The following is a 56980-nucleotide window of genomic DNA, read 5'->3' on the forward strand; positions in this document are numbered from 1 at the left end:
TGGTCCTTGTTCTGGTCCTTGTTCTGGTCCTTGTTCTGGTCCTTGTTCTGGTCCTTGTTCTGGTCCTTGTTCTGCTGCTCTTGTTGTTTTTTCTTTTCCTCTTCCAATTTCTTCTTTAATTCCTCCAACTGCTTGCGGTATTCGTCCAGAGATTTGTCATAACGGAGCATTTCCTCCTTGTTGGCGGCCGCTCCTTCATGGGAGCCGTAGGCGGAGAGGGCGTCGTCAAAGCGCTTGACGGCTTCCTTGACGTGTTCTTTCGCCACGGGTATTTTTGCCAGGCGGGCGTCAATTTCCTTGATCTGGTCATCAATGGAAGAGGGCTGCGCCTGCGGTTGTTCCCCTTCCGGCCGGGAGAAGATCATGGTTTTACGGGCCTGGGCGGCTTCCAGGTTGCCAAGGTTGAAGTGGGAATCCGCCTGGAGGGAGGCTTTGGGAGAAAGGAGCGCCTGGGAGAATGCTTCCGCGGCTTCCTTGGGGTTGTCCGCTTTTTGTTCCAGGCAGCCTTTGGCGAATTCCAGGGCCTGGCGCGTTTCTTCCGCCAGGTCCGGAACGGCGAGCATTTCATCAATGGCCTTGACGGCTTCCTCTGTCTTTCCCGTCCGGATCAGGTCCGTGACGTTGTCCAGGGCGCTCGTGTCCGCGCGCGCTTCCGTGCCCAGCAGTCCGGCGCAGAGCAGGGTTGCGGCGGCCAGGGCGGTCATGCCGCGGCGTCCGGAACGGCGGAAGGAGCGCCAGCGGGTACCTGCCAGAAGAGTGAGGAGCAGGCAGATGAGGGCCGGAACGGCAAAGATGACGTAGCGGTCGTTCGGCACGCGGCGCACTTCCTCCCGGCCTTCCGTGATGTCCAGGCGGTCCGCGATGTCCCTGACGAAGCGGTTCAGCGCCGCTCCGTCGGAGAGCTGCACATACTGGCCGTCCGTCTGCCGGGCCAGGTATTGCAGGCTTTCCGGATTGAGCTTGGAGACGACATGCTGGCCGCGGCGGTCCCGGTACAGGCCGGAGGGGGATTGCTCATCCGGAATGGTGGTGCCGATGGTGGTGCCGATGCCCGCCGTTACGATGATGAGCTGGTGCTGCCTGGCGGCTTCCGCCGTCTTGTAAGTGATGTTGACGGTGTCTTCCCCGTCGCTGAGGATGACCAGGGCGTTTTTGGCGTCCGCCTCCTTGTCCCGCTTGAAGGTCTGGAGGGCCAGCCGGACGACGTTTTCCAGATTGGTGCCTCCCTGGGAGACCCAGCCGAATTGAAGCTGTTCGATGGTTTCCTTCAGCGCGTTGTGGTCATGGGTAAGGGGCATGAGCAGGACGGCGTCCCCGGAGAAGATGATGATGCCGAAGTTGTCCCCCGGCAGGGCGTCCAGCAGGTCGTAGGCGGCGGTTTTAGCCCTTCCCAGGCGGGTGGGGGAGGCGTCCTTGCTGAGCATGGAGCGGGAGCAGTCAATGGCGATGAGGATATTGCGCGATTTGGGAATCTCCTTTACCTCCGTGTAGCCGTCCACCGGACGCGCGATGGAGAGGATGGTGAAGATGGAAGCCAGCACGGCAAAGATGACGGGGAGCACCCGGTGCCAGGTGGCCGGAGCGTGAACCAGCTCCTGCCGGTATTCCGGGGAGACGAGCACTTCCCATTTTCTGGAACGGCGGCGCCACAGCCACCAGGCCGCCGCCGCGAGCAGGGCCGGGAGGATGAGCGCGTACAGAACGTTGGGATAAAGGAAGGTCATGGCGGGAAAGGGATGGTGTTACGGGGCGGGGGCGGGTTTGAGCACTTGCAGGGAGAGGCCCAGAAGCGTCAGCGCGGCGCCCGTTACGAGGAAGTACATGAAGTATTCTTCAATGTGGCGGACGGTCTGCACCTTGGCCTCGCTTTTTTCCAGCTTGCCGATGGAGGCGAACGCCTTGTTGAAGGAGGCCATGTTCGTGGCCCGGAAGTGCTCCCCGCCCGTGAGCTGGGCTATTTTCCGCAGGGTGGGTTCGTCAAATTCGCTTTGCACCACCATTCCGTTCGCCAGGGTGCCTTCTTCCGTGCCCACGGCGATGGTATAAATCTTGATGCCCAGCTTGGCCGCGTTTTCCGCCGCCACCAGCGGGGATATCTGGCCGGAGTTGGAGGCGCCGTCCGTCACCAGGATGATGATTTTGGATTTGGTGTCCTTGCGGTCGTCCAGCCGGGTGGCCGCCGCCGCAATGGCGGAGCCGATGGCCGTGCCGTCCGCCTGGATCATGCGAGGATGGAAGTCCCGGATGATGCCGTTGACCAGGGCGTGGTCCAGCGTGAGCGGACAGAAGGATTTGGTTTTCCCGGCAAAGCCCACGATGCCGATGCGGTCGTCCGGACGGCTGTCGACGAATTGGGTGATGACATGCTTGGCGGCCACCAGGCGGTTGATGGGCATGCGGTTGAGGACCATGTCCGGCGTCTCCATGGAGTAGGAGAGGTCAAAGGCGATCATGATGTCAATGCCGTTGACGGTGCGGAAGGTTTTATCCTCCACTTTTTGGGGGCGCGCCAGCGCGATGGCGAGGGCCGCCGCCGCCAGCACGAAGCAAATGGCCCCTATTTTTCCGGCCAGGGATTGGGGATTGCGCGCCAGGGAGGAGATGAAGCGAACGGTCGGGTAGGTGATGGAGCCTTCCGCCCCCCGCCTGCGGCGGAGGATAATGAGGCACAAGATGAAGGGAAGGACATAGAGCCATTCAGGTTGTGCGAATTGGAAGTGTTCCGTCATGGTGTGCTAGCGTTGGTTGGGGCGTGGGGAAGGTTTTTTGACGACGAGGTCCGTTTCCTCCTTCGTGCGGTGTGCGTCCGCTTCTATGTCGTTGATGAGTTGGACCGTGTCGTCCGCCAGTTCGTTGACCAGGGAGTCGTTTTCCGGAGTGTCCGGCTCATATTTCAGGGAGGCCATGCGGTCCAGCAGGTCGCGCGTGGGACCCTGGAGTTCCGAGGGGAGCGCGGTGAGCGCGTCCGCCCGGCGGTTGAATTCCTGCTGGGTTTCATACAGCGCCGGGTCTTTGGTTTCCCCCACCAGGTATTTCCGGAGGAGCAGGGAGAATTCCACGGCGGCCTGCCTGAGGGAGGGGTGGGTTTCCCGGAGCATCGTGATGTCCCGGATAGCGGTTTCCGCCGGGCTGAGCGGCGCGGCGGGGGTGCGCCCTTTCCTGCGGATGAGCACGATGACGGCTATGGCGACGGCCAGCAGGATGGAGGCGAGCATGATCCAGATGCCCCACGTATCCCAGAAGCCCGCTTGAAGGTAGGCGTCCGGGGACTGCGTTTCCATCAGCGTGGGGAAGGCCGGCGGTTCCGGAATGGCCGTGGGGGGAGTCTGGAAGGTGGCGGGTGCTGGCATGGCTGGCGGAGAAGGGTTTAGCGTGAGAATTTGCGGGACCTCCTGGTGAAGAGGGCCTGGAGGGGCGGCATGAAGTTGTCCGTGGTCTGGAGGTCCAGGAAATCGATGCCCAGGCGGCGGAAGTCCTGCGTCCATTTTTCACGGTGCAGGTGCACGACGTTGGCGTGGGCTTCCCGGACGTCCTGGCGGGCGAGGTTCAGGAACATGCTTTTGCCGGTTTCCGGGTCTTTCAGGATGACGCGCCCGGCGTCCGGAAGGTGCAGCTCCATCGGGTCCGCGATGCGGATGGGGATGAAGTCGTGCTTGAAGTTGAGCTGTCCCAGGGCGGCCTTGTTGTGCTCGCTCCAGAAGTCGCTGAGCATGATGACCATGGCTGCCTTTTTCTGGGAAAGGACGAGCTGCCGGGCTACCTCCGCGATGCTTTGATCCGCCCCGTCGTTTTTACTGGCTACGATTTCACGGACGATGCGCAGGGTCTGCTTGATGCCCTTGGCCGGGGGAATGTAATGGGAGTGGCTGTTCCCGTAAATGAGAAGGCCGCACTTGTCCCCGCTCTGGGCCGCGCTGAAGGCGAGCACCGCGGCCACTTCCGCCGCATAGTCCAGCTTGGAAGCCCGGGCCGCGGAGGAGGCGTAGTGCATGGAGCCGCTGACGTCCACCGCCAGAATGACGGCCTGCTCCCGTTCCTCCCGGAAGCGACGCACGAAGGGGGAGTTCATCCTGGCCGTCACCTTCCAGTCAATGAAGCGGGGATCGTCTCCCGGCGTGTATTCCCGGAAGTCGTCAAAGTCCAGCCCCTGGCCGCGGAAGCCGGACTGGTATTGCCCGGCGAAGTTTTCCGTGGCCAGATGCCTGGCGCGCAGTTCAATGCGGCGCACGCGCTTGAGAATGTCTGAGGCTTTATCCATGAAGTGATCCTCCCTGTTTGAATTCAATCAGGTTCCGGTGAGGCGCCCCGCGGGGGCTGAAGGATAAGGGCGGACGGGGGAGCCGCCTCCTGCCGTCACGGCACGGGAACCTTCGTCAGGATGTGGTCGATGACGTCGTCCGTGGAGATGTTTTCCGCTTCCGCCTCATAGGAGAGCAGGATGCGGTGGCGCAGGATGTCATGGGCCAGGTCCTTGATGTCCTGCGGGGTGACGAAGGAGCGGTGGTGCATGAAGGCGTTGGCGCGGGCCGCCAGGGCCAGGTTGATGGTGGCGCGCGGGGATGCGCCCGCGCGGATGAGGCCGCGCAGTTTCACGTCCACCGTTTCCGGGAAGCGGGTGGCGCGCACCAGGTCCACGATGTAGCCGCGCACGGCGTCGTCAATGTAAATCTGGTTCACCAGGTCGCGGGAGGCCGCCACCTGTTCCGGCGTGGTGACCGGGGAGGTTTCCGGCGGCTTGGCGGAGCTGGCCATGAGGTCCAGCACCTGGAGTTCTTCTTCGCGCGTGGGGTAGGTGACCAGAACCTTGAAGAGGAAGCGGTCAAGCTGGGCTTCCGGAAGCTGGTAGGTGCCTTCCTGGTCAATGGGGTTCTGCGTGGCAAGCACCAGGAAGGGGTCCGGCAGGCGGTAGGTGGTTTCCCCCAGGGTTACCTGGCGTTCCTGCATGGCTTCCAGCAGGGCGGACTGGACCTTGGCCGGGGCGCGGTTGATTTCGTCCGCCAGGATGAGATTGGCGAAGATCGGGCCTTTCTTGGCAGTGAACTGCCTTTCCTCCGGATTATAGATCATGGTGCCCAGCAAGTCCGCCGGCAGAAGGTCCGGCGTGAACTGGATGCGGGCGAACTGCGCGTGCAGCGTGCCCGCCATGGCTTTTACGGAGAGCGTCTTGGCGAGGCCGGGCACGCCTTCCAGCAGGACGTGTCCCTTGCAGAGGAGGCTGAGGATCAACCTGTCCACCAGCGCCTGCTGGCCGATGACCACCTTGCCTACCTCCGTTCTGAGAGCAGAAATCCACGATGAGTTCGCGGCGATAATTTCGTTGAATTCTCGGGTGTCCATGATTCTTAATAGCGGGTGAGACAGTCTGCCGGGCGCTTGCGTTGAAAAATTCCGATTATTTCCCAAGGGCAAATCCGGTTTTCAAGAGAAGGTCTTCCCGGAAATGGGGGGCCGTCATCTGGAAGCCCACGGGGAGCTCCATGCCGCCTTCCTTCACGGTTCCGCAGGGGATGGACATGGCGGGCAGCCCGGCTAGGTTGGCGGGGATGGTGTAGATGTCCGCCAGGTAGGTCTGGAGGTGGTCCAGCGCGGAGTCCCCGATTTTGGGGGCGGGGGCGGGAGAGGTGGGGCCTACGATGATGTCCGCCCTGGAAAAGGCTTCCGCGAAGTCCCTGGCGACCAGGGAGCGGACCTTCTGCGCGCGGGAGTAGTAGGCGTCATAGTAGCCGGAGCTGAGGACGTAGGTTCCCAGGATGATGCGGCGCTTGACTTCAGGTCCGAAGCCTTCTTCACGGGTGCGTGAGAAAAGTTCCACCAGGCCGGCGGCGTCTTCCGCCCGCTTGCCGTAGCGCACGCCGTCAAACCGGGAGAGGTTGGAGGAGGCCTCCGCGCAGGCGATGATATAATAGGCGGCCACCACGGCGTCCGCGTGGGGAAGGCTGATTTCCATCAGTTCCGCGCCCAGGCTTTCCAGTTGCTTCACGGTGTTCTGCACGGCCTCGGAAATGCCCGGATGGTTGCCGGAGGTGAAATATTCCGCGGGGATGCCCACTTTCAGGCCCTTGACGTCACGGCCCAGCGCGGCCTCAAAGTCCGGCACGGGCTCGTCTGCGGACGTGGAATCCTTCGGGTCGTGCCCGGAGATGGCCTGGAGCAGGATGGCGGCGTCTTCCACCGTCCGGGTCATGGGGCCTATCTGGTCCAGGGAGGAGGCGAAGGCCACCAGCCCGTAGCGGGAAACGCGCCCGTAGGTGGGCTTGAGGCCCACGATGCCACAGTGCCCGGCGGGCTGCCGGATGGAGCCGCCCGTATCCGAACCGAGCGCGGCGATGGCTGTAGCGGACGCGACGGCGGCGGCGGAGCCGCTGGAAGAACCGCCGGGGATGTGGTCCGGAGCGTTCGGGTTGCGCGTGACGCCGTAGGCGGAGTTTTCACCGCTGGCGCCCATGGCGAATTCATCCATGTTCGTGCGGCCCAGGGGAATGCCGCCCGCCGCCTTCAGCAGGCGGATGGAGGTGGCGTCATAGGGAGAAGCATAGGGAGCCAGGAGGCGGGAGGCGCAGCGTGTCGGCTGGCCCAGGACGTTGATGTTGTCCTTCACGGCGATGGGGATGCCGGCCAGGGGGCTGGACGTATCGGCCGCGGCCGCGGCCTTGAGGGCGGCCTCGCGGTCAAAGGAGATATAGGCGTTGGTGGTCCGGTCCGCCTCAATGGCGTCCGCCGTCAGGTTGACCAGTTCGGCGGGGGAAAGTTCCTTGCGGCGCAGGCGGTCGCGCCACTGGGCCAGGGTGCCTTGAATGCTTGACATGGAAAGAAAGGGATAAGAACGGTTGAAACGTGAAAAGGGAGGGACCGGGAGGATGTCAGGCGGATTCCACCACCTTGGGCGTGCGGAACTGCCCCTGGGACTGCTGGGGGGCGTTGGAAAGGGCTTCCTCCTGGGAAAGGCCGGGTTCCGGAACGTCCTTGCGCATTACGTCCATCGTGGGCAGGGGATGGTTCATGGGGGCGATGCCTGTGACGTCGTAGGATTCCAGCTTGGTGATGTAGGCCAGGACTTTGTCCAGGTCCTTGGAAAAGAGGGCGGCTTCTTCCTCCGTCAGGTCGATGCGCGCCAGTTTGGCAATGTAGGCTACGTCGATTTGGGGCGTGCTCATGATGGGAACGTGCGTAATATATAAGAGAAAGGGAGGGTGAGGCCTATTGCTGTTCCAGCAGGCGGACGATCCAGCAGAAGGAGGCGGCGATGGCGCAGACCAGCAGGCCCAGCAGCATGAAGTTTTCACGCAGCTCCCGCCTCATGTTGGTGGCGCGGCCGTCGCGGGCCACCACGGCGCGCAGGGCGCGGTTCTGGGTGCCTTCCCGCACGCGGTCCGGCGGGGGCATGGTATTGCGGTCCAGGCGCATGCGCGTTTGCTGGGCCGGACGTTTGAGAGAGGCTTCCAATTCCTGGATGCGGTTCTCAATTTCCCGTGAGGCGCGGTCCAGTTCTGCCAGTTCGGAGGAACGGCGTTTGGTCTTTCTTTTAATCATGATGCGGAGGGGCTGAAAATCCAGATGAAGAAGAGGATGATAAGGGCAATCAGGAGCAGGGGAAGGTGGAAGGAAAGGCCCTGGAGGAACTGGGTCATGAATTCACGGGAGCTGATGCGCACCTTGCTGGAACGGCGCACGCCCGTAAGCACCTTGGTGTGCTGCATGCGGGCGCACTGCTGGACGGCGTCCGCGAATTCCTCCTCGCAGCGGTCGATGACCTGCTGGCCCTGGTTGATGAGGTTGTCCGTGTTTTCAATGGGCCATTCGTCCGGGCGCACGGTGCTGAGCATTTTCAGGCTCCGCGTCAGGGCCATGTGAATCTGCTCCAGCTCATTGCTTTCCTGGCGAAGGCTTTCCACCTCCCTGCCGATGAGGTCCGCGGCGTTGACCATGCGGTCGCCCAGTTCGTTCTGCTGGTCCATGAAGCGGGCCTTGCGCAGGTGGGTTTCCTCCAGGCGGCGGCGGGAGCTTTCCACCTCCTCCTTTTCCTTCCGCAGTTGTTCCAGTCGGAGCTGGGCCTGTTCCATGTCGGCATCCACCTGGTCGTCTTCCTGGGGATGGTAGCCGGGATCGGCATCCATGCGGCGGTATTGGGGATTGCTTGGTTTCATACGCGGTAAAAATGATGCGGCCGGTGTGCGGGATTGCAGCATTCCCGGCCGGTATGGCCGTGCCGGGGAATCCCTGCGCGTGTTATTATTTAACTTTCACAAAATAAATCAAGCCAAGAAGAAGGTAAAAAGTGATTTTTCAAGTATGTTTCCGGCGGGGAATGCCGGGGCTTTTTTTCTTCCGGAGCCGTGCGTCCGGACTGTCCTCCGGGCGGCATGGCGCCCCGCTTTCCCGCAAAGGTGGATGCCGTGCACTTTTTTTATGGTCAAGGGCATGGAATTGCTGGTATGTAAGAAACATGCAGTCTGACACGGTAGAATGTAAGCCGACCATGTGGTTTACCGGCAGGGCGGTTATCATGGCTCTCATGTTCCTGGGGTTCGGAGTGTATTTTTATTACGATGCTTCCACCGGGTATCCCCAGAAGAACCTGGAGTTTTTCATGCACAAGGCGTTTGTGGACGCGGGAGCCCTCTTTGACCGTGAGGTGAGCGGGAACGGGGCCTCCCCGCAGGACTGGGAGCGCACCGTTCTGGAGCGCACGGTTGAATTCCCGGAAGGGTACCAGGTCCCGTCCGGCGTGGACCGGGACGCGACGCCGTGGCCCGACGTTCTGGCGGATTACAGGCTGATGTCCGCCCCCGGCAAGGGCTGGAGCGCCGCGTGGCAATCCTATTCCGGAGAAAAACGCTACCCCATCAAGCCGGTGGACCACCCGTATGACGCCTCCAAGATTTTTGAACAATGGGTGGCCGGAAGCATCTGCATGGTGCTGGCCCTGGTGGCGCTGTTTTTCCTGGTGAGGACGCGCGGCAGGAAAATGGCCCTGAAGGAAGGGCAGGTAACGGCTGCCGGCAGGGTCTTCCGCGTGGATGACATCGCCCGGCTGGACTTGCGCAGATGGAAGATGAAGGGGCTGGCTATTGCGACGCTGAACCCGGAATGCGGAGGGGACCGGATCAGGCTGGACGGCCTGACCTACGGCGGCTTCCGGAAGGAGGATTCCCCCAATAACGCGGAAGATTTCATGAAGGCCCTTCTTTCCCTTTACCGGGGTGAGGTAGTTGACTATGAAGAAGCTCCGGAGTCCGGCGGCACGCCTGCCCGGAAGGATGACGAGGATGCCGTATGAGCGAATCCCTTCCACCGGAAAAGAACGCCCGTGACCGCGCGTTCGGCATCGCCTGCTGGACGCTGGGCGCGCTGGCGTTCGTCCTGCTGCTGATGGTGGGCGTCTCCTTCAGCCTGACCGCCCGCACCGTGGTGGTGGAAAAAGTGGTGGAAACGCCCGTACCCGTTCCGGTGCAGCAAAATCCGGAAGGGCCGGCGGCTGTTGAAGAAGGGGACGAACCGGATACGGCAGGCATTGCGGCCGTTCCGGCGGGTTCTTCTGAAAAACCCCGTTCCGTGGAGGAAATGCTCCGGGCCGCCGATTTGTCGGATCCGGCGGGCGACCCGGTCCCTGCGGCAGTGGCAGCCCCAGTCCCGGGAGGGGAAGGCGTCTCCGGCCAGTCACTCCTGCCGGCTGAGAACCCGGCGGAAGCCATGCCTCCCATGACGGAGGAGGTGGCGGAGCTGGTCAAGGCGGCGCGGTATGCCCAGATTGACGGAGACCTTAAAATAGCGGTGGTGAAGCTGGAGCAGGCCATGAGGCTGGAGCCGGACAACCCGGTGGTGCTTTATTACTACGGCCTCACCTATGAATGGCTGAGGAATGCGGATAAATCCCGGGAATTTTTTCTGAAAGTATACACCCAGCGGGAAAAGGCGGGGAAATACTTTGCGCGCGCGGCCCAGCACCTCCAGGCCGGTTTTTCCAGCCCTGCGGACCTGCGGGGCGATATGTCCTTCGGCACCATTCTGGAATACCGGGACCCGGAATGCCCCGCCGGGGAGCGCGTCAAGCTGATCGTACCCATCCTGATGAAGGATGGCCTGAACGTCAGGCCGGAGGACCTGCGCGTCATCGTCCAGTTCTTTGACAAGGTCAACGGCAAAAAGGTGGAAAAAACGCACGCTCCGGAACCCTCCTCGCGGTGCGTCACGGAACCTGCGGACTGGGCGGACGGAGAGGAAATCATGGAGGTGACCTACTATATGCCCCCCCTGACGGAGGAGGAGACGATCGCCTACGGAAGCCTCAAGTACTATGGCTACACCGCCAAATTGTACTACAAGGGTGAACCGATGGATTGCCATGCCTCCCCGCCTGTGCTATTTTTGCTGGAGCAGATGAACCAGAGTTCCCCTTCCGGCATGCCTGAAATTTATGACGGCGGCCTGCTTCCCCCGGTGGAGGCGTCTCCGGTTTCCGACTCCTATGACTCCCTGCTGCCTCCCTGATGCCTGAATCGTCCATGTTCGACCTCCCCCACAACTTCGGCGACTATACGCTGGTGGCGTTCATTGGCCGCACGCGGGGGGGGATGCTCTACCAGGCCATCCAGCAGGGCATGGACCGCTCCGTGTTCCTGGAGCTGCTGGAGCCGGACAACCCGGAAGGCGTGGGCGTGGAGGATTTTCTGATGAAGGCCCGCACGCGCGCCGCCGTCAGCGCGCCGGTGCTGGGAACCGTCTATGAGGCATCCCAGGCCCAGGGGTACTGGTTCGTCACCAGCGAGCAACTGGGGGGGGCCTCCCTCCAGTCCATGCTGGACCGCGGGCAGACCCTGTCCATGAAGGACCTGCTGAAAGTGATTGAAACGGTCGGCGGCATGTGCGGCAGGTATGAACGCCTGCAAACCGCCTTCAACGTCATGGAGCCGCGCCACATCTTCCTGGATGACAAATCCGCCGTGCGGCTGATGAATACGGCCATGCCCGGCGACTTTCATGAAGAAATATCCCGTGCGCAGATGAAGCGCCTGGGGGCCGACCTGCTGCCCCTGGTGACGCCGGACGTGCCCGGAACCACCCGCATGCGCACCCTGCTGGAATGGATGCGGGAGGGCCAGAACGGCAAGCCGATGCAGTGGGACCAGGTCATGGAGCTGATTGCCGCGGTCCGCGAACAGCTGGGGCTTTCCCCTCGCGCCACCACGCACCGCTATACCGTTCCCGTGGAACCCCGCAGAAACTCCGGAAAATGGATGCTCTGGGCCGGAACGGGCCTGCTGGGCGCAGGAATAGCCGCGGCTGCCGTTTTTCTTTTATTCCCCCGGGAGGAAGCCTCCGCGCCTGCTCCGCCCCCGGCGCCGAAACACTATCCGGATTTCTCCGCCAGCGACCATACGGAAGTCCGCGTGAACCTTCCCGGCGGCGGGGAACTGATCGTGGGGGCTCATGAAATTACCCTGGAATCCTACCACCTGTTTCTGGACCAGTGGGCGCGCCTTACCCCGGAACTGAGGGAGGAATACTCCCATCCGGACCAGCCGGACAAGCAGACCGCCACCCATATCCCCGAGGACTGGGAAGCCATGTGGAAGGCGGCCTCCACTCCAGGAGGCAAATGGAAGGGCAGGAAAATAACGCCCCGCTCCCCCGTCGTCAACGTCACCTTCTGGGATGCCTGGGCATACGCGAGCTGGAAGCCCGTGGCCCCCGGAGAGCCGCGTTACCGCCTGCCCGCGCGCGGGGAATGGATGGCCCTGGGGAACATGCTGGAAACGGGTGAAAAGGGAGACAAGACCCTGGTGATTGACAGATACAGCAATGATTACGACTTAAAGACGGGCATTTGCGGCATGGCTTCCGGCGTGATGGAATGGACCTCTTCCATGGAAAAGGACCCCGCGCGCGTGAAGGAGCCGCCGGGCCCGGTGGCCTGCGGCGGGGACTGGAGGCAGCCCGGCATCACCAACCGGGTGGAATACCTGCGCTCCCGCGGTGAAAGCCGGGACAACCTGGGCTTCAGAATCGTGCGGGACGTCCGCTGACCTGTTTAAAAACACATACTCGACAAACCAATATCATGAAACACATCCTTGCAATGCTGCTGCTGGCCCTGATGGGGGCGTCCGGGGCCCTGGCCCAGATCTACGTGAAAGTAGTTCCGGAAAAGAAAACCTTCCTCAGCGGGGAGGCCATGTACATGAGGCTGACCATCACCAACAACTCCGGCGTGCCCGTGGAACTGAAAAGCCAGGAATATTCCTCCTGGCTGGACATCCATGTGGAGCACTCCACCGCGGGCGCGGAACTCCCCCAGTCCAAATTCGCCATGTTCCCTCCGCTCAAGGTGCCGGCCGGCATGAGCGTCTCCCGTAAAATTGACCTGCGGCACTTCTATGACCTGTCACGTGAGGGGAACTACCATGTGCAGGCCGTCGTGAAAATGCCCAACCAGAAGGACATGTTCGCCTCCCAGAAATCCCTGTTCGCCGTCCGGACGGGCACGCCCATGTGGTCCCAGACCGTAGCCATTCCCTCCAGCGCCAAGCGGTGCACCTTCTCCATCTGCACCATTGCCGTGCGCGGAATCCAGAAACTGTACGTGCAGACGAAGGACCCGGATACGGGCGTGGCCTACAATGCCGTATGCATCGGGGACTGGCTGGGCACCACCCGCCCGCAGTGCATGGTGGACGGCAAGGCGAACGTGCACGTCTTCTTCCCCACCACGCCCATGCTGGGCGCGTATTCCCGCATCAACTACCGCGGAACCATGGAAAAGCTCCAATACTACAAAAAAGTGATGGGCACCCCCTCCATGGTCTTTCTCCCGGACGGCAGCGTGCGCGTGACGGGAGCCGTCCACTATGACCCCACCGTGCAGCCCAAGACGGTGCCGGACGCCGCGGACGTTCCGGGCATGTAATCCGCCCGGTGTTGCCGGTTGTTGCACGGGAGGAAAAACAAGAAAAATGGACGCCGGGCCGTTCCCTGCGCCGGAAAGGAGTGGAAGACGGTTCAGGAATCCCCCTGCGGCTTCCTTTCCGGCTGCGGCGCGTTTTTCAGGATGCGCTGCACGCTCTCCTGCACCACGCTGATGGGCAGGGCGTAATTTTCCGCCCGGTTCACTCTGGCGATGTTCATGCCGATGAGCTCCCCTTTCAGGTTGAGCAGCGGGCCGCCCATCAGCGTATGCCGGGAAGGGGTGTCATGCTGGAGGACCATCGGAAAATCATCCCTGCGTTTGCTGAAGCCCCCGCTGATCAGGTCGTTGGAATCCTCGGGAGCGTCTTCCCCCAGGGCCTGCCGCCGGGAGCCCAGCGTGATGGCGTAGGAAAGCTTTTTGCCCTTGCGCCTGACCTTCAGCGTCACTTTTTCCCCGATCTCCTTCTTGGACAGGATGGGGGAAACGGCTTCCAGCGTGGTGATGGGCGTGCCGTCCACCTCCAGAATCTCGTCTCCGGCCATGGCTCCCGCCTTGGCGGCGGGACCGTCCTTGACGACCTCCTGAATGGAGCAGGGGGTGCCGAACATCACGCCCATGTAGGCCGTGTCTCCGTTCGGGATGGGCCGCCGCGCCGCGCTGAGGGTGCCCAGCTGGGGGCGCCTGGAAGTGCGAGTGGTGGAGCCGTTGCTGACCACCATCATGCCAATGGCGGCCTCATTGCTGACGGGGCCGGGGGCGGGCAGGCTGGCGGCGTCCACCTTCACCACGGCAATGTCCGTGGCCGGGTCCGTGCCAATCTCCTTGAAATGGCCGTACTTGGAGGAACCTATCCGGACCACCAGGTTCTGGTGGTAATGGAGTTCCGAGGCCTTGGTGGCGATGTAGCCGTCCGTACTCAGTACAATGCCGTAAATCACGACGTCATGGCCGGAAAAGAAAACCGCGCTCAAATCCTGGAGCCGTTCCCGGATGGGCTCAATGGTTTTCAGAACGGTTTTTCCGTTGATGCGCTGTTCAAAATCCAGGCTCCCGTTAAACCCTTCCGCCAGGGCGGAGGGAAGAAGGGAACAGGCCAGGGGCAGCAGGCAGGCGCAGGAGGAGAGTTTCATGACCATGGAGGGAAAAAGCTAGCCGTCCCGTTCCGGTGACGGAGGCAGGGGGGCCTTTCCGCCTGCGGGAGATTCCATCAGTGCGTCGAAATCCTTCATGGGAACGTGGAGATTGTCTTCAAGCCCGGAACCCACCCGGCTGTGAATGCCGATCAATTCCCCGTTCAGGTTGAAAAGAGGGCCGCCGGAATCCCCGCGGATCAGCTTGCAATCCGTCTGAATGACGCCGTGCTTGAGGGAAACCACCCTCCCCAGGCGCACCATCGGGCCGCGTTTCTGGTCCAGGCCGCCTCCGTGCCCAAGCGCGAACACCCAGTCCCCCACGCGGGGCAGTTTCTCCGCCTTCTCCACGCGGGGAAGGTTCTTGTTCAATTTGGTCGTGATTTCAGCCGTTCCGGCGTCCGAATCGCTGTTCTGCGCCGTGGTTTTTCCCGGCAGGCGGGTGCCGTCCGGCAGGATGATCTTGAGCACGGTTCCTTGTTTGTCAACGACATGGGCCGCTGAAAAAATCAGGCCTTTTTCCGAAACCAGAATGCCGGTGCCGCTGCCGTTGTTCACTTCAATGCAGACCAGGGCGGGGAGCACCCGGGGAAGCACCTGCTGGAGCTGGTGTTCAATCCGCTGGAGGTCCTCCACGGACTGCGGCGTGGTGGAAAGGATTCCGGCGCTGTCGGCGGACTGCGCCCGCGCCTGAGGAGCCAGCAGGGCCGCTCCGCAGAGAATGGCGGAAAAACAGGGTTTCCGGAAAGCCGTGTTCATGATTGCCGGGGACTACTGTTCAGAGGCGGGAGCTTCCGCCTTCTGCTGGTCTGCCTGTCCGCCTCCCACCAGGGAATCGTGATAATACATGCCGATGAACAGGCCTGCCAGCGTAATAAGGGTAATGAGCAATTCTTTCATGCCGCCACAGCATAGAATTTGTCCCTCCGTCTGACGAGAGAATTTCATTTATAAGCCACACTTTGATACAGTTCGGCAGACAAGGAAGGACCGCGGGACGGGAAAAATCCAAAATAAAGATTGCTTTTTTCCGCCGCACGCGTATAAACCCTCCAGCGGCCAATTCTGGTTCGCTGACCCATCCAAGCGGATGTAGCTCAGGGGTAGAGCGCAACCTTGCCAAGGTTGATGTCGTGGGTTCGAATCCCATCATCCGCTCCATTTTCTGACTTCCTGATTTCAGGATTTTTTTTGTTTTCAGGGAGTTGTGAATGAGAGCACGTATTGGCTCAGCCCAAAAATCGGTGGGAGAGGTATTTTGACGAAGAGCAGGATTCTCTTGATCAACCTTTGAATCACCAGCCCCATTTGTCTCAGATGGTGGTGCCGAGTCGGTTGGAAAAAGTCACACAGAACCAGGAATGTCATTGGACTCAGCGGTATAATCCTCTTTACGGGGGTCTGACTCCCGTAATGGAAGTTATCCGCAATTGGTAGCAGTGCTTTGTCGATGTTACACATCGTATTACTATGCATCCTCTGTGGACTTCTTTTTCTCCTGATAACGATCTACACCTGCGTTCTCTGTACTTGGCTCGACTACATCTATAAATGCCAGACGATAATCTATACAAAGAAATCCATGCACGCTGGCGAGTTGCCATCGACATCGATGCTATCCAAAACGGCTACAAAACTAAAAATTCGGAAAAGCCTTTTTCCGGAAAGGTATACGAAAAATTCTAGGAATTTGTGATAAAAAGACTGCAAGTCTAGGATATCTGGCAGGAATGGAATAAATGCATTTCCTGCTTGTAATGTTTGGATATCGTATTAAAATAGCCCATAATTTACAAAAAAATAATATGAGTATTAATGATGCGCGTAATTATGCGGAAAAATTGGCACGATGTATTGATCAGAAGACAGCGCATCCTATTGTTGTGAAAAAAAAGAGTTTGAAACGCTTTTTTTCGGGCGTGCTATTCTTTTTTATTTATATCGTTGCAGCTATCGTTGTTTCTGAACTTTTCCTCCCATATATTTTAATTTATTTCAAGGGTTATTTTTATTATTTTATACCAAATGGTCAAGAGTATCCATTGAAATTTATGAATGAAAGAAATTTAATTATTCTTGCTTGTTTTTTATATATAATATTTTCTGTAATTATTTATTTCATTATTCGTTTTGGAAGGAATTTTACTAATAGAGAAAATCTGAATTCCCTTGGGGTTATTCTCGCTTTTGTTTCTATGCTTGGTGCTTTTTATCTGCAATTTGTTTATTGTCAATATTCCAGTGTGAATGATATGATAAATAGCTTTATGAAGTCGGAGGATTTGTCTATGCAAAGATTACAGCACAAAATGGAACGATATAATTTAATGATTGATATGTATAATAAAAAAGTCGATCAGCTTGGGGGAAAATTGTTTTTTAAATCCAAGATTGCCGATATAGATCATATAATTGACTATCACAATAAAGGGGACGAACAAATTACTGAATATGAAAATTATATTGATAAATTTATTGCCGAGTATCCTTTGATAGCAGACGTCCCTTTTTATCTACTACAATATAATAATATAGGAAGCTATGGGCCTACACTTCCTTTTCGGCAGGATAGGGATTCACTCATTTTTTTTGAAAGATTAAATATGTGTGAATTTGTTTCTTCATTTTTTAAAAGCATGGATGACGAAGAAATAACTATTATTTATTTGGTTATTATTAAAAAAATCAAAGAATGCAACAAAAATGAAATTCGTTCTTTTTTTTATAATTATGAATGTGGAGCCTTTAATCGTGGACAGATATTTTTAAAAAATAAAGGAGGTAAGTATATTTCATTACAAGAATATATTTTATCTCGTATGATGATTTGGCGTGATAGTCTTTTAAATCGAAAAGAATATAAATAATATAAATATTGCCTTCTGTTTTTTTCGTGCAAATACAAATGATCTTTGTACGTAAGGCAAGGATGCGAGCCATTTATCAAGAAGTATCTACTCAAAGTAAATTATTCGAATTTAGGAAAATTCCCTACGATGAGAAAGAAAAATTGGCACCTTGGATAGAGGAATAATCATATGATGTCGGCTCCAAGGTTATCGGCTGTTTTTCCGTTTTAAGAAATGCTTCGCCAGGAAGCTTCGGACGGGTTCATCGTAGAACTTCAGGCAGAGCCTCGCCAGCAGGATGCTTCCAATGATGACGGTAGGGCGTTGGGGTGGAAAGAGTCTCTGTTTTTCACCCACGCATAGTACAGGTTAGATGAACGGGTAATGCACCCTGTACAGGGGGTAGGAGATTCTATCCAGGAACCGACATATTTTATCCGATCCGTATAGGGATCGGTGATTTTACCGGAAGCTCCAAAGAGGAGGATGAGGGGGAAGAATACCGCAAAGCACACGGTTTCATAGAGACTGTGCATCCAGAAAGCGTCTTCTCCCCCCAGACGGGGAACGGTCAGCAGGATGGCGAGGGAGATGCCGCATAGCCGGAAGGAGCTTTGATGTTGACGAGCTTGAACAGGTGGAACAGAAGCACAACCCGGAGGAGGCTAACGCTTCATGCAGGATGCTATTTCTTTGGAACAGATGCAGGATTTTTTTTGCAGTGGCAGCAATGATTGCTGTGTTATTCGGAAAATGGAGGACACGTTAAATCAGGGGACGGCTGGATCAGATTCCGGTTGTCCCGACTGGGAAAAGGGGTTCCTGTGGAAACCACCACAGAAGTCGTCTAACCGTTGAAACTGTCAAAATCCGGGAAGACTCTCAGGCTTTTCACGAGCGAGGATGTTTCCGGGGTTTCCATCATGGATAGGAAGACAGCAGAGTTGTCAGGCTACTTCATTCAAATAACAATAATAAACAAAACCATGAATACTACTAAAGTTGCCCTGGCATCCCAGGATGAAACAACAGAACAGTTTGAAAATACAACAGTACACTTCACGGAAGAAGAACGTGCTGGACGGAATCCGGCCGCTGCTGTTCCGGAGGCGTCCTCCGTTTATGCCGGAGACAATACCCACGCAGGTGCCGGGTCGTTCAGCGGACCTGTTGTGCTGGATGGAACCTTGACCCCGGATGCACTGGAAACCGGGCGCATGCTCGCGAAGGTGACGGCTTGTTCCTGCATACCTCTGATAAGCGCCTTCAACGCGACGGTTAAGCAGAAGGGGCCTATGGGGTTCAATATCTCCAGACCTGCCGACGGAAGGCCGGTTAAAGTGGGAGGCGTCGGAAACCCGTGGGGATGGTGGAGCAAGGACAAGGTCGTTGTACAAATCAATTTCGTTCCGGATGAACGGGCCGTTTTTGAGGTGGGCTCATGCACGTTTGCGGATTTTACCGCTCCTCCGGAAGATCATTATGCCTATGCCCATACCATACGGCAAACAGGCAATGCCGCCGGCATTTATATCAGTCTTCAAATCGACAGTGCTCTGCGCAAATTCCGGGTGAAATATCATTCCAGGCTCTCGAATTCCGCCGTGGCTCCGGGGGTGCTGAGCGTTTATGAATGGGATATGCCGGAGGAATTTTACAATGTTAAAATGGCACGCCTCATTTATGCCTACCGTCACCAGTATCTGGACGTGTATTACGTGACGCCCTCGGGAGAACTGAAGCTTATCGCCGCTACGCCGGCCTCGCAGGGTTACGCCATCACTGAGGCGCAGCTGCTGTTTCATGGCAACAGTGAAATTTATTCCGCCATAGCGCACGTGGAAGATAACAAGCTGAGGGACTGGCTCGGCAAGCAGCCGCTTCCCTATTCCCGTTCCAAATGGGTTGAGCGCAATTCGAATGCTCCTTTATCCGGTATCGATCTGCCTTCTGCCGGGGGAAGCTCTTCGTTGACGCTGAATTCCGGCGCCGGTTCTGCATGGACGCTGGTTTCAAAGCCCGACTGGCTGGACGCAGGCGCAGAGCATTGGGAGAACGGCGCTGTCGTGACCGTATCAGCCGGGGCAGCGGAAGAAACGCGGCATGGCTCGCTCATCCTTGCGACGGATGGCAACCATGCGGCGGCCGGAGTTAAAGCCTATGAAAAAGTCGTCATCACGCAAACTGTCCAAGCGTGAGGCAGGCGTAAATAACGGTCATGGCCTGCTCTGGACTGATGGACAGTAACGCTTGAAGCGGCTGTCCGCATCAACCGACAGAGGCGAACATTGGTTCGCATTCAGACGGGCGGCTTTTAGCCGTCCGTCTTTTTTTGGAGTACGGAAGATGAAGGCTCAAGGCTGCGGTTATTTTTCCGTTTCAGGAAATGCTTTGCCAGGAAGCTTCGGACGGGTTCATCGTAGAACTTCAGGCAGAGCCAAGCCAGCAGGATGCTTCCGATGACGACGGCCAACGCTCCCGGGAGGGATTCCGGGAAGGAAAGGCCTCCGTTTTTCACCCACGCATAGTACAGGTAGATGAACGGGTAGTGCACCATGTACAGGGGGTAGGAGATTCTGCCCAGGAACCGGCATATTTTATCCGTATAGGGATCAGTGATTTTTCCGGAAGCGCCAAAGAGGAGGATAAGGGGGAAGAAGACCGCGAAGCACACGGTTTCATAGAGGCTGTTCATCCAGAAAGCGTCTTCTCCTCCCAGGCGGGGCACGGCTAGCAGGATGGCGAGGGAGATGCCGCATAGCCAGAAGGAACCCTTGATGTTGAAGGGCTTGAACAGGCGGAACAGAAGCAGCCCCGCGGAGAAGGAGTACAGCAGGCGCAGGGAGCCGCCTGTCCATTCCGTGCCGGTCATGGCGAAGCCGGAGCAGATGTCTCCATTGGGTCCCCAGAAGCTGAAGGAAGCCAGGCCGCATCCGGCCAGGATCACCAGCACGGCCAGGGAACGCGTGGAGAGTTTCCGGATGAACAGCGCATAAAGAAGGTTGCCGATGTATTCAAAGAATAGCGACCAGCTTGGCCCGTTGAGCGGATACATCTCCCCCAGTCCCCGGATTTCAAGGCCGGGAGGCGACGGAATCAGCAGGACATTGACGAAGGTGGCGACCAGCAGGGAGATGACCGCGACCTGGGATACATCCCATGCGGAACAGCCCTGGAAATAAAAGATGAGTGCGCCGATGACCGCCCCGATCGCCACCATGGGCTGCAGGCGTATGAGGCGTCGCTTGATGAATTCCCCGGTCGTCATCGTTTTCCAGCGGTTGTCGTAGGCATAGCCGATGACAAAGCCGGACAGCATGAAGAAGAAGTCGACGGCCAGGTAGCCATGGTTGATGATTTGGTCCACATGGCTGGTGGCGTATGCTTCAAAGATATGGAACCACACGACGACAATGGCGGCCACCCCGCGCAATCCGTCAAGAATGTGGTAGTGATGTTTTTCACTTCCGGGTGGGATGGGAGAGTTCTGTGAGTTCGACATAGGAGAAGCTGTTTTTTAATGTTGTTTTCGTTTTGTTTTGAGAGAGTGTCCGCCGTATCAGCCCATTCCCCGCTACGGATAGCCCCGTACAGGGGAGAAATCATCCGGAGGCGCAGTTTTCGCGTTACCTAATCAAATACCATTCCACCCTGCAAGTTCTTTCATCCATTGTCCTTTATCATAGGGCTTTATAGGGGGAATAGGGGGAATAGGGGGAATAGGGGGAATAGGGGGAATAGGGGGAATCACCGCCGGGCAGGGAGGGAAGACGGCTTTGGAGGCGGGAGTGGATGGGGAACAGGGAGCGCCTTTTCCTGTATGATGGGGCAGAAGGCTACCCCTTGCGGTAGTTCGCGAGCGTTTCCACGTATACCCCGGAGATGCTGCCTCCCTCCATGGGGGCAATATCCTTGAACGCGGGATTGAGGGGCTGGAGCAGGTATTCCGTTTTTCCGGTTTCCGCATTTTTCTTCCGGATCAGTTTTTTCAGGGTCACTCCGCGTCCGTCGTTGTATTCCACGATGGTTCCCGGCTTGGGGACGGGCGGGGCCGTATGGCGCCGCATGACTACCAGCGCGCCGTCCGGGATGAGGGGTTCCATGGATTTTCCTTCTACGCGGACCACGTATTCGTTTTTGCCCAGGGGCCTTTCCATGTAGATGGTGGACGGGACGGTATCGCTTTCCGCAAGGGAGCCCGCGGCGATGTTGCCGACAATCTGCGTGCTGTATTCGCGCCCGGCATGTCCGGCAAGGGACGGGAGTTGTTCCGCCAAGGGAATGAAGGAGCTTTGCCCCGTCCGGAGCTGGCGCGCGTCCGCCGCCTGGTCCGCCAGTTCCGTCAGCCACTGGCGCAGGGGAACTCCCTTTTCAGAGGCGGCCCTTTCGTATTTCCTCATGCGTTCCTCCGTGATTTCCAGCACAAGGCGGTTGGTCTGGATAGCCTCATTTTCCGGCTGAACCGGCCCGTATTGGGACATCAGGGAGTGGATTTTCAAAATGGCGTTGGAGGGGAAGGGGCCGGAGGGGGAAAGCCAGTTGTTGACCGTTCCTTTCTCCGTGCCGCATTCCCTGGCGAGCCAGTCACGGTCCTTTCCGATGGCTTTCAGCCAGTTTTTCACGTCCCCTTTTGTCGGTGTCATGGCTTGATGATACACGATTTTCGTGAATTGTCGATAGAAAGAAGTAAATTAAATCCGTGAAAAATATGTTGACTGATTAACGAATATCGTTAAAAAAGAAGTCATGAAGTACATGCCTTTGGACATTTCCATGATGAAGCCGGAGCCGTTCCCGTATTCCGTGATGATGAGGCCCGACCTGCATCCCAAAAGACAGCCCTCCGGGGAAGAAGGATGGCGCGGCCGCCTGGGGGCAGTCTGCGGCGCAGTGCAAACGCTGGTCCGTCAATGCAGGGCAAAGGCGGAACGGCAGAAAATGGTGATGACCGTTCTTTCCGTTGCGGGGGCTTGTGCTTTCGGCCTGTTGGCCGTCGGCGTATTCTGGCTGGCCGTGGAAATGGATAATTCCGATTTGCAGGCTTCCAAGCCATCCTGTTCCATAAGGCCGTAAGCCGGACCCTGGCCGGAGTTCCTGAGCGTTTTTTTGTGGCGCCGCTCCCGGAAATAAACAGGGACTGCGTTTGATGAAGCCGGGTCCGTTTTCCCTCGGTTGAAACGGCTTGCGAAGGAATGAAAGGTTCCAGTGGGGAACCGGAGTCCGGATGAGCTTCCATTGTTGCGGAGCTTCTCCGTGGCGGTGGGGGGAATGAATAGAAATCGTCTCTTTTTTGAGGAGGAAATGGCAGGGGGTAATTATTTTTTTGTGTCGGAAATATTTGGTAATAAGTTATTTGAAATGAAGATAAAATTATTTTTAAGATTTTTCTTTCATTAGAGCAGGTGTAACCTTTTAGATGATAGGTAGTGTGTTGCTTCCCGTTTCCGGACGGGTGTTCCGGGAGTCCGGGAAGCGGCCTTTAAACCAACCTGTCATCATGTCAAACCATACCCATTCCGCCTTTCTCATGCATGTGCCCACCCGGCTTCTTTTCGGGGCCGGGCAACTGGAGAACCTGCATGCGGAAGCATTGCCGGGCCGCAAGGCCATGATCGTCATTTCCAACGGGAAATCCACCCGGGCCAACGGTTATCTGGACCGCCTCACGGGGCAACTGGACAAGGCCGGAATCGCCTGCGCCGTCTTTGACCGGGTGGAGCCCAATCCCCTGAATTCAACCGTCAATGCCGGAGGCCGGTTCGCCCGGGAACACGGCTGCGATTTTATCATCGCCCTGGGCGGAGGGAGCTGCATGGACGCCGCCAAGTCCATCGCGCTGATCGCAGTGAATGACGGCGATTACTGGGATTACATTCCCTCCGGCACGGGGAAGGGGAAGCCGGTTTCCAACAGGCCCCTGCCGATTGTTGCCATTACCACCACCGCCGGCACCGGATCGGAGGCGGACGCGGGCACTGTCATCACGAACGAGAAAACGCATGAAAAGACGGGCTTTGTCCATCCGGACCTGTTTCCGGCGCTTTCTATCGTGGACCCGGAGCTGATGCTTACCGTTCCTCCGCTGTTTACGGCCTTCCAGGGGTTTGACGCCCTGTTCCACAGCGTGGAGGGCTACGTTTCCAACGGCACGAACCTGATGAGCGACATGTACGCCCTGGAGGCCATTAAGCATATCAGCCGCTACCTGCCCAGGGCGGTGGCCGACGGCTCCGACCTGAAGGCCCGTACCCATGTGGCCTTCGGCAATACCCTGTCCGGCTACGTGATGTGCGTGGGCCGCTGCACCAGCGAGCATTCCCTGGAGCATGCCTTGTCCGCCTACCATCAGGAGCTGCCCCACGGGGCCGGCCTCATCATGATCAGCAAGGCGTATTTTACGCACCTGATTGAACGGCATGTGGCGGATGAACGCTTTGTCCGCATGGCGCAGGCCATGGGAATGCCGGAGGCGGCGGACCCCATGGATTTCATCACCATGCTGGACAGGCTGCAACGGGATTGCGGCGTAAGCGGCCTGCGCATGAGCGATTACGGCATTGCGCCGGAGGAGTTCGGGAAAATGGCTCGCAATGCGCGGGAAACCATGGGGTTCCTGTTCCTGTGCGACCGCGCGGAGCTGTCCGTGGAGGATTGCGTTTCCATTTACCGGAAGTCTTATCTGTAAGCCCGGGAGCCTGTACCATGAGCAAGAAGATTTTAATCATTTCCTCCAGTCCGCGCAAGGGCGGCAATTCCGACCTCCTGTGCGATGAGTTCATGAAGGGGGCGCGGGGCGCAGGGCATGACGTGGAGAAGGTGCGCCTGGCGGAGAAGCGCATTGGCTATTGCCGCGGTTGCGGCGTGTGCCATGACACCCACGCCTGCCTCCAGAAGGACGATATGGAAGAGTTGCTGGACAAGCTGCTGGAAGCGGATGCCATCGTGCTGGCCACTCCCGTGTATTTTTATACGCTGTGCGGCCAGATGAAGACGTTTATCGACCGCACGGTTCCCCGTTATCTGGACATCCGTGACAAGGAGTTTTACTTCATTCTGGCCGCGGCGGAGGATAACCGGGCCAATATGGAGCGCACCGTGGAGTGCTTCCGCGGTTTTCTGGACTGCCTGGAAGGGGCGGTGGAGAAAGGCGTGGTTTACGGCACCGGGGCCTGGAAGATGGGCGGCATCAAGGGCAATCCGGCCATGAAGCAGGCCAGAATCATGGGGATAGGGGTTTGAGCCTTTTTCCCCACTAAAGAAGATCAGCCGTAAAACCGCCCATGGAATAATATCAACCGGATTTCATATAGAATGTTTTTTGCGCCCAGCGAGGATAGGTGAGACAGCTTCCCGCGGCGTCCGATTTCCCGGGTGGGGATGAGGGCGCCGCGGGAAGAAAAGCTCCGGCAATGTTTCCGGCTTTTCTTCTGCCCGTGGTGCGCCTTCCGTTGCCGGAGAAGGCCGGCAGCCGTTTTTTCCTTCTTCGCGGGGATTCCCGGTCCCGTTCAATCCTGCCGGGCAGCCATTCCTATTAAAATATAGACGATGAAAAAATTATTACCATATTTGTACGCGGCAGGGGCTTTCCTTGCCCCCTGTTGCGCCGCGGAGCCGGAGACTCCCCAGCCATCCCCGAACACCATGAATATTACGATTAAAGCAGGAGAAAAGGAAATTGCCGCCACTCTTCAGGACAATGCCGCCGCCAGGGATTTCGTGGCCCGGCTTCCCCTGACGCTGACGCTGGAGGATTACGGCGATACCGAGAAGATCAGCCCTCTGCCCGGCAAGTTGTCTACCGCCGGGGCTCCGGCCATGGGGCAGCCCTTCCGGGGGGCCATCGCCTATTACGCCCCGTGGGGCAATTTGTGCATTTTCAGGAAGGCCTTCGAGCCGTCCCGCGGCCTGGTGATTCTGGGGAGCGTGGACGGGGAAGGGATGAAGGCGCTGGATGTTTCCGGAAAGATCCGCGTGACCATTGACGTGAAACGCTGACCTTCCGGTTTGTCCGGCAGGTTTTTATCCCGGTTCTCCGGGATGGGGCAGCGTTCCTTTTTTAAGGAATCGGGAGAAGGCTGTTTTTCCCGGGCGGGGGCCTGTTGCCTCATTTTTTTGGAGAAAAGATATTAAAGATACATGAGATTTTTTTAATGATATGAAAATAAAACATTTATTGAATGCGTGCGCTGCGGTGCCCGGTGATGGGAAAGGAGGGGCGGATGCCTCCCGTTGACAGGATGGGCCCCGTCAGCACGCAGGAGCGTTCCGTGATTCTGGACGCCTTGAGGGGACTGGCGCTTTTCGGCATCTGCCTGGCGAATTTTCCGGAGTTTTCCCTGTACACGTTCCAGAGTCCGGAGGTTGTTTCCGCCATGCCCACCGCCGGAATCGACCGGGTGGTCCGCTTCCTCCAGTACGTGTTTATTGACGGCAAGTTTTACAGCCTGTTTTCCCTGTTGTTCGGCATCGGCTTTTCCATCATGATGTCCCATTCCATGGAGAAGGGGCGCGACGGCATCGCCGTTTTTTACCGCAGGATGGGCCTTCTGGCCCTGATCGGGCTGCTGCACCTGATGCTCCTGTGGAGCGGGGACATCCTGCTTCTGTATGCGCTGGCCGGCCTGCTGCTGCCGCTGTTCCGGAATGTGCCGGACAGAAAGCTGCTGGCGATTGCCGCCGCGCTTGTTTTCTGCCCCGTTCTCATGGATGCCCTGAAGGTTTTTTCAGGCTACCGGTTTGACCTCGCCGCTCCGGTGGGGGGCGCAGTACGGTATTTCAACGGCCTCAGCGGGATTACGGACGCGAATTTCGGCAGATGGCTGGTGGACGGGGAACATTATTCCGACGTTCTGAAGTTCACCCTGTCCGGGGCGTTCATCCGCGTCCAGGAGCTGCTGGAGAGCAACCGCGTCTTCAAGGTGCTGGGCTTGTTCCTGCTGGGGCTGTATGTGGGAAGGAACAGAATTTATGCGAATCTGGAGAGGCGGCGGACGCTGTTGAAGAGGGTATGCCGCTGCGGTTTTCTGGCGGGGCTGCCCCTTTCCTTCCTGTACGCCGCCCATGCGCTGCACCTGCTGGGCGGCGGACCCGTGGCCGGGGCCTTCCTGTATGCCGTCAGCGTTATTCCCCTCAGCCTGGCGTATGTGTCCGTTTTCTGCCTGTGGTTCCTTCGCCGGAAGGACGCTCTCTTGTTCCGGGCGCTGGCGGCTCCCGGGCGGATGGCGCTGACCAATTACATCGGGCAGTCCGTGCTGGGCATCGTCCTGTTTTACGGAATAGGCTTCCGCCTGGGGGCCCGGCTGGGGCTGGCGCAGGTGGAACTGGTAGCTGCCTCCGTCTTCCTGTTCCAGGCGCTGTTCAGCCGCGTCTGGCTGAAGTTCTGCCTGTTCGGCCCCCTGGAATGGGGCTGGCGCATGCTGACGTACGGGAAAAGGCTCCGGTTGTTCCGGAAGACTCCGTCTTTCCCCGGAAGGAAGGCGGCTCCTTTTAACAAGTAAAGAGTTCATGGAGGTTTTCCAATGGCTGTTTATCCAATCACGGAGCCGCCGGGCCGGCTGGGAGTCATCACCGCGTATCTGATGATTTACGTGGTGTGGGGGTCCACCTATTATTTTATCGGGACGGCGCTGCAGGGGTTCCCTCCGTTTCTGCTGGGCGGAATGCGCTTCTGCACGGCGGGGCTCCTTCTGCTGCTGGCCGGGCGGGCAAGGGGGGAGGATATTTTCCGGGGTCCCCTGGTCCGGAAGTCCGCCGTCAGCGGCATTATCCTCCTTTTCGTGGATATGGCCGTCGTCATGCTGGCCCAGCAGTATTTGAGCAGCAGCCTGGTGGCGATCATCGCATCGTCCACGGCCATCTGGATTATCGCGCTGGATGTTCCCATGTGGCGCAGGAATTTCCGGAGCATTTCCGTTTTGGCGGGGATAGCGGCCGGATTCCTGGGAGTGGGCCTTTTGTTCGCGGAGCAACTTGGACGGGAGGAAGGGGGGGGCCAGGGCGCGCACGGTATCCTGCTGCTGGTTTTCGGCTGCGTTTCCTGGGCTTTGGGGACGCTGTACGCCAAGTACCGTTCCTGCGCGGAGGAGGCGGTCAACAATGTGGGCGGGGCGGCGTGGCAGATGCTCGCGGCGGGGGTGATGTTCTGGTGCTGGGCCCTCGTCCGGAAGGAGCCGGAGAACATGGATTGGGAGGAAGTTCCTGCTTCCGCGTGGCTGTCACTCCTTTATCTGGTGCTGTTCGGCTCCGTCCTGGCGTACACCAGCTATATCTGGCTGCTGAAGGTTCGTCCGGCGGCGGAAGTAGGCACGCACGCCTATGTGAACCCCCTGGTGGCCGTCGTCCTGGGGTGTGCGGCGGGAGGGGAAGGGATGACGTGGGCGCGGATGGCCGGGCTGTTCATCATCCTGGGGAGCATCGCGCTGGTGAGGAGAACGCCTCCGGAAGATTCCGCCGGGAAAGGGCGCGCGCTTTCCCCTGCGGCCGCCATGGCGTACAGAAAGGGAATATCGTGCCGGGAATCTGAAAAATGAAGTTTTTTTCATGATTTCACGGTTCATGAAATGATTTTTATGACAGTTAATATTTATTAATTATGAATACATTACAAATGATGAACGAGAAAATGCTAAAAATCCTTTGCATTACAGTTACTATAAGGAATAGCCTGAAGGAAGAAAGAAGAAGGCCGGGAATGCGGAGAATGCCGCTCCCCGTCTTTTTCCCGGTCTTCCTTTTCCGGATGCCGATTGCCGCCGCTTAAACGCATATGATGAATTCCAAAAGAACATTTTACCAACCCATCACCATGACCAAGAAAATGATTAAGAATACTTCCTACGAGGGGGAGCGCCCCTTGTTTGCCTCCCATCATCTGAGGCTGGAAGACGTCACGATTTATCCGGGAGAGTCCGCCCTGAAGGAATGCTCCGACATTGAAGCCGTACGGTGCGAGTTCCGGGGAAAGTACCCTTTCTGGCACAACGACGGCTTGCTGATTGAGAATTGCCTGTTCAGGGAAGGCGCCCGAGCCGCCATCTGGTATTCCCGGAACCTGCGCATGAAGGATACGCGGGTGGAAGCCCCCAAGATGTTCCGGGACATGGACGGGATGGTTCTGGAGAACGTGGTCCTGACGGACGCCCTGGAATGCTGCTGGCACTGCCGGAACGCGGAGCTGCGCAACGTGCAGGCGGACAAGGGCGATTACCTGTTCATGCACGGGGAGAATATGGACATTGACGGTTTCCGCCTGAACGGGAACTACTCCTTCCAGTATTGCAGGAATGTGGTGATCCGGAATGCGGAGATTCATTCCAAGGACGCCTTCTGGAATACGGAGGACGTGACGGTGTACGATTCCGTGGTGGACGGGGAATACCTGGGCTGGCATTCCAAAAACCTCCGCCTGGTGAATTGCCGTATTTCCGGCACGCAGGCGTTGTGCTACGCGGAGAACCTGGTGCTGGAAAACTGCACGTTCGGGGAGGATGCGGACCTTTGTTTTGAATATTCCTCCGTGCAGGCGGAAATCAAGGGGCGCGTGCACAGCGTCAAGAACCCGCGCAGCGGACGCATCGTGGCGGAAGAGTACGGGGAGGTTATTCTGGACGAGCATTGCAAGGCTCCGGCCAACTGCTCCATTGAAACGGGAAAAACGCAGTCGGGAGAAGCAGCATGAAGTACGATTTTGACACCGTTGTGCCGCGCCGGGGAACGAATTCCTACAAGTGGGATTCCATGCCCCGGGCGGACATTCTGCCCATGTGGGTGGCGGACATGGATTTCCGCACGGCTCCGGCGGTGACGGAGGCCATCCGGAAGAGGGCCGAACACGGCATTTTCGGCTACACGCGGGTTCCGGATTCCTATTATGAGGCGGTCACGAACTGGTTTGAACGCCGCCACGGCTGGAAGATCAGCCCGGAGTGGATTATTTACACCACGGGGGTGGTGCCCGCGCTGTCCGCCATCATCCGGGCCCTGACGGCTCCGGGGGACAAGGTGCTGGTGCAGACGCCCGTGTACAATTGCTTTTTTTCCTCCATCCGCAATAACGGGTGCGTGGCGGAAACCAGCCCGCTGAAGTACGAGAACGGGAGGTACGCGCTTGATGCGGAGGACCTGGAGCGGAAGGCGGCGGATCCCGCCGTCAAGCTCCTGCTCCTGTGCAATCCCCACAATCCCGCCGGGCGCGTCTGGACGAGGCCGGAACTGGAGAAGATCGCGGATATCTGCCGGAGAAACGGCGTGCTGGTGGTGGCTGACGAGATTCATTGCGAACTGACGTATCCCGGCCATCCCTACACGCCGTTCGCCTCCCTTTCGGAGGAGGCCCTGCGCCATTCCGTCACCTGCATTTCCCCCAGCAAGGCCTTTAATCTGGCGGGCATTCAGATCGCCAATATTGTCGCGGCGGATGAGGAGGTCCGGAGGAAGATTGACAAGGCTATCAACATCAACGAGGTGTGCGATGTCAATTCCTTCGCCGTGGATGCTCTGGAAGCGGCCTACAACGGCGGAGAGGACTGGCTGGAGGAGCTGAAGCTTTACCTTTACGGGAATTACGAGACGGTCCGGGACATGCTGGGCGAACGCCTGCCGCAGCTCCGCGTGCTGCCGCTGGAGGGAACGTACCTGGTCTGGATAGATTGCTCCGCGCTGGGGCTTTCCTCCGCGGAAATTGTCCGTTTGCTGGAGGAAGAAGGCCGGGTGATGGTGAACGGCGGCGAAATGTACGGGGAATCGGAGGGCTGTTTCATCCGCCTGAACATCGCCTGTCCCCGGAAACTGCTGCTTGAGGGGGTGGAAAGAATCTGCCGTACGCTGGGCGGCCGCGTTTCCGGAACATGAACGCGTCCGGCGGCCTGAAAGGTCTCAATGGAGAGAGCGCGAAGAACGATCATCAAGAACAAACAATCAAGTTGCCATGAGAAATAATATGACGAGAAGAGCGTGGCTCCAGTCTTCCACCGCGGCCCTGGCGTGCCTGGCGTTGCCGGAATATGCGCTGGGCGCGGCCGCGGAGAAGAACGAGGTTTCCAGGGTATGGATGACGAAGGAGATTTCTCCGGAGGCTCTTGTAAGGATTTACCAGGCTATGGGGCGAACGGCTTCCGGCAGGGTGGCCGTCAAGATCAGCACCGGGGAACCGGGCGGCCGCAATTTCCTGAGTCCGGCCCTGATCAAGGGCTTGGTGCATCACGTGAAAGGCACCATTGTGGAGTGCAATACGGCTTACGGCGGCAAGCGCTCCCGGACGGAGGACCACCTTAAGGCGGCGAAGGACCACGGCTTTTCTGATATTGCCCGGGTGGACATCATGGACGCGGAGGGAGAGTTCACCATTCCGGTGAAGGACAGGAAGCACCTGGAATACGACATCGTGGGGAGCCATCTGAAGAACTACGATTTCATGATCAACCTGGCCCACTTCAAGGGGCATGCCATGGGCGGCTTCGGCGGCGTGATCAAGAACCAGTCCATCGGGGTAGCCTCAGCGGCCGGGAAGGCGTACATCCATTCCGCCGGAAAAACGCGGGACGTTGCCGCCGTGTGGAACAATCTGGCCGCGCAGGACGATTTTCTGGAGTCCATGGCCGCCTCCGCTCAGGCGGTGGCCGATTACTTCGGGGACAGGATTCTGTATATCAACGTGATGAACAAGCTGTCCATTGACTGCGATTGCGATGCCCACCCCCATGACCCGGAGATGAAGGACATCGGCATTCTGGCTTCCCTTGACCCGGTGGCGCTGGACCAAGCCTGCCTGGACCTCGTTTACGCCGTCAAGCCTTCCGCCGGAGACAACAGCAAACCCCTGATTGAGCGCATTGAAAGCCGTCATGGGCGGCACACGGTGGATTACGCCGAACAGATAGGCCTGGGCACCAGGAAGTATGAGCTGAAGAAGCTGGAATCTTAGCAGGCTTGTTAAATCCGATGACGTTAAAGAATGGATACTGATGATGGAGCGGTGCATTCCGTAATAAAGGCAAAGGGATTGATGCAGTCGGTGGACTGGGAGGGGAACCTCCGTCATTTCTACTGCGACCTGGCGGGAGGGGGCCATGGGAATCCACATCGTTTATTCCATAAAGAGGGGGCCTAAAATCAATCTGATGAGAACGTCGCGCAGACACTGCCGTAGAAAGCCAAATAATCAGTTATCGTTTTAAAGAGAATGAAAAGATATCTTTTTATCAGCTTATTGATTTTGAGCACATCGTTCCAGCTATCAGCCCAAACGAAGCCGGCCGTTTCAGCAGAGAATATGTTAATCCGTATGTCCGAAATCGAAGTATATCCCCAGTATTTGAAAGAATATCTGGAATATGCCTCTGTGGTAGGAGCTACATCGGTCAAAGAGGAATCGGGAGTTATTTGCATTTTCCCGATGCAGATGAAGCGGGATTCCACACAAATCCGCATCCTCGAAATCTACGCTTCTCCCGAAGCCTACCGGCATCATATTCAGACCGCTCACTTCCGGAAGTACAAGACGGCTACGCTGCACATGGTGAAGAGCCTCGACTTAGTGGACATGCATGCCCTTGATCCGGCAGGCATGCCTGAGATATTTCTGAAAATAAAAACAAACAAATAGAGAAGAATATGAAAACAATGTAGGCAGCGTACCGGAGCTTTATTCTCCTCCTACGGTGGAAACGCTATGATGATAGTCCACTAAAGGATGTTCTTTCAGGAAGTCGACTGCCATCGGACAACTTTTTCGTTTGATGGATGGAGCGAATGTCTAGATGGACGATGCCCCTTGCGCGGACCTTCCTTGAAGGAGGTGAGGTATAAGGATTTATCTTGATTTTATTAAAAAATACAACCAGAAATAATTATGGAAGAAATTACATTAAATAACGGAGTGGTCATGCCCATCCTGGGCTTCGGAGTTTTTCAGATACCTGATGCCGCAGAGTGCGAGCGCTGCGTGCTGGACGCGATCGGCGCCGGCTACCGTTCCATTGATACGGCCCAGATTTACGGCAATGAGGAGGCCGTAGGCCGCGCGGCGGAGAAGAGCGGGGTGCCGCGCGAGGAATTGTTCCTCACCACGAAGGTGTGGATTACCAACGGCGGGTATGAAAAGGCGAAGGCTTCCATTGACGAGTCCCTGCGCAAGCTGCGCACGGATTACGTGGACCTGCTGCTCATCCACCAGCCCTTCAACGATTATTACGGCACTTACCGGGCCATGGAAGAGGCTAACCGGGCCGGAAAGGTCCGCGCCATCGGCGTGAGCAATTTTTATCCGGACCGCTTTGTGGACCTGGCGGAGTTCTGTGAAATCAAGCCCGCCGTCAACCAGGTGGAAACGCACGTGTTCAACCAGCAGGTGAAGGCCCGGGAGCTGATGGCGAAGTACGGCACGCGGGTAGAATCCTGGGGCCCTTTCGCGGAAGGCCGCAATGGATTTTTCACAAATCCGGTGCTGAAGGACATCGGGGAGAAGTACGGCAAGACCCCGGCGCAGACGGCCCTGCGCTTCCTGATCCAGTGCGGGATCATCGTCATTCCTAAGACGACCCACCGGGAAAGGATGGAGGAGAATTTCAACGTCTTTGACTTTGAACTTTCCCAGGAGGACATGGGCGCCATCGCCAGGCTGGACCGCGGAGAGAGCCTTTTCCTGTGCCATCAGGACCCGGAATCAGTCCTGTACCTGATCAATTACGGGAAGCAGTAATTCACCTTAAGTATTGGAAAGATGACAGGGCATTCATTTAAAAGGTTTTGCGCGGCTTTCTCCGCCTGCATTTGCTGTGCAGGGAGCTTATCCGCTGAAAACAATAACGCCAACACGGACAGGATCATGAACGAACAACTGAATTTAACGCAGGAATGGGACAAGGTGTTTCCGAAGAGCGACAAGGTAGACCACCGCAAGGTAAGCTTCCGCAACCGCTACGGCATTACGCTGGCCGCGGATTTGTATATCCCCCGGAAGGCCGGCGGAAAGTTGCCGGCTATCGCCGTTTCCGGCCCCTTCGGAGCCGTGAAGGAACAATCTTCCGGGCTCTATGCCCAGACGATGGCCGAGCGCGGTTTTCTAACGATCGCGTTTGATCCCTCGTATACGGGAGAGAGCGGCGGGGAACCCCGTTATGTCGCTTCCCCGGACATCAATACGGAGGATTTCTCCGCAGCCGTCGACTACCTCTCCACACGAGACGACGTGGACCCCGAACGCATCGGAATCATCGGCATTTGCGGGTGGGGCGGCATGGCGGTGAACGCGGCGGCTATCGACACCCGCATCAAGGCGACGGTAGCGTCCACGATGTACGATATGAGCCGAGTGAACGCCAACGGCTATTTTGACGCGATGGACGCCGACGCCCGTTATGAGCTTCGCAAACAACTGAATGCCCAGCGCACCGCCGATGCAAAAAACGGTTCTTATGCGCTCGCGGGGGGCGTGCCCGATCCCCTGCCTGACGATGCCCCAGGATTCGTGAAGGATTACTACAATTACTATAAGACGCCCCGCGGCTACCACAAGCGTTCGCTCAACTCGAACGGCGGATGGAATACCACCTCCGCGCTCTCGTTCATCAATATGCCCCTCCTGGCGTACAGCGGGGAAATCCGCAGCGCCGTGCTCATGATTCACGGAGAAAAAGCCCATTCACGCTATTTCAGCGAGGATGCCTTCAAGAAGTTGAAAGGGGATAACAAGGAGCTGATGATCATTCCCGGCGCGAGCCATGTGGATCTCTATGACAATCAAGCCGGGGTTATTCCTTTCGGCAAAATCGAGCAGTTCTTTCAGGAGCATCTGAAATAAGGAGGTTCTGCGGCTGACTTTGAAGGAAGCTGATTACGGTGAGGGACTCAACATGATAAGCCGTCTGCCGGTTGTTCGCAGGGGAAGGACAGCGTTCTTCCTGTTCCGGCGGGGTTCAAGCCATTTTAAGCAAGAGACACATGATACTGATTTTCGGAGCATTGCTGGCGGTTTACGTTTTCTGCCGCGCCATTCTGCCGCTTAGGCTGAAATGGGGCTGGAAGGCCCTGCTTGCCGTCCTTCTGGCGGTGGCGGCGTTCAAATTCCATCTGCTGCATTTGTTCGGCGGCCCCATGTTTTTCTCCCCGGTTCTGCCGGAAGGCGTCCTGCTGGCGGCCGCATGGCTGTTCTCCGTGCTTTTCCTGTTCTTTTTCCTGCTGCTGGCGGCGGATGTGATACGCCTCCTGTATTTGCTGGTTCTGTTCTGCCTGCGGAAGAAGAAGACGGAACGGTTCCGCATCATCGGCAACCGGGTGAATCTTGCCCTGCTGGCTTTCGCCGCCGTACTGGCTACCGTGGGGATGGCCGGAGGAACCGGGGTGCCGCGGGTGAAGGAGGAAACGATTTCCGTGAACCATCTGCCGGATGGGGCGGACGGCCTGACAGTCGCCGTGCTGGCGGACCTTCATGTGGACGGCATCACGCGGGCGGACCGCATCAGGAAAATTGTGGAACGCACGAATGCCCTGAATCCGGACATCGTCATTATTGCCGGGGACTTCGTGGACGGGACGGTTCCCGTGCACGGGGATGATTTGAGGCCGCTTGCGGATTTGAAGGCCAGGTACGGGGTGTTTGGCGTGCCGGGCAATCATGAGTATTATTCCGGTTATGAGGAGTGGATGGAGTTCCTGCCCACCCTGGGCATCCGTATGCTTCACAATGAACATGTGCAGACGGGCGGGGGCGCGGTAGTGCTGGCGGGGGTGACGGATCCTGTAGCCGGCATCATGGGAAAGGAGGTGCCGGATATACGCAAGGCGCTGGCGGGAGCCCCGGAAAAGGGGGTGCGCATCCTCGCCGCCCATCAGCCGCGGCTGGCCCCGGAAGCGGCGGAGCACGGCGTGGACCTCCAGGTTTCCGGCCATACGCACGGCGGCATGATTGCCGGCATTGACCGGCTGGTGGCCCGGTTCAACGAGGGCTTTGTGTCCGGATTGTACACGGTGGGGGGTATGAAGCTGTATGTCTCCAACGGGGCGGGGATTTGGAACGGCTTTCCCATCCGCATCGGCGTTCCTTCGGAAATCGTGCTGATCCGGCTCCGGAAAGAGGAATAAGAGTGTTTAGAGTGGAGTGGGTGCAATCTTTGGAACAGATGAGGGAAAACATGTTGACTTATAGCTGCTCTAACGTTTAGACAGGAAGAAGGAACAAGGGTCGTGCACGGAGACTGCCGGATGAAGCCGTTTTTCTTCCCGGGCTGTTTTCTGCGCGGCCTTCCAACCCAGACATTAAATTCATGAAAACAATATCAATGATATGCACGCTGGCGGCCGCCCTGATGACGGGGGCCGGATGCTCGGGACAGGAACAGCCCAAGGTTTCCGTGGAACCTGCCAAGGTGCTCGTCGCCTACTATTCATGGGGCGGCAATACGAAGTACGCCGCCGCGCAGATTCAGAAGGCGACGGGCGGAACCCTGTTTGAAATCAAGCCGGTCAAGCCTTACCCGTCCGGGTACCGGGAATGTACGGTACAGGCCAAAAAGGAGATTCAGGAAGGCGTCAGGCCGGAGCTGGCCGCCAGGGTGGAGGACATGGGCAAGTACGACGTGATTTTCATCGGCAGTCCCAACTGGTGGAGCACGATTGCGCCTCCGGTCGCCTCTTTCCTGGCAAGCCACGACCTTTCCGGCAAGACGGTGATTCCGTTTGTGACGCACGGAGGCGGCGGCATGGCGCGCTGCGGGGACGAGGTGCGGAAGCTGTGCCCTAAATCCACCGTTTTCAAGGGGGGAGCCTTTGCCGGGGAAGGGATCCGGACGGCCAGGCCCGCGCTGGTCAAGTGGGTCAATGACACGATCACCATCAACAAATAATGCTCCTTATGAAACGAACCCTTGCGGGAATGGCTTTTTCCCTTGCCTGTTTGATGAACCTTTCAGAAGCCCAAACCATGAATAACGATACAAGCGCCTTGTCGCCAAAAGAACAACAGATTGCCGCCATCAGCGCCCATACGGCCAGGGGCGACATGCCCGGCCTGCGGAACGCCCTGACGGCGGGGCTGGATGCCGGACTGACCCTGAACGAGCTCAAGGAGGTGCTGGTCCAGATGTATGCCTATTGCGGTTTTCCACGCAGCCTGAACGCTCTCAATGAGTTGATGGTTCTGGCCAAGGACCGCGCTTCGCGAGGCATCAATGATACGGTGGGAGCGGAGGCGGGAGCGCCGCCCGCCGGAAAGAGCATCGACTTCGGCACGGCCAACCAGACGAAGCTTTGCGGCGCTCCGGTGAAGGGGGATCTTTTCCTGTTCGCCCCGGCCATTGACGAGTTCCTGAAGGCGCATTTGTTCGGGGACATTTTCGGCCGCGACAATATGGACTGGAAGACCCGGGAGCTCGCCACCATCGCGGCCCTGGCCGCCATGACGGGCACGGAAAGCCAGTTGAACTCCCACATCCGCATCGGGAAGCACAACGGCCTGACTGACGGGCAGGTGGAGGCCATTCTGGCCGTATCCGCCGCTGCCGGGAAGAAGGACGCCTTCCCCAAAGGGGAGCCGGCTCCGGCCAATTTCACCGGAAAAGCCTGGGTAGCCATGCTGGTGGACAACAGGGATTACGACATGTCCGCCTATAACGTCACCTTTGCCCCCGGCACGCGGAACAACTGGCACAGCCATTCCGTGGGCCAGGTGCTGTTCTGCACGGAAGGCACGGGATACTACCAGGAGCGCGGCAAGGCCGCCCGGCGCCTGACGCCCGGTTCCGTGGTGGAAATCCCGGCCAATACGGAGCACTGGCACGGCGCGGCGCCGGACAGTGAGTTCGTGCACCTCGGCATCACGCCCAGGGCGGCTTCCAACAGGACGGCGTGGGGAGGCCCCGTGACCGATGCGGAGTATGCGGAGGCGACGGGAAGCAAATAAAAGCGCAGGGATTTTCCGGCGTTTCCTCCTTTTCCTTCGGAGAGGGGGGAAGCCGGGAAGGTTTTTCTCCCTGACGGGAAATGAAGGAAAAAACGGGGCGTCCGGGAATTCCACTGGAATTCCCGGACGCCTCCTGTTGCGGATTTAAGGGAAAGCTTATTCTTCCGGAGCGATGTTCGGTTCGCTGGCGCTGACGTGGTTCAGCGGATTGCAGCTGTCCGGCCTGTGGTTGTTCAAAAGATCCTGGTAGAATTTCTTCTTGTACTTCAAGACTTCCATCTGTTTTTTCAGGATGCGAAGCTGTTCACGGAGGCTTTTCTCCTGCTTGAAAATCAGTTCGGCGCGTTCCGGAATGGTGGTGTCCCCTTCCTGGCACAGGTCGATGTAGTGCTTGACGCCTTCAATCGGGAGGCCCGTCATCCGGAGGCAGTGAACCAAGCGCAGCCAGCCCAGGGTGTAGTCTGAAAACATGCGGGCATTGCCTCCGCTGCGGTCCACGTCCGGAATCAATCCGGCGTTTTCATAGTAGCGGATGGTGTAGGCGGACATCTCCATCATTTCCGCAACCTGTTTCACGGTATATTTGGGAGTGCGGTCATAGGAAGGCCGGTAGGAGCTGGATGGGGTCTTTTGTGTGATCATTGTGCAGTTGATGGCTTACAGTTACTCTAATATACTACCGGTTGCGGGATGGCAAGCGTTTTGCGTTGCCTCGCGGGCAATAACGTGTTCATAAGGCAGGGAAAACGGCTGGGACCGCCTTCCGGCGGACGGAAGGGTTTTCTGACTGACTAATTGCCGGATGAAGGAAAAGGGGAAAGGCCGGAAAGCCGTCTCCATGGTTGCTCCTGGAGAAGACGCCGGAACATGAAAAAGGCTGTTCCGGTGAAGGAACAGCCTTGATTCATTGGAAGAAAGCACATTTCAGGCGCGTACCCTGCGGCGGCGCAGCATCATGGCGGCAAGCCCCAGCAGGCCCAGGGAGGCCGCGGCCGGTTCGGGGACGGCCAGCGTCCCTTCCAGGGAAAGGTCTTCCACGGTGGCGTTATCTCCTCCCCGGCCTCCGGAGCTTCCCACCACGGCATAGACCTTGCCGTTGCCGTTTTCCTTCATGGCTCTCAACTGGTCTTCCGTGAGGTCATAGTGAACGTTCCAGGGGGAGCCGTCATTGTTCCTCGTTCCCTTGCAGAGTTCCACCATTTCCCCGTCCCTGGTTTCATACCAGACGGAATACGTGTACGTTCCGGTGGTTCCGGACGGGGTGAGGTTCATGCTGAAGCTCAGGCCGGAGTAATCCTGAATGTTTTCAATGGTCATTTTCAGACCGAAGCAGACGCCCGCCGTGCCGGGCATGCTGGGCAGGTTGATGGTCTGGTCTTCCGTGTTGGAGGTGGCGTTCCCCCAGCGCATGTCGCCGTTGCCGGTAGTGGTGTACCATCCGTCAGCCCGGGAACCGAGCCAGTTTTTAACGTCGTCTCCCGTGATGCCGTCCCCGGCAAGGCGTCCCGCTGAGTTGTAGCCCTGGCCCGTCATGGCGCCGATGTCGGGCATCAGCTCGACGGTTGCCGCCGCAGCGACGCCTGCCAGAGAGGCCACGGCCAGGTGGATGATGAGGTATAATGCTTTCTTCATATTCGTGTGGAATGATTGAATTATTCGCAAACTACCGGATTAACAATCCGCGGAGCTCCGGAGACGTTTCAAACGGGAACGAAGGAAAGCTCAAATGCATGGTTAACAAACACTTTCCCGTTTTCTTCCAAGCCCGCATACTGCCTGGGAATTGGGAACTCCCGGCCCTAATGGATACTCTCGCCGGAGCAGGATGGCGGCTATTGAAGGAGAACCTCCGCTGCGCTGCGGAAAGATTTTTTACCCACGAAAGGCGGGAGCCTTCCGTTCCCAGGCGCGGGAGGTGCAAATCCACCGTTTCTTTTGCAGGTTGCCTTTCGCCTGGAAAGGACGGGAGCCTGCTCCTCATCTCATGGCTGTTTCCTTTCCCAGACGCGTCTTTCCCGGAAGTTCGGGCTTCCCTGCTTCGTTGCGGAACGAAGAGAAAATCTATTGCATCAGGAACAGAAGCTGACGATTTACGGAGTATGGACAAGGGAAATTTCCCGAAAACGTTTTTCTTTCAGATGTTCATGCTTGACTCCGGATTGTTAATCCGATGCATGGTCTTCTCTATGTTTTAGGTAATTGAAACAGAATATATTATGGAGACGTTAAGAAGGTGTTTTCCTGCGCTGGTGATGCTTGTAGTTGGCAGCCGCGGGGGAGGAATACCTCAATAAAGGGAGGCGGATGGAGCCAGTGCCTCCCCGTCCGTTTCCTGAAACTCCGGTTTCACGGCTTTCCTTCCGCCGGACGGGGGCCCGGTCAGGAATTGTCCGGAGCGGGAAGTGGGGGCCGGCGTGCGCCGTGTCCCGGCAAGTCCGGGAATTCCCATGGAAAAGGGTCAAAGGGTTTGACGGGCTTTTCCGGCCCGTTACAATGAGACCGCTCCGGGATGGAGCCTGCGCCATGATTATTGCCTCCCTTTCCGATTCCGCCCGTTACGAGTCTTTGAATCCCCTTTTCCAGCGGGCTTTCGATTTTGTCAGGGAGGCCGGTCCGGCTTCCCTGGAACCGGGCCCCCATGTCCTGGAGGAAGACGCCCTGATTGTGATGGTGAATGAGCCGGCGATGAAGAAGCCGGAGAAGGCCCGCATGGAAGTGCACGACAGGTTCATTGACATCCACGTTCCCCTTTCACGGGAGGAAGGGTTTGCGTGGAAGGACCGCTCTGCCCTGGAAAAGCCTTCCGAACCGTTCAACATGGAAAAGGACGCGCAGCATTACGACGATGCGCCGGACACCTCTTTTACCGTGAAGCCGGGGCAGTTCGCCGTCTTTTTCCCGGAGGACGCCCATGCCGGCTGCATCGGGGAAGGGGCTCTCCGTAAACTGGTGATTAAAGTCAGAACGGCCTGACCCGCCTTCCGGAAAGATGGTCCGGCGCCGGAACAGGCCGTTCCTCCACGCCCGCTCCGGCTTGCCTGCCGGCGGGGCAATCATTCAATTTATTCCTCGTCTTCCACCCTCGCGTCCTGCTTGGGGTCCTGCGGAGCATTTTCCGGAATCCAGACGGCCACGTTGCCGCCGTGGACGAGGAACTGGCCGTTGCCTTCCTCGTCAATGGCGACGGTTTCCTCCACGTTTCCGGTGGCTTCCTTCCAGGTTTCCCCGGCGTGCTGCTTGCCCAAGTTCATCACCTTGTCTCCGTCCTCCCCGTTGGAGATGAGCACGGCCACGCCGGAATGCGGGTGGTCGTCATCCCCCACGCGGGTGAAGCCGATGGTGTTCGGGTGGTCAAAGTAGTAGTTCTGCTCCCCGAAGGCATGGTTTTTACGGATTTCCAGCAGGTTGTCGATGATGCCGCGGTGCATGGGCGGGTTGCCGCTTACTCCGTAGTAGTCCCCGTAGAAGATGCAGGGATAGCCTTCCTTCATGAGCAGGATGAGCGCATAGGCGGAGGGCTTGAACCAGTCTTCCACGGCTGATTCCAGGGAGCTGCCCCACTGGGAGTCATGGTTGTCCACAAAGGTGACGGCCAGCGTGGGGTGGTTCTGGACCAGGGTGCCGTCCAGAATCTTGGAAAGGTCGTAATCACGGCCCTGCTTGGAAGCCTGGTACATGTTGTAGTGCAGGGGCACGTCAAACAGGTCCACCTTGTAGCGTTCCTCCTTGAGGTATTCGTTCAGGGAGTCCAGGTCCTGCTTCCAGTATTCGCCCACGGCGTAGAAATCCTCTCCCCTGTCCTTGCGGACGGCGGCCAGGAATTTCTTGATGAACTCGTCATTGATGTGCTTGATGGCGTCCAGCCTCATGCCGTCCAGGTCCAGTTCCCGGGATACCCATACGCCCCATTTTTCCATTTCTTTCACCACTTCCGGGTGGTCGAAGTCCAGGTTGGCGAACATGAGGTAGTCATAGTTGCCGTTTTCTTCATCCACGCCTTCGCTCCAGCTTTTCCCGTCCCCCATGATCTTGAAGATGGAAGTTTTTTCCGTAGCGGCGTCGTAGTCCGTGCCGGTGAAGTGGTACCAGTGCCATTTGAAGTCGGAGTACTTGTCTCCGCGGCCGGGGAAGTTGAAGCCGGTCCAGCCTTCGATTTCGTAGGCGTCCGTGATTTCCTTGTCCCGGTTCTGCTGGTCCACTTCCTTGGCCATGAATTTTTCCGTATAGTCCGCTCCGGCCTTGTGGTTCATGACGGCGTCCAGGTAGACGCCCACATGGTGTTCATGAAGGGCCTTGATGGCGTCCTGGAGTTCCTGCTTGGTGCCGTATTTGGTGCGGACCGTGTTCTTCTGGTCGAATTCCCCCAGGTCAAACAGGTCGTAGGTGCCGTAGCCCACGTCGTTCTGTTCCTTGCCCTTGTAGGCCGGCGGAATCCAGACGGCTGTAACGCCTATTTCCTCCAGATGGGTGGCGTCTTCCTTCAGCTTGTTCCAGAACTGCCCGTCGTTGGGCAGGTTCCACTCAAAATATTGCATCATGATTCCGTTTTTCATTTTGTCAGATTCCTTGTAAATGTCGTTCGGGTTGTTCCGCCTTCAGGAGGCCGGCTGATGGGGAAGACGGTTCCCTGGCGTCTGCCGGGCGGGGCTCCGGATGATGATTTCACACGAAGCCGTCAACAAAATAGAGTCCTTAAAGCGCGGCGCGTTCGGCATACTGCCGGTGTTATGTCCCGCAAAATGTCAGGGAGAACGTGTGGAAAGCTGGAAAAGAGGGCTTTCCGCCAGGGCCGGACTGAACCTGCCCGCGAGCCGTCAGGAGTGAAACTGGCCCTTGTTGCTGCTGGAAAAACGAGCGTCAGCGAACGAGTGTGGAAAGAGAGGGCGCGGCCTTTGTCCGCCTGTTCATTCCGAAGCCGCAGGGGCCTGCGGCGCTCCCTGGAAGGGTTTCACGCTTCGGCCGTGCTGTGGTCCAGGTAGTGCCTGTTTTTCAGCCGGTAGTATTTGAGGAACCTCCGGATGAAGAGCAGGGTGACGATGAAGGAGAGCACGTCCGCCAGCGGGAGGGAGGCCCAGACGCCGTCCTGGCCCCAGAACCTGGGCAGCACCAGCAGGAACGGCAGCAGGAAGAGCATCTGGCGCGTCAGGGAAAGGAAGATGGCCAGACGGGCCTTCCCGATGGCCTGGAAGAAGTTGCCGATGATGATCTGGCTGCCGATGAGCGGGAAGGCCAGCACGCAGATGGTGAGGCCGTTGGCCGCCAGGCTGATGAGCGCGGCGTCATCCGTGAAGAGCCCGGCAATGCCGCGGGGGAAGAAAACGCAGGCCAGGAAGCCCAGCGTGGTGAAGGAAGTGCCCGCCAGCACGCCGTACTTGAGGGTGAGCAGGACGCGCCCCGGCTTCATGGCCCCGTGGTTGTAGCCGATGATGGGCTGCATGCCCTGCGTGAGGCCGATGACGAGCATGGCGAACAGGATGAGAATGCGGTTGATGATGCCGTAAGCGCCGATAGCCAGGTCTCCCCCGTGGTCCGCAAGCTGCCTGTTGATGGCGATGGTGACCGCGCTGCCGCAGACGTTCACCAGGCACGGAGCCATGCCGATGGACAGGATGCCGGTGACGATGGCCTTCCGCAGTTCCCAGATGCCGCGCCGGAAGTGGACCGTGCTGGCCGCGTCGGAGAAGTGGAGCAGCACGCGCGCCATGCCGGTGACCTGGGCCAGCAGGGTGGCCAGGGCTGCCCCGGTGATGCCCCATTTGAACCAGAAGATGAAGATGGGAGCCAGGATGATGTTGATCCCCACGGAGAGCAGGGTGGAGCCCATGGCCTTTTTCGGGTAGCCGGTGGCCCTCATCACGTGGTTGAGGTTGAAAAAGACGTACGTGACGGGCAGCCCCAGCAGGGTGACGAGCATGAAGTCGTACGCGTAGGCGAGGGTTTGCCCGCTGGCGCCGAAGGCGGTCAGGATTTCCGTCAGGAAGAGCAGTGTGGGAACCACCAGCACCACGGCGGCGATCAGGCTCATGATGAGGACGTTCCCCAGCGTGCGCTCCGTCCCCTCCTGGTCCTTCTTGCCCAGACGGATGGAGCTGATGGCCGCCCCGCCGATGCCCACCAGCGTGCCCAGCGCAAAGGTCAGGTTCATGATGGGGAAGGTGACGGCCAGGCCGGACAGGGCCAGGGGGCCCACGCCGTGGCCGATGAAGACGCTGTCAATGATGTTGTACAGGGAGTACACCACCATGCCGGCGATGGAGGGCAGGGAGTACTGGACCAGCAGACGCCATACGGATGCGTTTTCCAATTCTGCGATGTTGCGTGACTGGGCTGCCATAGACGGACCTCCTTTTCAGACGGGAGGCAAACTATAGGAATGCGCGGAGGGGTTGTCAAGCTGTCCACCCGTCCGGGGAGCGGGCATTTTTCCGCCGGAGCGGCCGGAAAGGCCTGTTTTTGATTGACTGGGGAAGCTTTTGGGGGTTGATTCCTTTCCGCCTTTTTCCAGGAACACGCCATGACTTTTTCCGTTTGCCCTTTCCTGCGCCTTGCCGCCGTCTGCGGAGGCGCCCTTCTATGCTCTTCCTGCCTGCCCATGCTCGGCACCGGGCAGATGCTGGCGGGCAGCCATCTTGCGGACGGCCTGCTGTCCACCTCCCCCCTGGACCTGGTCTGGAGGGGGGACATCCGGTCCTTTCCCTCCTCCGGGCTGGATACGCCCAGGGGCTTCAAGGTTTCCCCGGCGGATTCCTATTCCCTGCTGATGGAGGCGCGCCCCGGCATTGCCGGAGAGTGGGCCTGCTACCATGACCGGAACAGTTACTACTGGGCCTTTGTGGCCGGGAAGAAGGAGGAGGAAGCGGGGCTTTACGCCGTGCGCCGCGGCGTGGCCGTGAACGGAACCACCGGGGAGATTGAAGACCACCCCGCCGTGCAGGCCGTCCAGCCTCCCTCCGTCATGTAGGCGCGGGTTCTGGTCTTTTTGCAAAAACTGCTGCCGGGAGCCCGTTTTCCGGGCTGTGGAGCACGATAGATTTGACAGGCAGGGGCCTTTGCGGGCGTATTATTACCCGCATGAAGTTCCTTTTATTATCGTTTGCATGGATGTGCATGGCGTGCGCCGGGGCGTGGGGGCAGGATACGGCTCCCTCCTTCCCGGCGAACGGAGCCAATTACAGGCTGTTCCCGGCGGACCAGCCGCCCCTGGTTCCCAAGCCCCAGCAGCTCCGCTGGGAAGGCAAGGCCATTCCCGTGCAGTCCGTTCGCATCCTGGCCCCGTCTCCGTCCAGGACTTCCTATCCGGAACAGATGAAGTTCATCGTTTCCGAATTGAAGTCCTTCCTGGCGGACCACCGGGTGAAGGTGGCTCCGGACGGGGCGTTCGCCGTCAAGTTCGTGAAGGGGGAGGTGAAGGCCGGCACGGAGAATCCCAAGCTGAAGGAGGAGGCCTATTCACTCCGCGTGACTCCCGGCGGCGCGCTGATTACGGCGGCGGACACCAGGGGGTTTTATTACGGCATGAAGACGCTGGAGCAGCTTCTCCTGCGCCGCGGCGGGACGACGACCATCGCCGCCTGCGACATCGTGGACTGGCCGGATTTTGAAATCCGCGGGTTCATGAACGACGTGGGCCGCAATTACATGCCGCTCCCCCTGATCGCGCAGGAGCTGGATTCCATGGCGCAGCTTAAGCTGAACGTGTACCACTTCCATTTCACGGAGCATCCCGGCTGGCGGCTGGAGTCCAAGATTTATCCGGAACTGAATGATCCCAAGAATTTCACCCGCATGCCGGGCAAATTCTATACGCAGAAGGAGTTCAAGCAGCTCGTGGAGTACTGCCGCCTGCGCAACATCCTGCTGATTCCGGAGATGGACATGCCGGGGCACAGCCAGGCGTTCCGGAAGGCGCTCAACGTGAAGATGAGCGATGAAAAGGCCACGAAGGCCCTGGTGGCCCTGATCAAGGAGATGTGCGCCCTGGTTCCCAAGGAGAAGATGCCCATCATCCACATCGGCACGGACGAGGCCCACGGCAAGGACGAGCAGGTGAACAATGACATTCTGAAGGAATACATCAATGCGGTGGAGTCCTGCGGCCGCACGCCCATGAGGTGGCACCCCGGCCTGACGCCTAAGGGCTATAACGGCTCCATCCTGCAATTGTGGTCCGGCCGCCAGAACCGCGGCGCGTGGCCTGTCAACGGGTCCAAGTACGTGGATTCCCTGGAGACCTACCTGAACCACCTCGATCCGTTTGAAACGGCCATGACCATGTACTTCCGCCGGGCCTGCCCGTTCCAGAATGCGGACGGCCTGGGCATGATGCTGTGCTCCTTCCCGGACCTGGAAATTACGGACCCGCGCAACCAGGTTCTCCAGACGCCCGTTTACGCAGGGATGGCGTTCGTTTCCGAGCCCTTGTGGAACAATCCCCATGAAAAGGTGCAGGGAGACCCCAACCAGGACGAGTACATGAAGTATTTCTCCAACCTGCCCGTGCAGGGGGACCCGCTGCTGAAAGGATTTGCGGAGTATGAAAACCGCGTGCTCGCCATCCGGGACCGCTTCTTCGTGAACAAGGAGTTCAATTACGTGCGGCAGGCCAATATTCCGTGGAAGCTGCTGGGCCCCATTCCCAACGGAGGGAAGACGGAAACGGAGTTCGCCCCGGAGGCGGACAACAAGACCGGGAAGATGAAGGATTCCTACGAGATTGACGGCGTTACCTACGAGTGGTCCAAGGACGCCTACACCGGAGCCACCATCATCTTCAAGCATTACTGCGATTTCCCGACGCTGTTCAACGGAGCGAAGATGGGGGCCTATCCCCACAAGAACCACACCTATTACGCGCAGACCTGGATTTATTCCCCGAAGGCGCAGACGGTGCCCTTCTGGATCAGCGGCCATACCTGGGCTACGTCCGACTGGCGCAACGGCCCGGCGAGCGTCCCCGGCAAGTGGTTCCACGCGAATCCCAGGTTCTTCGTGAACGGGCAGGAGATTGCCCCCCCGCAATGGAAGAAGCCGCGCAACGGCGGCGTGCTGGTGGATGAGAACTACCATTTCCGGGAGCCTTCCATGGTTCCCCTGAAGAAGGGCTGGAACCGCGTGCTGGTGAAGAGCCCCAGCAACAATTCCGCGCGCCGGTGGATGTTCACGTTCGTTCCGGTGCAGGTGAACCCCAAGACGCCCGGCTGCAACGTGAAGGAGTATCCCGGCCTCAAGTTCGCCGCGGAACCGAAGTAAAGGGCTTTTCCGGTTGTTCCCGGGCAAATGACGAAGGCATGAAGCGCGTTCCGCTTCATGCCTTCTTTGTGCCCGCGCGGGGTTCCGGGAGAGCGCGGCGTCCTGTCAGAGTTTTTTCCAGGGCAGGGCTTCCAGCATCCCGTCAAAGCCCAGGCCCGTTCCGGCGGGAACGGCCACCTGCGGGTTCATGCCGCCCATCTGGTCAAGGAAGGGGTCCGGCTCAAACAGGAGGTGCGTGCAGAGGCCGCAGAGGGGAATTTCCGTGGGCAGGGCGTTGCGGTAGTAGTCCGCCGCCTGGTAAACGGCCCAGAGCTGCCCCACGGGATGGTCCATGACGGTGGTGAACACGGGGGGCTCGTAAAGATACTCCGGCGTGGCTTCCCGCGCGGGCTTGACAATGCGGATGATGGGCAGATCCGAGGAGATGGCCGGCTGGTGCTCCGAGTCCGAGCCCATGTCCAGGGCCAGCGGCATGCCGGCGTCCACCAGCCGTTCCCAGCTCTGGACGGAGAAGGGGCACGGGTCTTCAATGAAGTCTATCCGGGTTTTCAGGTGGTGGGGCAGGGATTTCCAGAATTTCAGGGCGTCGTTTTCATTCAGGCAGCCGTTGAAGTCCAGCCGCCAGCGCCAGGCGGGGACCATGGAGGCGAGCATGGTCAGCCGTTCCAGGGCGGCGGCCAGGTTGGGGCTGGCCTTGATTTTTCCGGCCTTGAACCCCTTGGATTCCATGATGCGGATGGTGGCGGGGCTGACGCAGGAGGGCAGCGTGGCGTGGCTGGCCGGAATGTGCAGGCCGTCAAACAGGCTGGCGCCCTTCGCGCGCGCCTCCCCGTCCGTCCGGGCGCATTCCAAGGCGCGGATGCCCAGCGGCAGCGGGCTTCCCTTCCTGAGCGCGTCCAGTTCCTCCTGCAACGTGGCGTCCCCCAGCTCCGGCCACGGCTGGATGCAGCCGTACCCGCCTTCATCCGTTTTAATGAGGGCTCCTTTCCTGCATACTTCCGCGGCTCTGGCGTTCAGCGGACCGCAGGCCGTTAAAGAATATTCATGGTAAAACACAACTTTAATTCAAACAGCCTTTCAATCTTTTGTCACGATGAAAAAAGGTTTTCATTGGATTTTGGAGGGGGAATGGCTAAGCTCCGTGTCATGTACAGAACATTGGTGTTCGGAGCGGGCGGCCGTGTGGGGAGCCGCCTGGCGGCGCATCTGGAAGAGGAAGGCATGGAAGTGGTGGGATGCGGACGGGACGCCTGTGATTTAAAGGATTTAAAAGCCCTGAAAAACGTGCTGCTTTCCTCCGGCGCCACCCACGTGGTGAACTGCGCCGCCGTGAGCGGCCTGGAGGCCTGCCTGGATGATCCGGAGACGGCGCACCGCGTGAACGCCATGGCCCCGGAGATGATGGCTCGCATCTGCCGCCTGGAGGGCATGCGCTTCATCCACCTGAGCACGGACTACGTGCTGGACGGCAGGAGGGCCGGCCTGAAAACGGAGTCGGACAAGTGCCGCCCCGTGAACGTGTACGGAGAATCCAAGCTGGAGGCGGAACTCCGCGTGCGGGAGGAAATGCCGGAGGCGCTGGTTGCCCGCGTTTCCTGGGTGTTCGGCAATCCGGAACGGCCCTCCTTCCCGGAGATGGTGCTGCGGAAGGCGCTGAACGGAGAACCCCTCTCCGCCGTGGCGGACAAATGGTCCATGCCCGCGTGGGTGGAGGATTTGTGCGGGTGGCTCCGTTTCCTGGCCTATGAAAGCGACGCGTCCGGCGTGCTGCACCTGTGCCAGTCCGGGGAACCCGTCTCCTGGCACGGTTATGCCGTGACCGCTCTGAAATGCGCCGTGAAGCACGGGCTGCTGCCTTCTTTGCCGCCCGTGGCGGAACAAAAGCTCGACGAACAGGCCGGTTTCAGGGATGCTCGGCCCCGGCATACCGCCATGTCCTGCGAACGGCTCGCTTCCCTGATGAAGCGGCCCGTGAGGACGTATGAAGAGGCCATCGACCTGGCCGTGGCCCGCTATGCCTCAGATTCAACCTTCCTCTCCCGCATTTCATGAACGATTTCCGCAATTCCCGTGATTCTAGCGATTCCCGCCCCAGGCCCGCCTACCGGGACCGCCGCTCCCAGCCGGGGCGCCCGCGCACGGCTCCCAAAAAGAACCTTTTTGTCAACAAGTCCCCGGAGGGCAGTGAACAATGGCTCACGCCGTGGGTGGAGCTGAAATACTTCACGTACAATCCCGCCGTTTTCCCCCGCATGCTCGGCTCCGTGAGCGGGGAAATAGCCCCGGGAAGCCTGGTGCACGTCTATGACAAGAACGGGGAACTGTTCGGCGCGGGCTTCTGGAACGAGGCCAGCCGCACGCCCCTGCGCGTGGTGTACCACGGGAAGGACGCCTTTACCGAGCGGGACCTGGACGCCGCCCTGGAACGCGCCGTGAAGCTGCGCCGGGAGATTCTGTGCCTGGATGAAACCACCAACGCTTACCGCGTGCTGCACGGTGACTCCGACGGCCTGGGCGGCCTGGTGGTGGACCGTTACGCGGACGTGCTGAGCCTGGAGGTGAGCACGCTGGCCGTCTGGCAGAGGCTGGACCGCTGGCTGCCCCTGCTCCACCGCCTGTGCGGCACAAAGCGCCATGTGGTGCAGGTGGATGAGGGCATTGCCCGCATGGAGGGCATCCGCGCGGAGGACGCTCCGGAATCCCCCGCTCCGGTCCGGCTGGTGAAAATTGTGGAGAATGGCATCACTTATGAAGTGGACTTCGCCCAGGGGCACAAGACGGGCTTCTTCTGTGACCAGCGGGACAACCGCCTTAAATTCGCCTCCCTGGTGAAGGGGGCCGCGGTGCTGGACCTGTGCTGCTACAGCGGCGGCTTTTCCATTGCCGCCAAAATGCTGGGAGGAGCGGCGGAAGTCACGGGCGTGGACCTGGATGAAAAGGCCATCGCCATGGCGAAGAGGAACGGCAATATCAACCAGCAGCGCATCGACTTCGTGCATGCGGACGCCTTTGTCTACGCGCGCCAGATGGTGCGCAATGGGCGGCTGTTTGACGCCGTGCTGCTGGACCCGCCCAAATTCATCATCGGCAGGGAGGGGTATGAGGAAGGCATCAAGAAGTACCATGACCTCAACATGCTGGGCTTGCAGTGCGTGCGGCCCGGCGGCCTGTTCGTCACCTGTTCCTGTTCCGGCCTGCTTTCCCCTGCGGAGTTTGAGCACACCGTCATCAAGGCCGCCCAGCGGCAGGGGCGCAAGCTCCAGATCATGGCGATGACCGGCCCCGGCTGGGACCACCCCTTCCTGAGCACATACCCGGAAGGCCGCTACCTGAAGGTGCTCTGGGCCATTGCCCTGTAGGGAAGGACTGGATATTCAATGTTTCCCCGCTCTTTACGAAAGTAATGACTTGAAAAAGCACCTGCCGTTTTTATGGCAGGTGCTTTTGAAAGGTTATTCTTCAAAGGGGAACAGGTGTTTTTATTTCTTTCCCTTCTTTTTAAGAAGCCGGTCATGTTCAACCCGGTGCCTGCCCTGATAGAGAAAGTCGGTTTCAGGTTCACGGCCAACGGTGCGGTCAATCAGGTTGGGAATGTCTTCCCTGGTGTATCCGGATTGAAGCAGGAATTCTTCTACCTTGGAATATTGACCGGGAAATTCGGAGACGAGCAATTCCATGAACACTTTTTCCAGATGCTTGACTTCGTCTTCCACCATGACGTTTCTTGCTTCAATGAAAGACTCTCCCCATGCTACATCATTGATAAGAATCTTAAGCTCTCTCATGCTGAGTTGCTTGAGTTTTCTCACCTGTTCTTCAGAGCGTTTCCGGCTTTCCTCTGTTTGGGCAGGCATATCTTTAAGATCTTTATAGGCTGCAATCCTGTAGGGATTCTTCTCTCCGGCATTTTTAAACTGTTTCAGAATACGGGCGTAATAGGGAAGCAGAAGTTTCCGAATGACCGTTTTTTTCAGGGGTGGTTTCATTTTCCCGGAATTTCGGACCAGGGTTATATATTTTTCCAGATGGCCGCATACCATGGATTTACGGTTCAGGTCCTCCGCATCGTCCATATCGACATCCGGTTCCGTTTCCCGGTAGGTCTTAAAGGTAAAAATGGGGGCCAGGGCGGCGAGGTAGCAATGCCAGACTTTTTCCTTTAACTCAGCATGGATGTTATCCTGCGTTGTCAGTTTAAAAGTGAGGGCATCTTGTTCCATCTTCTTGTAAAAGGATTTGAACCGTTTGTCTTTCAGCATGGCGGCAAGTTCTCCGATACCGGGAGAGGGGTGTTTGTACTGCTCAATGCAGTCCGGGCTTTCCAACTCAGGAGCAGCCAAGGCGGAATTCCAGCCGATTATTGGCAAGACAAAACAAAGGAATAAGCGTGGCAGTATTTTCATCAAGGTTTTAGCCATCATTGCTGTTTCTTTCAAATTTAATATTGAATTTTTCGACAATCGTATTTGTCGTAGATTCATCAATGGCTTCTATATGATATTTTTGATTAGTTGTGCTCAACAGAATGGTATCTTCTGCTTCGCTTCCCTCTCCTCCATGTCCTCTATGTACATATAATTTGCATACAAGCCAAAATTTTTGAGGATTATATTTCGAATTCTTAATTGTTCCTATAATTTCTTCGATAAGACGATTATCGCCTACCATGTCATAAAAATGATTTTTGTTTCCAACGGAACCGGCAAGATTACAAGTTTTATGTTCATTCGCCAGTTCTGGTTTAGTTTTTGGAGGCTTGGAATTTTTCCCTTCCCACATGAGGCCCCCATCCCGTTCAATGATTTTGATCTTTTTGAAACTGACGTTAGTAGGAGAAAGCGTTAATTGAATAAAGCCTAAAAGGCCATGTTCCCCTTTGGAGAATTGAAACATATCAGTAGATATGGGGTTTCCGTCTCCCATGTCTATTATACCCTCAAATTTTTCTTTCTTTAACTTTTTAGGGATTCTGATATTGATAGTAATTTCAGCTTTTTGACCTTCACTTGTTTCTGCTTTGATTTTTGCGGTCGCGTCCTTCTCCAGGTCATCCTTCGCAGTCAGGGCAATTTTTAATTCCCCCTGGAGTTGTTCGGTATTAACTTGCTTGAACCCATTCCCTTCTATATCCCATTTAAGTTCTTTGATGGCGCCTTTCGGTTTGCCGACAAGCAAGAAAGTGATTTTTTCACCGATCCCGATGTTTTTCCTTTTCCGATCCTCTTCCTTATCTCCTGTTCCGCCTTTGATGTAATAATCTGCAGAACAAAGTGCTGTTTAATTTGCAGGGGGCCGGTGGCTTCTTCTTCCGTTTCTTCCAGAGTGTCTTCCTCTTCTTCATCAGCCCACAGAAAAACGGAACTGAATAGAATCATCAGAATGAGGATCGACAAACGGGAAAGAAATGAAGGGGGAGTTAGCGGCATTTTATAAAAGAATAATTGAATTTTATATAAAAACATATTATCCGTCAATATGGGTTTTTGAAATATAGGGTTATGAAAATTTTATACCAATAAATGGTTAGTCTGTTCCGTATATGGTGCGCAAAGGAGATTGAAACAGGCAGGCGCCGGAAGAGGCGATTCTTCACATCACCTTTCAGGCGTGTTGACGGCTTTTCCTCCTCCCTGCTTTGGTGGGGAGGAATATGGCAAAACAAGTATTACAGCGGCTCAGTTTCACCGCCGGGGAACTGACCCCGTGGCTGGCCGGGCGCGCCGACCTGGACCCTGTGTCCCGCGGCGCGTCCCGGCTGAGGAATTTCCTGGTCAGTCCCTTCGGCGGACTCCGGCGCAGGCCGGGAACGCGCCTGGTCGTCCGCGCTGGGTGTACGGAGGGGGCCGTGAGGCTGGTTTCCTTCAAGTACTCCACGGGCGTGCAGTTCATGCTGGAAGTGGGGCGCGGCTACATCCGGTATTTCAAGGACGGCGCGCCCCTGCCGGATGCGGAGGGCGGCGTGCTGGAAACGCCTACCCCGTGGAAGACGGACGAGCAGGTGGGGAACCTCCGGATGCAGCAGCTGAATGATGTGATTTACTGCGTGGAGCCGTCCACGCCGCCCATGACGCTGGCCCGCCATGCGGACGATGACTGGAGGCTGGAGGCGCTGGAGTTTTCCGGCATGCCCTATGAAAGCTCCCTGTTCAATGCCGTGAGGCTGGAATGCCGCATGGTGCGGGACGGCAGCGCCAACAGGCTGCTGGCCACGGCGGACGAGGATGTGTTCACGCCGGAAATGGAGGGAAGGGAATTCCTGCGCGTCACCAGGAAGTACGGAGAGGCTGTCGTGGAGGGAACGCAGATGCCCTTTTACCATCTGACGAACCTGGACCGGGACCTCTACAAGGGGGAGACTTTTTCCATGGACCGGGAAGACGGCTGGCGGCAGGCCTATACCTGCATCCGTGATTTCAGCCGGAAAAACGACTACCAGCCCGGAGTGAACCGCCCGGAGCGGTACACGGCCTTTTTTGAAAAAGGTTCCGATGCCAGCGCCCGCGTCCATGTCAGCGGCGCGTGGACGCTGGAAACGACGGGCACCTGGGATGCGGAGTGGGAAATCTGCCGGGGGTATCCGGACGGCTCCAACTACCTTCCCAACCAGCCGGAGCTGGTGTGGCATTCCGTGAAGAGCTTCCAGCAGCGGGACGGGTTCCGGAACAACTTCACCCTGAGCGGCAATGAAGAGGAAATGTCCTACTATAAAATCCGCCTGATGGCGTACAGGAACGGCGTTTCCACGGGAACGCCCGTGTTCCGGGCCGCCGCCGGCTCCTTCAACCATGAAATGGTAGTGGAGGAATATGTTTCCCCCCGCAGCGCCTACCTCGCGAACGCCCTTCACCTGTCCTATTACGTGCTGGGCGACTGCGAGACCAATGACTGGTCATTCGGCGCGTTCGGCGTCCGGAACGGCTATCCGTGCACGGTGGAGTTCCACCAGGGGCGGCTGTGGTTCGGGGGTACGCCGGGGCAGCCGCAGACGCTGTGGGCCAGCAGGGTGGATGATTTTTCCGCGTTCACTCCCGGCATTCCGTCGGATTCTCCCATGATTCTGACGATGGCGGCCTCCCAGCAGAACCGCATCTCCTGGATTGCCTCCCTCCGGGGGCTGATGATCGGCACCAGCGAGGGAGAGTGGCGCTTGTCCGCCTCCAACTCGGAAGGGCTGAATGCGTCCAATGCCGGGTTTGAGCGCCATTCCGGGGTGGGGTCCGCCTCTCTGGACGCCCTGACGGTGGAAAACAGCCTTCTGTTCGTGCAGCAGGGAGGGATGAAGGTCCGTGAATTGTTCTATTCCCTGGAGGCGGACGGCTACCAGACGCGGGACGTCAGCCTGCTGTCCGACCACCTGCTGGCGGCGGGGATTGTGGACTGGACGGTGCAGAGGAGCACGGCGTTCCACGTCTGGTGCGTGCTGGGGGACGGCAGCGCCGTGTGCATGACGCTGAACAGGGAGCAGAACGTGGCGGCGTGGCACGCCCACCGCCTGGAGCATGGACGCATCCTGTCCGTGGCGTCCCTGCGCGGCTCCCATGGCACGCCGGATGAAGAGGTGTGGTTTGCCGTGGCGCGCGGGGAAGGGAAGCGGGCCTGCATCACGGTGGAACGCCTGGCGGACGGCAACGTCTGCCTGGATGCCTGCACGGAGGCCGTGGTGCAGGGAGAGAAGATGGCCGGCCTGGGCCATCTGGCGGGGTGCGGCGCCCTCCTGCTGGACGGGGAGGGAGCCTGCCTGCCCATCAGCGTGGATGGGGAGGGGAATGCCGCCTGTCCCGGCAGGCTGGACGGAGAAACCGTGACCGTAGGGCTGGCCGCTCCGGCGGAGGTGAGGACGATGCCCCTGGAGACGCTTGAGACGCTGGGCAGGTTTAAAAAGCAGCTTGGCGCGCGGGCGCTCCTTCATGAAAGCACCCTGAAATTCCGTTACGGAACAGGCCATCCGGATGCGTGGAGGGATTTCCAGCCCGGCAGGTACGGCGTGGCGGAGCCTTATTCCGGCTACGTGCGGATGATCCACAACTACGGCATGGATGAACAGTCCTGCTTCGCCCTCCGTGTGGAGACGCCGGACCAGTTCAATCTGCTGGCCCTGGTGCTGGATGTGGAATTATAGGGCGCGGGAGCGCTTACGGCTGTTCAGCCGCCTCCTCATGGGAAAGCATGTGCACGATGACCTTGAGGCCGTGCTTTTCCCCGGCCGCCTTCGCCAGGGAGCGGATGGCGGAGGCCGTCATTCCGTTGCGGCCGATGATGCGGGCCACGTCCGTCTTTTCCAGAATCAGGCGGAAGCGGACGGCGTCTCCCTGCGGGGATTCCGCAACGCGCAATTCCGCCTGTTCCGGATGTTGCACGAATTGCAGGGCGATCAATTGCAGGTACTGGCGGATTTGTTCTACGGCAGGATGCATGAAGGGAAATGTGGGTTATTTCCATTACCCTACTATAAAACCGCCTGATTGAAAAGATGCAATTCCAGACATTCCCTGAAAAAGAAAGTCGCCCCGGTCGTAAAACGACCGGGGCGCCCCAACTACCCTATGAAACTGGATCCGTTAAGATCCAGAGAGCTTTTTTAACGAGCGCTCACCTGCTCGAAACGCAATATAGGACAGGAAAAAGGGATAAGCAAGTATTTTTTCATTGAAACGATTGTTTTTATTCAGGAAAAACAACATCGTATTCTTTACAATATCAGGCCGGAAAGAAGGATATTGTTATAATAACAAAATCATCTGCCGGGAAGCAGTTCATAAGTGAAGCCCTTAAGGTATTCCGTTTCCGGAATGTTCAGTAAAATTGGATGATCCGGTCTTTGGCCGTGTTGCTGTATCAGGCGCAGGGTGGCGGGCGCATCGATGGCGGCGTCGAGAACGCTTTCCCGGAACAGGTCCGCCCCGGCGTGGTGGGAACAGCAGAAGGTGGAAAGAATGCCTCCCGGGGCCAGAAGCTTCATGGCGCGGAGGTGGATTTCCTTATACCCGCGCATGGCGTCATGCACGGACTTCTTGTTTCTGGTGAAGGAGGGCGGGTCCAGAATGATCAGGTCCCACTTGTGCTCCCCTCCGTCCCGGACGAGGGCCGCCTCCTTTTTCAGGAAGTCGAACGCGTTGTCCGTAACGCACTGTACGGAAACCCCGTTCAGCCGGGCGTTGCGCGCCACGGCGTCCATGGCGTCCTGGGATACGTCCACGGCCGTTACCTCCGCGGCTCCGGCAAGGGCGCAGGCCAGCGCAAAGCCGCCCTGGTTGCAGAAGCAGTCCAGCACGCGGCGTCCGCGGGCAAAACGGGCCACGGCGGCGTAATTGTCCAGCTGGTCCAGGTACAGCCCTGTTTTCTGCCCCGTCTGGAGGTCAATCATGAATTGCACGTTCCCGCTGCGTGCGGCGAAGGGTTCCGGCTCCTGCCCGCGCGCCACCCGGACGGAAGGCTCAATGCCCTCCGCCGCCAGCATGGGGGAATCGTTCCTGACGATGATTCCCCTGGGGGAAAGCAGGTCTTCCAGAACGTTCAGGATAATGGGGAGGCGGTGCTCCATGGCGATGGTCAGCGTCTGGACGACCAGGTAATCCGCGTAACGGTCCACGATCAGGCCGGGGAGGCCGTCAGACTCGCTCCAGACGAGGCGCGTGAGCGTTTCCTCCGGCAGCCACTGGCGGCGCAGTTCCACCGCCTGGCTGATGCGCCTGGAAAAAAAGTCCCCGTCCAGTTCCTGCTTGCGGCGGGAAAAACGCCTGGCGACGATCTGGGAATGGGGGTTGAACATGGCGGATCCCAGGAAGCGGTCCTTGAAATCCTTCAGCGCCACGACGTCCCCCGGCTGGGGATTGCCGAAGACCTTGCGCACTTCCGTGCCGTAAACCCAGTCGTGCCCCTGAAAAATGCGTGCTCTTGGAGAAATAATCAAACCTGCCATGTCAGGAAAGGCAATACATGATCAGGGTGGAAAGTTCAAGGGTAATGCGGAGGGGTGGCGCAAGGGCCGCGGCTGCCGGAGGGAAGGGGATGTCTGTTAAAGGAGAAAAGCTTTTTTCTCTTCCCGTGCTGTTTATGCCCTTGTGGGAAGTAAGAAATAAGCTCCCTGCCATGCTCCGGATGATGGTTCGGGAGGGAAGGCCGGGAGAACCCGCCTGGTGGCTGGACGGAAAGCGAAGCATGCAACGCGCGGAACGGATGAATGTGAAAGATGAACGGCTCAACCCTACGCTTCCAGTTGGCCGTTTTCCATTTAAGCCGTGAACCTCCGCTGTCTCTCTTGATGTCCGCGCCCCGGGAACAAGGGCCTCCCGGCCCTCGTAAATCAAAACAAACCGGGTTTTCCTTCCTTGGCAGTCAGGAGCGCCGCAAACCTTTGCGGCAACTGAAGGGGAACTGGATGGTAGCGAAGTAATATTAAAAATGGCCTTTTCTGATTAAAGGGCGCGTCTTTCAGCCGAATATCCATCCGGCTGTGGCAGAAGCCTGCGGTCATTTTCCGCAGCGGGAAGGGTGAAGGCTTCCGTTCCCTGGAATTTTCCGCACAAGTGAACCAATGCGCATCATTCCGGGACTATTTCGGTTGAAAATGCCCGGAAACGAAGTAAAATGTGGCGCGTTATGAAAGTAGAAACTTTTGAAACTCCCCAGGATGCTGCCAAGGCTTTGGCAGGAGAAGTTGCGGAACTGATCCGCACGCGCGCCGCCGAAGGCAGGAACGTGGTTCTTGGCCTCGCCACGGGCGCCACTCCGCTGCCCTTTTATGCGGAGCTGGTCCGCCTGCACAAGGAAGAAGGCCTTTCCTTTGCCAACGTCATCTCCTTCAATCTGGACGAATACAGCGGCCTGGACCACGACCATCCGGAATCCTACTGGTACTTCATGCACACCAATCTCTTCAACCACATCGACATGAAGCCGGAGAACATCAACCTGCCCTCCGGCACGGTGAAGGGTGACGAGATTGCCGCCCACT

52 protein-coding genes and 1 tRNA gene (1 of these 53 cut by a window edge) are annotated in these 56980 nt (G+C 58.1%); 29 read left to right on the forward strand and 24 right to left on the reverse strand.

Annotated features, from left to right (window positions below; genetic code table 11):
• The 9 genes from HJW02_RS11035 to HJW02_RS11075 form a co-directional block, all read right to left on the reverse strand.
• Positions 1-1724, reverse strand: a 1724-nt coding sequence (locus tag HJW02_RS11035; RefSeq protein WP_208050640.1) for a VWA domain-containing protein, incomplete at its 3' end; no start/stop codon positions are given.
• An 18-nt stretch (positions 1725-1742) separates the two neighbouring features.
• The gene (locus HJW02_RS11040; RefSeq protein WP_022397163.1) at positions 1743-2729 is read right to left on the reverse strand and encodes a VWA domain-containing protein; all 987 of its coding nucleotides are present in this window, start codon (positions 2727-2729) and stop codon (positions 1743-1745) included.
• A 6-nt stretch (positions 2730-2735) separates the two neighbouring features.
• Positions 2736-3350: a hypothetical protein gene (locus HJW02_RS11045; RefSeq protein ID WP_022397162.1), complete on the reverse strand. Its 615-nt coding sequence runs from the start codon at positions 3348-3350 to the stop codon at positions 2736-2738.
• A gap of 17 nt (positions 3351-3367) precedes the next feature.
• A complete protein-coding gene (locus tag HJW02_RS11050; RefSeq protein WP_022397161.1) occupies positions 3368-4258 on the reverse strand; it encodes a DUF58 domain-containing protein in 891 nt (296 codons plus the stop codon).
• A 95-nt stretch (positions 4259-4353) separates the two neighbouring features.
• Entirely contained in the window at positions 4354-5337 is a 984-nt protein-coding gene (locus HJW02_RS11055; protein WP_012420813.1) for a MoxR family ATPase, read from the reverse strand.
• Between the two features lie 55 nt (positions 5338-5392).
• Positions 5393-6805 carry an Asp-tRNA(Asn)/Glu-tRNA(Gln) amidotransferase subunit GatA gene (gene gatA / locus HJW02_RS11060; RefSeq protein WP_102722897.1) on the reverse strand — a complete coding sequence of 471 codons (1413 nt, stop codon included), beginning with the start codon at positions 6803-6805 and terminating at the stop codon, positions 5393-5395.
• Between the two features lie 55 nt (positions 6806-6860).
• Positions 6861-7154, reverse strand: coding sequence for an Asp-tRNA(Asn)/Glu-tRNA(Gln) amidotransferase subunit GatC (gene gatC, locus HJW02_RS11065; protein ID WP_022397159.1), 294 nt, complete (start codon positions 7152-7154; stop codon positions 6861-6863).
• 43 nt (positions 7155-7197) lie between these two features.
• Positions 7198-7530, reverse strand: a complete 333-nt coding sequence (locus tag HJW02_RS11070; protein WP_022397158.1) for a hypothetical protein — start codon at positions 7528-7530, stop codon at positions 7198-7200.
• Positions 7527-8144, reverse strand: coding sequence for a hypothetical protein (locus HJW02_RS11075; RefSeq protein WP_102733284.1), 618 nt, complete (start codon positions 8142-8144; stop codon positions 7527-7529). Before HJW02_RS11075 ends, HJW02_RS11070 begins: the two co-directional genes overlap by 4 nt.
• 359 nt (positions 8145-8503) lie before the next feature.
• Here HJW02_RS11075 and HJW02_RS11080 point away from each other — a divergent pair, with 359 nt between their 5' ends.
• From HJW02_RS11080 to HJW02_RS11095, 4 genes are read left to right on the forward strand one after another with little or no spacing between them, the layout of a single operon-like run.
• Positions 8504-9277, forward strand: a complete 774-nt coding sequence (locus HJW02_RS11080; RefSeq protein WP_146017915.1) for a hypothetical protein — start codon at positions 8504-8506, stop codon at positions 9275-9277.
• Positions 9274-10488 (forward strand): hypothetical protein, encoded by a 1215-nt coding sequence (locus HJW02_RS11085; RefSeq protein ID WP_102722894.1) that lies wholly within the window; start codon positions 9274-9276, stop codon positions 10486-10488. Before HJW02_RS11080 ends, HJW02_RS11085 begins: the two co-directional genes overlap by 4 nt.
• A 14-nt stretch (positions 10489-10502) precedes the next feature.
• Positions 10503-12023 (forward strand): SUMF1/EgtB/PvdO family nonheme iron enzyme, encoded by a 1521-nt coding sequence (locus tag HJW02_RS11090; RefSeq protein ID WP_180971138.1) that lies wholly within the window; start codon positions 10503-10505, stop codon positions 12021-12023.
• Positions 12024-12058: 35 nt separating this feature from the next.
• Positions 12059-12904, forward strand: coding sequence for a hypothetical protein (locus tag HJW02_RS11095; protein WP_022397153.1), 846 nt, complete (start codon positions 12059-12061; stop codon positions 12902-12904).
• Positions 12905-12996: 92 nt separating this feature from the next.
• Here HJW02_RS11095 and HJW02_RS11100 read toward each other — a convergent pair whose 3' ends face one another.
• Genes HJW02_RS11100 through HJW02_RS14060 form a run of 3 tightly spaced genes read right to left on the reverse strand, consistent with a single transcriptional unit; the run spans position 12997 to position 14934 of the window.
• Positions 12997-14040 carry a PDZ domain-containing protein gene (locus HJW02_RS11100; RefSeq protein WP_102722891.1) on the reverse strand — a complete coding sequence of 348 codons (1044 nt, stop codon included), beginning with the start codon at positions 14038-14040 and terminating at the stop codon, positions 12997-12999.
• Between the two features lie 12 nt (positions 14041-14052).
• A complete protein-coding gene (locus tag HJW02_RS11105; RefSeq protein WP_022397151.1) occupies positions 14053-14793 on the reverse strand; it encodes a serine protease in 741 nt (246 codons plus the stop codon).
• Between the two features lie 12 nt (positions 14794-14805).
• Positions 14806-14934: a hypothetical protein gene (locus tag HJW02_RS14060; protein ID WP_257228093.1), complete on the reverse strand. Its 129-nt coding sequence runs from the start codon at positions 14932-14934 to the stop codon at positions 14806-14808.
• Positions 14935-15120: 186 nt separating this feature from the next.
• On the opposite strand from HJW02_RS14060, the gene HJW02_RS11110 reads away from it, so the two are divergent.
• From HJW02_RS11110 to HJW02_RS11120, 3 genes are all read left to right on the forward strand, one after another.
• A tRNA-Gly gene (locus tag HJW02_RS11110) sits at positions 15121-15195 on the forward strand.
• Positions 15196-15791: 596 nt separating this feature from the next.
• Complete coding sequence (locus HJW02_RS11115) at positions 15792-16901, forward strand: hypothetical protein (RefSeq protein WP_102752990.1); 1110 nt, start codon at positions 15792-15794, stop codon at positions 16899-16901.
• A 968-nt stretch (positions 16902-17869) separates the two neighbouring features.
• Positions 17870-19081 carry a BACON domain-containing protein gene (locus tag HJW02_RS11120; protein WP_102752989.1) on the forward strand — a complete coding sequence of 404 codons (1212 nt, stop codon included), beginning with the start codon at positions 17870-17872 and terminating at the stop codon, positions 19079-19081.
• 116 nt (positions 19082-19197) lie between these two features.
• On the opposite strand, the gene HJW02_RS11125 is transcribed toward HJW02_RS11120, so the two are convergent.
• Entirely contained in the window at positions 19198-20385 is a 1188-nt protein-coding gene (locus HJW02_RS11125) for an acyltransferase (RefSeq protein ID WP_102722887.1), read from the reverse strand.
• A 334-nt stretch (positions 20386-20719) separates the two neighbouring features.
• On the reverse strand, positions 20720-21526 hold the full coding sequence (locus HJW02_RS11130) for a S24 family peptidase (RefSeq protein WP_102722946.1): 807 nt from the start codon (positions 21524-21526) through the stop codon (positions 20720-20722).
• A gap of 103 nt (positions 21527-21629) precedes the next feature.
• Here HJW02_RS11130 and HJW02_RS11135 point away from each other — a divergent pair, with 103 nt between their 5' ends.
• The 15 genes from HJW02_RS11135 to HJW02_RS11205 all read left to right on the forward strand — a co-directional run bounded on the left by HJW02_RS11135 (position 21630) and on the right by HJW02_RS11205 (position 36777).
• Positions 21630-21956: a hypothetical protein gene (locus tag HJW02_RS11135; protein WP_102722945.1), complete on the forward strand. Its 327-nt coding sequence runs from the start codon at positions 21630-21632 to the stop codon at positions 21954-21956.
• 424 nt (positions 21957-22380) lie between these two features.
• On the forward strand, positions 22381-23568 hold the full coding sequence (locus tag HJW02_RS11140) for an iron-containing alcohol dehydrogenase (protein ID WP_240454325.1): 1188 nt from the start codon (positions 22381-22383) through the stop codon (positions 23566-23568).
• A gap of 17 nt (positions 23569-23585) precedes the next feature.
• Entirely contained in the window at positions 23586-24122 is a 537-nt protein-coding gene (locus tag HJW02_RS11145; protein WP_102711382.1) for a flavodoxin family protein, read from the forward strand.
• A gap of 402 nt (positions 24123-24524) precedes the next feature.
• The gene (locus HJW02_RS11150) at positions 24525-24878 is read left to right on the forward strand and encodes a cyclophilin-like fold protein (protein ID WP_102722947.1); all 354 of its coding nucleotides are present in this window, start codon (positions 24525-24527) and stop codon (positions 24876-24878) included.
• A gap of 224 nt (positions 24879-25102) precedes the next feature.
• On the forward strand, positions 25103-26380 hold the full coding sequence (locus tag HJW02_RS11155; protein ID WP_102722083.1) for a DUF418 domain-containing protein: 1278 nt from the start codon (positions 25103-25105) through the stop codon (positions 26378-26380).
• A 21-nt stretch (positions 26381-26401) separates the two neighbouring features.
• A complete protein-coding gene (locus HJW02_RS11160) occupies positions 26402-27412 on the forward strand; it encodes an EamA family transporter (protein WP_102721965.1) in 1011 nt (336 codons plus the stop codon).
• A 275-nt stretch (positions 27413-27687) separates the two neighbouring features.
• On the forward strand, positions 27688-28560 hold the full coding sequence (locus HJW02_RS11165; protein WP_102722084.1) for a DUF3737 family protein: 873 nt from the start codon (positions 27688-27690) through the stop codon (positions 28558-28560).
• On the forward strand, positions 28557-29732 hold the full coding sequence (locus HJW02_RS11170; protein ID WP_102721966.1) for a MalY/PatB family protein: 1176 nt from the start codon (positions 28557-28559) through the stop codon (positions 29730-29732). The genes HJW02_RS11165 and HJW02_RS11170 overlap by 4 nt, the downstream gene beginning before the upstream one ends.
• 76 nt (positions 29733-29808) lie before the next feature.
• Complete coding sequence (locus HJW02_RS11175) at positions 29809-30804, forward strand: DUF362 domain-containing protein (protein WP_102721967.1); 996 nt, start codon at positions 29809-29811, stop codon at positions 30802-30804.
• Positions 30805-31164: 360 nt separating this feature from the next.
• Complete coding sequence (locus tag HJW02_RS11180) at positions 31165-31485, forward strand: antibiotic biosynthesis monooxygenase family protein (RefSeq protein ID WP_208050641.1); 321 nt, start codon at positions 31165-31167, stop codon at positions 31483-31485.
• Positions 31486-31731: 246 nt separating this feature from the next.
• Complete coding sequence (locus tag HJW02_RS11185; RefSeq protein WP_102721968.1) at positions 31732-32580, forward strand: aldo/keto reductase; 849 nt, start codon at positions 31732-31734, stop codon at positions 32578-32580.
• A 21-nt stretch (positions 32581-32601) separates the two neighbouring features.
• The gene (locus HJW02_RS11190) at positions 32602-33681 is read left to right on the forward strand and encodes an alpha/beta hydrolase (RefSeq protein WP_102721969.1); all 1080 of its coding nucleotides are present in this window, start codon (positions 32602-32604) and stop codon (positions 33679-33681) included.
• Positions 33682-33821: 140 nt separating this feature from the next.
• Complete coding sequence (locus HJW02_RS11195) at positions 33822-34961, forward strand: metallophosphoesterase (RefSeq protein WP_102721970.1); 1140 nt, start codon at positions 33822-33824, stop codon at positions 34959-34961.
• A 182-nt stretch (positions 34962-35143) separates the two neighbouring features.
• Entirely contained in the window at positions 35144-35722 is a 579-nt protein-coding gene (locus HJW02_RS11200; protein WP_240454324.1) for a flavodoxin, read from the forward strand.
• Positions 35723-35799: 77 nt separating this feature from the next.
• Entirely contained in the window at positions 35800-36777 is a 978-nt protein-coding gene (locus HJW02_RS11205) for a carboxymuconolactone decarboxylase family protein (protein WP_022397130.1), read from the forward strand.
• Between the two features lie 156 nt (positions 36778-36933).
• Here the strand turns inward: HJW02_RS11205 and HJW02_RS11210 are convergent, their stop codons facing one another.
• Together HJW02_RS11210 and HJW02_RS11215 are read right to left on the reverse strand one after the other, a co-directional pair.
• Positions 36934-37419, reverse strand: a complete 486-nt coding sequence (locus HJW02_RS11210; protein ID WP_022397129.1) for a MerR family transcriptional regulator — start codon at positions 37417-37419, stop codon at positions 36934-36936.
• Between the two features lie 282 nt (positions 37420-37701).
• Positions 37702-38409 (reverse strand): PEP-CTERM sorting domain-containing protein, encoded by a 708-nt coding sequence (locus HJW02_RS11215; RefSeq protein ID WP_022397128.1) that lies wholly within the window; start codon positions 38407-38409, stop codon positions 37702-37704.
• An 891-nt stretch (positions 38410-39300) separates the two neighbouring features.
• Here HJW02_RS11215 and HJW02_RS11220 point away from each other — a divergent pair.
• Positions 39301-39750 carry a YhcH/YjgK/YiaL family protein gene (locus tag HJW02_RS11220; RefSeq protein ID WP_022397126.1) on the forward strand — a complete coding sequence of 150 codons (450 nt, stop codon included), beginning with the start codon at positions 39301-39303 and terminating at the stop codon, positions 39748-39750.
• Between the two features lie 89 nt (positions 39751-39839).
• Here HJW02_RS11220 and HJW02_RS11225 read toward each other — a convergent pair whose 3' ends face one another.
• Together HJW02_RS11225 and HJW02_RS11230 are read right to left on the reverse strand one after the other, a co-directional pair.
• A complete protein-coding gene (locus HJW02_RS11225; RefSeq protein WP_208050642.1) occupies positions 39840-41330 on the reverse strand; it encodes an alpha-amylase in 1491 nt (496 codons plus the stop codon).
• A gap of 395 nt (positions 41331-41725) precedes the next feature.
• Entirely contained in the window at positions 41726-43111 is a 1386-nt protein-coding gene (locus HJW02_RS11230) for an MATE family efflux transporter (protein ID WP_022397124.1), read from the reverse strand.
• 180 nt (positions 43112-43291) lie between these two features.
• Here HJW02_RS11230 and HJW02_RS11235 point away from each other — a divergent pair, with 180 nt between their 5' ends.
• Entirely contained in the window at positions 43292-43738 is a 447-nt protein-coding gene (locus HJW02_RS11235; RefSeq protein WP_102721975.1) for a hypothetical protein, read from the forward strand.
• 110 nt (positions 43739-43848) lie between these two features.
• Positions 43849-46026, forward strand: a complete 2178-nt coding sequence (locus HJW02_RS11240; protein ID WP_102721976.1) for a family 20 glycosylhydrolase — start codon at positions 43849-43851, stop codon at positions 46024-46026.
• Between the two features lie 105 nt (positions 46027-46131).
• Here the strand turns inward: HJW02_RS11240 and HJW02_RS11245 are convergent, their stop codons facing one another.
• Positions 46132-47082: an enolase C-terminal domain-like protein gene (locus HJW02_RS11245; protein WP_022397121.1), complete on the reverse strand. Its 951-nt coding sequence runs from the start codon at positions 47080-47082 to the stop codon at positions 46132-46134.
• A gap of 90 nt (positions 47083-47172) precedes the next feature.
• On the opposite strand from HJW02_RS11245, the gene HJW02_RS11250 reads away from it, so the two are divergent.
• Together HJW02_RS11250 and HJW02_RS11255 are read left to right on the forward strand one after the other, a co-directional pair.
• On the forward strand, positions 47173-48078 hold the full coding sequence (locus HJW02_RS11250; protein WP_180975150.1) for a sugar nucleotide-binding protein: 906 nt from the start codon (positions 47173-47175) through the stop codon (positions 48076-48078).
• Positions 48075-49385: a class I SAM-dependent rRNA methyltransferase gene (locus HJW02_RS11255; protein WP_022397119.1), complete on the forward strand. Its 1311-nt coding sequence runs from the start codon at positions 48075-48077 to the stop codon at positions 49383-49385. The genes HJW02_RS11250 and HJW02_RS11255 overlap by 4 nt, the downstream gene beginning before the upstream one ends.
• A 120-nt stretch (positions 49386-49505) precedes the next feature.
• Here the strand turns inward: HJW02_RS11255 and HJW02_RS11260 are convergent, their stop codons facing one another.
• Genes HJW02_RS11260 through HJW02_RS11270 form a run of 3 tightly spaced genes read right to left on the reverse strand, consistent with a single transcriptional unit; the run spans position 49506 to position 51488 of the window.
• Entirely contained in the window at positions 49506-50447 is a 942-nt protein-coding gene (locus HJW02_RS11260; protein ID WP_146019642.1) for a hypothetical protein, read from the reverse strand.
• Positions 50437-51201: a hypothetical protein gene (locus tag HJW02_RS11265; protein WP_102721980.1), complete on the reverse strand. Its 765-nt coding sequence runs from the start codon at positions 51199-51201 to the stop codon at positions 50437-50439. The genes HJW02_RS11260 and HJW02_RS11265 overlap by 11 nt, the downstream gene beginning before the upstream one ends.
• Positions 51150-51488, reverse strand: coding sequence for a hypothetical protein (locus tag HJW02_RS11270; RefSeq protein WP_146019643.1), 339 nt, complete (start codon positions 51486-51488; stop codon positions 51150-51152). The genes HJW02_RS11265 and HJW02_RS11270 overlap by 52 nt, the downstream gene beginning before the upstream one ends.
• 188 nt (positions 51489-51676) lie before the next feature.
• Here HJW02_RS11270 and HJW02_RS11275 point away from each other — a divergent pair, with 188 nt between their 5' ends.
• Complete coding sequence (locus HJW02_RS11275) at positions 51677-54145, forward strand: hypothetical protein (protein ID WP_102721981.1); 2469 nt, start codon at positions 51677-51679, stop codon at positions 54143-54145.
• A 13-nt stretch (positions 54146-54158) separates the two neighbouring features.
• Here HJW02_RS11275 and HJW02_RS11280 read toward each other — a convergent pair whose 3' ends face one another.
• On the reverse strand, positions 54159-54440 hold the full coding sequence (locus tag HJW02_RS11280; protein WP_102711411.1) for a KH domain-containing protein: 282 nt from the start codon (positions 54438-54440) through the stop codon (positions 54159-54161).
• Positions 54441-54760: 320 nt separating this feature from the next.
• Positions 54761-55945, reverse strand: a complete 1185-nt coding sequence (locus HJW02_RS11285) for a class I SAM-dependent rRNA methyltransferase (RefSeq protein WP_102721982.1) — start codon at positions 55943-55945, stop codon at positions 54761-54763.
• 680 nt (positions 55946-56625) lie between these two features.
• On the opposite strand from HJW02_RS11285, the gene nagB reads away from it, so the two are divergent.
• Positions 56626-56980: the start of a glucosamine-6-phosphate deaminase gene (gene nagB / locus HJW02_RS11290; RefSeq protein WP_022397114.1), read on the forward strand. It continues 389 nt past the right edge of the window; only the first 355 of its 744 coding nucleotides appear in the window; its start codon is at positions 56626-56628; the stop codon falls past the right edge of the window.

Origin of the sequence: Akkermansia sp. GGCC_0220, from assembly GCF_017566105.1 — a bacterium.
GTDB lineage: Bacteria > Verrucomicrobiota > Verrucomicrobiia > Verrucomicrobiales > Akkermansiaceae > Akkermansia > Akkermansia massiliensis.

Bases quoted from the DNA above. Each gene is read 5' to 3' on its own strand.
- HJW02_RS11040 (WP_022397163.1), bottom strand. From the start codon at position 2,729: ATGACGGAACACTTCCAATTCGCACAACCTGAATGGCTCTATGTCCTT.
- HJW02_RS11045 (WP_022397162.1), bottom strand. From the start codon at position 3,350: ATGCCAGCACCCGCCACCTTCCAGACTCCCCCCACGGCCATTCCGGAA.
- HJW02_RS11050 (WP_022397161.1), bottom strand. From the start codon at position 4,258: ATGGATAAAGCCTCAGACATTCTCAAGCGCGTGCGCCGCATTGAACTG.
- HJW02_RS11055 (WP_012420813.1), bottom strand. From the start codon at position 5,337: ATGGACACCCGAGAATTCAACGAAATTATCGCCGCGAACTCATCGTGG.
- gatA (WP_102722897.1), bottom strand. From the start codon at position 6,805: ATGTCAAGCATTCAAGGCACCCTGGCCCAGTGGCGCGACCGCCTGCGC.
- gatC (WP_022397159.1), bottom strand. From the start codon at position 7,154: ATGAGCACGCCCCAAATCGACGTAGCCTACATTGCCAAACTGGCGCGC.
- HJW02_RS11070 (WP_022397158.1), bottom strand. From the start codon at position 7,530: ATGATTAAAAGAAAGACCAAACGCCGTTCCTCCGAACTGGCAGAACTG.
- HJW02_RS11075 (WP_102733284.1), bottom strand. From the start codon at position 8,144: ATGAAACCAAGCAATCCCCAATACCGCCGCATGGATGCCGATCCCGGC.
- HJW02_RS11080 (WP_146017915.1), top strand. From the start codon at position 8,504: ATGGCTCTCATGTTCCTGGGGTTCGGAGTGTATTTTTATTACGATGCT.
- HJW02_RS11085 (WP_102722894.1), top strand. From the start codon at position 9,274: ATGAGCGAATCCCTTCCACCGGAAAAGAACGCCCGTGACCGCGCGTTC.
- HJW02_RS11090 (WP_180971138.1), top strand. From the start codon at position 10,503: ATGTTCGACCTCCCCCACAACTTCGGCGACTATACGCTGGTGGCGTTC.
- HJW02_RS11095 (WP_022397153.1), top strand. From the start codon at position 12,059: ATGAAACACATCCTTGCAATGCTGCTGCTGGCCCTGATGGGGGCGTCC.
- HJW02_RS11100 (WP_102722891.1), bottom strand. From the start codon at position 14,040: ATGGTCATGAAACTCTCCTCCTGCGCCTGCCTGCTGCCCCTGGCCTGT.
- HJW02_RS11105 (WP_022397151.1), bottom strand. From the start codon at position 14,793: ATGAACACGGCTTTCCGGAAACCCTGTTTTTCCGCCATTCTCTGCGGA.
- HJW02_RS14060 (WP_257228093.1), bottom strand. From the start codon at position 14,934: ATGAAAGAATTGCTCATTACCCTTATTACGCTGGCAGGCCTGTTCATC.
- HJW02_RS11115 (WP_102752990.1), top strand. From the start codon at position 15,792: ATGTTTGGATATCGTATTAAAATAGCCCATAATTTACAAAAAAATAAT.
- HJW02_RS11120 (WP_102752989.1), top strand. From the start codon at position 17,870: ATGAATACTACTAAAGTTGCCCTGGCATCCCAGGATGAAACAACAGAA.
- HJW02_RS11125 (WP_102722887.1), bottom strand. From the start codon at position 20,385: ATGTCGAACTCACAGAACTCTCCCATCCCACCCGGAAGTGAAAAACAT.
- HJW02_RS11130 (WP_102722946.1), bottom strand. From the start codon at position 21,526: ATGACACCGACAAAAGGGGACGTGAAAAACTGGCTGAAAGCCATCGGA.
- HJW02_RS11135 (WP_102722945.1), top strand. From the start codon at position 21,630: ATGAAGTACATGCCTTTGGACATTTCCATGATGAAGCCGGAGCCGTTC.
- HJW02_RS11140 (WP_240454325.1), top strand. From the start codon at position 22,381: ATGTCAAACCATACCCATTCCGCCTTTCTCATGCATGTGCCCACCCGG.
- HJW02_RS11145 (WP_102711382.1), top strand. From the start codon at position 23,586: ATGAGCAAGAAGATTTTAATCATTTCCTCCAGTCCGCGCAAGGGCGGC.
- HJW02_RS11150 (WP_102722947.1), top strand. From the start codon at position 24,525: ATGAATATTACGATTAAAGCAGGAGAAAAGGAAATTGCCGCCACTCTT.
- HJW02_RS11155 (WP_102722083.1), top strand. From the start codon at position 25,103: ATGCCTCCCGTTGACAGGATGGGCCCCGTCAGCACGCAGGAGCGTTCC.
- HJW02_RS11160 (WP_102721965.1), top strand. From the start codon at position 26,402: ATGGCTGTTTATCCAATCACGGAGCCGCCGGGCCGGCTGGGAGTCATC.
- HJW02_RS11165 (WP_102722084.1), top strand. From the start codon at position 27,688: ATGACCAAGAAAATGATTAAGAATACTTCCTACGAGGGGGAGCGCCCC.
- HJW02_RS11170 (WP_102721966.1), top strand. From the start codon at position 28,557: ATGAAGTACGATTTTGACACCGTTGTGCCGCGCCGGGGAACGAATTCC.
- HJW02_RS11175 (WP_102721967.1), top strand. From the start codon at position 29,809: ATGAGAAATAATATGACGAGAAGAGCGTGGCTCCAGTCTTCCACCGCG.
- HJW02_RS11180 (WP_208050641.1), top strand. From the start codon at position 31,165: ATGTCCGAAATCGAAGTATATCCCCAGTATTTGAAAGAATATCTGGAA.
- HJW02_RS11185 (WP_102721968.1), top strand. From the start codon at position 31,732: ATGGAAGAAATTACATTAAATAACGGAGTGGTCATGCCCATCCTGGGC.
- HJW02_RS11190 (WP_102721969.1), top strand. From the start codon at position 32,602: ATGACAGGGCATTCATTTAAAAGGTTTTGCGCGGCTTTCTCCGCCTGC.
- HJW02_RS11195 (WP_102721970.1), top strand. From the start codon at position 33,822: ATGATACTGATTTTCGGAGCATTGCTGGCGGTTTACGTTTTCTGCCGC.
- HJW02_RS11200 (WP_240454324.1), top strand. From the start codon at position 35,144: ATGAAAACAATATCAATGATATGCACGCTGGCGGCCGCCCTGATGACG.
- HJW02_RS11205 (WP_022397130.1), top strand. From the start codon at position 35,800: ATGAATAACGATACAAGCGCCTTGTCGCCAAAAGAACAACAGATTGCC.
- HJW02_RS11210 (WP_022397129.1), bottom strand. From the start codon at position 37,419: ATGATCACACAAAAGACCCCATCCAGCTCCTACCGGCCTTCCTATGAC.
- HJW02_RS11215 (WP_022397128.1), bottom strand. From the start codon at position 38,409: ATGAAGAAAGCATTATACCTCATCATCCACCTGGCCGTGGCCTCTCTG.
- HJW02_RS11220 (WP_022397126.1), top strand. From the start codon at position 39,301: ATGATTATTGCCTCCCTTTCCGATTCCGCCCGTTACGAGTCTTTGAAT.
- HJW02_RS11225 (WP_208050642.1), bottom strand. From the start codon at position 41,330: ATGAAAAACGGAATCATGATGCAATATTTTGAGTGGAACCTGCCCAAC.
- HJW02_RS11230 (WP_022397124.1), bottom strand. From the start codon at position 43,111: ATGGCAGCCCAGTCACGCAACATCGCAGAATTGGAAAACGCATCCGTA.
- HJW02_RS11235 (WP_102721975.1), top strand. From the start codon at position 43,292: ATGACTTTTTCCGTTTGCCCTTTCCTGCGCCTTGCCGCCGTCTGCGGA.
- HJW02_RS11240 (WP_102721976.1), top strand. From the start codon at position 43,849: ATGAAGTTCCTTTTATTATCGTTTGCATGGATGTGCATGGCGTGCGCC.
- HJW02_RS11250 (WP_180975150.1), top strand. From the start codon at position 47,173: ATGTACAGAACATTGGTGTTCGGAGCGGGCGGCCGTGTGGGGAGCCGC.
- HJW02_RS11255 (WP_022397119.1), top strand. From the start codon at position 48,075: ATGAACGATTTCCGCAATTCCCGTGATTCTAGCGATTCCCGCCCCAGG.
- HJW02_RS11260 (WP_146019642.1), bottom strand. From the start codon at position 50,447: ATGATGGCTAAAACCTTGATGAAAATACTGCCACGCTTATTCCTTTGT.
- HJW02_RS11270 (WP_146019643.1), bottom strand. From the start codon at position 51,488: ATGTTTTTATATAAAATTCAATTATTCTTTTATAAAATGCCGCTAACT.
- HJW02_RS11275 (WP_102721981.1), top strand. From the start codon at position 51,677: ATGGCAAAACAAGTATTACAGCGGCTCAGTTTCACCGCCGGGGAACTG.
- HJW02_RS11280 (WP_102711411.1), bottom strand. From the start codon at position 54,440: ATGCATCCTGCCGTAGAACAAATCCGCCAGTACCTGCAATTGATCGCC.
- HJW02_RS11285 (WP_102721982.1), bottom strand. From the start codon at position 55,945: ATGGCAGGTTTGATTATTTCTCCAAGAGCACGCATTTTTCAGGGGCAC.